41 protein-coding genes (1 of these 41 only partly in view) are annotated in these 43962 nt (G+C 68.3%); 28 read left to right on the top strand and 13 right to left on the bottom strand.

Annotation, left to right across the window (positions count from 1 at the left end):
- Both J7528_RS13950 and rplQ read left to right on the top strand, forming a co-directional pair.
- On the top strand, positions 1-244 hold a 244-nt coding region (locus tag J7528_RS13950), incomplete at its 5' end, for a DNA-directed RNA polymerase subunit alpha C-terminal domain-containing protein (protein WP_291875347.1).
- A 187-nt stretch (positions 245-431) separates the two neighbouring features.
- Positions 432-845 carry a 50S ribosomal protein L17 gene (rplQ, locus tag J7528_RS13945; protein WP_291875343.1) on the top strand — a complete coding sequence of 138 codons (414 nt, stop codon included), beginning with the start codon at positions 432-434 and terminating at the stop codon, positions 843-845.
- 63 nt (positions 846-908) lie between these two features.
- Here rplQ and J7528_RS13940 read toward each other — a convergent pair whose 3' ends face one another.
- From J7528_RS13940 to J7528_RS13925, 4 genes are all read right to left on the bottom strand, one after another.
- Positions 909-1769, bottom strand: coding sequence for a DUF6624 domain-containing protein (locus tag J7528_RS13940; RefSeq protein ID WP_291875341.1), 861 nt, complete (start codon positions 1767-1769; stop codon positions 909-911).
- Positions 1770-1837: 68 nt separating this feature from the next.
- Positions 1838-2383, bottom strand: coding sequence for a sugar O-acetyltransferase (locus J7528_RS13935; protein WP_291875337.1), 546 nt, complete (start codon positions 2381-2383; stop codon positions 1838-1840).
- Positions 2384-2390: 7 nt separating this feature from the next.
- Entirely contained in the window at positions 2391-3218 is an 828-nt protein-coding gene (locus J7528_RS13930) for an ABC transporter permease (RefSeq protein ID WP_291875334.1), read from the bottom strand.
- Positions 3218-4129 (bottom strand): ABC transporter ATP-binding protein, encoded by a 912-nt coding sequence (locus J7528_RS13925; protein WP_291875330.1) that lies wholly within the window; start codon positions 4127-4129, stop codon positions 3218-3220. The genes J7528_RS13930 and J7528_RS13925 overlap by 1 nt, the downstream gene beginning before the upstream one ends.
- A gap of 169 nt (positions 4130-4298) precedes the next feature.
- Between J7528_RS13925 and J7528_RS13920 the strand changes: the two genes are divergently transcribed.
- On the top strand, positions 4299-5537 hold the full coding sequence (locus tag J7528_RS13920) for an ectonucleotide pyrophosphatase/phosphodiesterase (protein ID WP_291875328.1): 1239 nt from the start codon (positions 4299-4301) through the stop codon (positions 5535-5537).
- Here J7528_RS13920 and J7528_RS13915 read toward each other — a convergent pair.
- Positions 5534-6190 carry a class I SAM-dependent methyltransferase gene (locus J7528_RS13915; protein ID WP_291875325.1) on the bottom strand — a complete coding sequence of 219 codons (657 nt, stop codon included), beginning with the start codon at positions 6188-6190 and terminating at the stop codon, positions 5534-5536. The genes J7528_RS13920 and J7528_RS13915 overlap by 4 nt on opposite strands.
- Positions 6191-6259: 69 nt before the next feature.
- On the opposite strand from J7528_RS13915, the gene J7528_RS13910 reads away from it, so the two are divergent.
- Genes J7528_RS13910 through J7528_RS13880 form a run of 7 tightly spaced genes read left to right on the top strand, consistent with a single transcriptional unit; the run spans position 6260 to position 11347 of the window.
- Positions 6260-6949: an AraC family transcriptional regulator gene (locus J7528_RS13910; protein WP_291875322.1), complete on the top strand. Its 690-nt coding sequence runs from the start codon at positions 6260-6262 to the stop codon at positions 6947-6949.
- A gap of 50 nt (positions 6950-6999) precedes the next feature.
- Positions 7000-7458, top strand: coding sequence for a VOC family protein (locus tag J7528_RS13905; protein WP_291875319.1), 459 nt, complete (start codon positions 7000-7002; stop codon positions 7456-7458).
- Positions 7455-7778, top strand: coding sequence for an MmcQ/YjbR family DNA-binding protein (locus J7528_RS13900; protein WP_291875316.1), 324 nt, complete (start codon positions 7455-7457; stop codon positions 7776-7778). Before J7528_RS13905 ends, J7528_RS13900 begins: the two co-directional genes overlap by 4 nt.
- On the top strand, positions 7775-8116 hold the full coding sequence (locus J7528_RS13895) for a metalloregulator ArsR/SmtB family transcription factor (protein WP_291875314.1): 342 nt from the start codon (positions 7775-7777) through the stop codon (positions 8114-8116). The genes J7528_RS13900 and J7528_RS13895 overlap by 4 nt, the downstream gene beginning before the upstream one ends.
- Positions 8113-8607 carry an SRPBCC domain-containing protein gene (locus J7528_RS13890; RefSeq protein WP_291875311.1) on the top strand — a complete coding sequence of 165 codons (495 nt, stop codon included), beginning with the start codon at positions 8113-8115 and terminating at the stop codon, positions 8605-8607. Before J7528_RS13895 ends, J7528_RS13890 begins: the two co-directional genes overlap by 4 nt.
- Positions 8604-9854: a TCR/Tet family MFS transporter gene (locus J7528_RS13885; RefSeq protein ID WP_291875308.1), complete on the top strand. Its 1251-nt coding sequence runs from the start codon at positions 8604-8606 to the stop codon at positions 9852-9854. The genes J7528_RS13890 and J7528_RS13885 overlap by 4 nt, the downstream gene beginning before the upstream one ends.
- 59 nt (positions 9855-9913) lie before the next feature.
- A complete protein-coding gene (locus J7528_RS13880) occupies positions 9914-11347 on the top strand; it encodes a Do family serine endopeptidase (RefSeq protein WP_291875306.1) in 1434 nt (477 codons plus the stop codon).
- Here the strand turns inward: J7528_RS13880 and J7528_RS13875 are convergent.
- Positions 11325-12524: a glycosyltransferase family 87 protein gene (locus J7528_RS13875; RefSeq protein WP_291875303.1), complete on the bottom strand. Its 1200-nt coding sequence runs from the start codon at positions 12522-12524 to the stop codon at positions 11325-11327. The genes J7528_RS13880 and J7528_RS13875 overlap by 23 nt on opposite strands.
- A gap of 80 nt (positions 12525-12604) precedes the next feature.
- Between J7528_RS13875 and J7528_RS13870 the strand changes: the two genes are divergently transcribed.
- Genes J7528_RS13870 through J7528_RS13860 form a run of 3 tightly spaced genes read left to right on the top strand, consistent with a single transcriptional unit; the run spans position 12605 to position 15243 of the window.
- Positions 12605-13906 carry a replication-associated recombination protein A gene (locus J7528_RS13870; RefSeq protein ID WP_291875301.1) on the top strand — a complete coding sequence of 434 codons (1302 nt, stop codon included), beginning with the start codon at positions 12605-12607 and terminating at the stop codon, positions 13904-13906.
- Positions 13903-14718, top strand: coding sequence for an RluA family pseudouridine synthase (locus tag J7528_RS13865; protein WP_291875299.1), 816 nt, complete (start codon positions 13903-13905; stop codon positions 14716-14718). Before J7528_RS13870 ends, J7528_RS13865 begins: the two co-directional genes overlap by 4 nt.
- 15 nt (positions 14719-14733) lie before the next feature.
- A complete protein-coding gene (locus J7528_RS13860; protein WP_291875297.1) occupies positions 14734-15243 on the top strand; it encodes a hypothetical protein in 510 nt (169 codons plus the stop codon).
- 146 nt (positions 15244-15389) lie between these two features.
- Here J7528_RS13860 and J7528_RS13855 read toward each other — a convergent pair whose 3' ends face one another.
- Positions 15390-16622, bottom strand: coding sequence for a hypothetical protein (locus tag J7528_RS13855; protein WP_291875294.1), 1233 nt, complete (start codon positions 16620-16622; stop codon positions 15390-15392).
- A 163-nt stretch (positions 16623-16785) separates the two neighbouring features.
- Between J7528_RS13855 and crcB the strand changes: the two genes are divergently transcribed.
- Positions 16786-17169: a fluoride efflux transporter CrcB gene (gene crcB / locus J7528_RS13850; protein ID WP_291875291.1), complete on the top strand. Its 384-nt coding sequence runs from the start codon at positions 16786-16788 to the stop codon at positions 17167-17169.
- Positions 17166-18164, top strand: a complete 999-nt coding sequence (locus J7528_RS13845) for an RluA family pseudouridine synthase (protein WP_291875288.1) — start codon at positions 17166-17168, stop codon at positions 18162-18164. The genes crcB and J7528_RS13845 overlap by 4 nt, the downstream gene beginning before the upstream one ends.
- A 136-nt stretch (positions 18165-18300) precedes the next feature.
- Here the strand turns inward: J7528_RS13845 and J7528_RS13840 are convergent, their stop codons facing one another.
- Both J7528_RS13840 and J7528_RS13835 read right to left on the bottom strand, forming a co-directional pair.
- Complete coding sequence (locus J7528_RS13840; protein WP_291875286.1) at positions 18301-19578, bottom strand: DUF1501 domain-containing protein; 1278 nt, start codon at positions 19576-19578, stop codon at positions 18301-18303.
- Complete coding sequence (locus J7528_RS13835) at positions 19575-20999, bottom strand: DUF1800 family protein (RefSeq protein WP_291875283.1); 1425 nt, start codon at positions 20997-20999, stop codon at positions 19575-19577. Before J7528_RS13835 ends, J7528_RS13840 begins: the two co-directional genes overlap by 4 nt.
- Positions 21000-21054: 55 nt before the next feature.
- Here J7528_RS13835 and J7528_RS13830 point away from each other — a divergent pair, with 55 nt between their 5' ends.
- From J7528_RS13830 to J7528_RS13810, 5 genes are all read left to right on the top strand, one after another.
- Positions 21055-21777 (top strand): ATP12 family protein, encoded by a 723-nt coding sequence (locus tag J7528_RS13830; protein ID WP_291875281.1) that lies wholly within the window; start codon positions 21055-21057, stop codon positions 21775-21777.
- Between the two features lie 2 nt (positions 21778-21779).
- Positions 21780-22106, top strand: a complete 327-nt coding sequence (locus tag J7528_RS13825) for a YnfA family protein (protein WP_291875351.1) — start codon at positions 21780-21782, stop codon at positions 22104-22106.
- Positions 22107-22225: 119 nt separating this feature from the next.
- The gene (locus J7528_RS13820; RefSeq protein ID WP_291875279.1) at positions 22226-23758 is read left to right on the top strand and encodes an acyl-CoA carboxylase subunit beta; all 1533 of its coding nucleotides are present in this window, start codon (positions 22226-22228) and stop codon (positions 23756-23758) included.
- Positions 23759-24655: 897 nt separating this feature from the next.
- The gene (metG, locus tag J7528_RS13815; RefSeq protein ID WP_291875277.1) at positions 24656-26365 is read left to right on the top strand and encodes a methionine--tRNA ligase; all 1710 of its coding nucleotides are present in this window, start codon (positions 24656-24658) and stop codon (positions 26363-26365) included.
- A 1-nt stretch (position 26366) separates the two neighbouring features.
- The gene (locus J7528_RS13810) at positions 26367-27632 is read left to right on the top strand and encodes an MFS transporter (RefSeq protein ID WP_291875276.1); all 1266 of its coding nucleotides are present in this window, start codon (positions 26367-26369) and stop codon (positions 27630-27632) included.
- A gap of 77 nt (positions 27633-27709) precedes the next feature.
- On the opposite strand, the gene cysN is transcribed toward J7528_RS13810, so the two are convergent.
- Complete coding sequence (gene cysN, locus J7528_RS13805; protein ID WP_291875274.1) at positions 27710-29617, bottom strand: sulfate adenylyltransferase subunit CysN; 1908 nt, start codon at positions 29615-29617, stop codon at positions 27710-27712.
- Positions 29617-30597 carry a sulfate adenylyltransferase subunit CysD gene (cysD, locus tag J7528_RS13800; protein WP_291875272.1) on the bottom strand — a complete coding sequence of 327 codons (981 nt, stop codon included), beginning with the start codon at positions 30595-30597 and terminating at the stop codon, positions 29617-29619. Before cysD ends, cysN begins: the two co-directional genes overlap by 1 nt.
- Before the next feature lie 230 nt (positions 30598-30827).
- Between cysD and J7528_RS13795 the strand changes: the two genes are divergently transcribed.
- The 3 genes from J7528_RS13795 to J7528_RS13785 all read left to right on the top strand — a co-directional run bounded on the left by J7528_RS13795 (position 30828) and on the right by J7528_RS13785 (position 34425).
- The gene (locus tag J7528_RS13795) at positions 30828-31034 is read left to right on the top strand and encodes a hypothetical protein (RefSeq protein WP_291875271.1); all 207 of its coding nucleotides are present in this window, start codon (positions 30828-30830) and stop codon (positions 31032-31034) included.
- Positions 31035-31191: 157 nt separating this feature from the next.
- Positions 31192-33864 (top strand): polar localization protein TipN, encoded by a 2673-nt coding sequence (locus J7528_RS13790; RefSeq protein WP_291875268.1) that lies wholly within the window; start codon positions 31192-31194, stop codon positions 33862-33864.
- Positions 33865-34425, top strand: a complete 561-nt coding sequence (locus J7528_RS13785; RefSeq protein WP_291875266.1) for a sugar transferase — start codon at positions 33865-33867, stop codon at positions 34423-34425.
- A 36-nt stretch (positions 34426-34461) separates the two neighbouring features.
- Here the strand turns inward: J7528_RS13785 and J7528_RS13780 are convergent, their stop codons facing one another.
- Both J7528_RS13780 and J7528_RS13775 read right to left on the bottom strand, forming a co-directional pair.
- Positions 34462-35910, bottom strand: coding sequence for a mannitol dehydrogenase family protein (locus tag J7528_RS13780; protein ID WP_291875263.1), 1449 nt, complete (start codon positions 35908-35910; stop codon positions 34462-34464).
- An 89-nt stretch (positions 35911-35999) separates the two neighbouring features.
- A complete protein-coding gene (locus J7528_RS13775) occupies positions 36000-37508 on the bottom strand; it encodes an altronate dehydratase family protein (RefSeq protein WP_291875261.1) in 1509 nt (502 codons plus the stop codon).
- A 160-nt stretch (positions 37509-37668) separates the two neighbouring features.
- Here J7528_RS13775 and J7528_RS13770 point away from each other — a divergent pair, with 160 nt between their 5' ends.
- The 5 genes from J7528_RS13770 to ppc all read left to right on the top strand — a co-directional run.
- Complete coding sequence (locus tag J7528_RS13770) at positions 37669-38742, top strand: LacI family DNA-binding transcriptional regulator (protein ID WP_291875259.1); 1074 nt, start codon at positions 37669-37671, stop codon at positions 38740-38742.
- Positions 38743-38853: 111 nt separating this feature from the next.
- Positions 38854-40320, top strand: coding sequence for a glucuronate isomerase (uxaC, locus tag J7528_RS13765; protein WP_291875257.1), 1467 nt, complete (start codon positions 38854-38856; stop codon positions 40318-40320).
- A 24-nt stretch (positions 40321-40344) separates the two neighbouring features.
- Positions 40345-41187: a 5-dehydro-4-deoxy-D-glucuronate isomerase gene (gene kduI / locus J7528_RS13760; protein WP_291875255.1), complete on the top strand. Its 843-nt coding sequence runs from the start codon at positions 40345-40347 to the stop codon at positions 41185-41187.
- A gap of 150 nt (positions 41188-41337) precedes the next feature.
- Entirely contained in the window at positions 41338-42093 is a 756-nt protein-coding gene (gene kduD, locus J7528_RS13755) for a 2-dehydro-3-deoxy-D-gluconate 5-dehydrogenase KduD (protein ID WP_291875254.1), read from the top strand.
- A gap of 174 nt (positions 42094-42267) precedes the next feature.
- Positions 42268-43962 carry the 5' portion of a phosphoenolpyruvate carboxylase gene (ppc, locus tag J7528_RS13750; RefSeq protein WP_291875252.1) on the top strand. It continues 1035 nt past the right edge of the window, so the window shows 1695 of its 2730 coding nt (coding positions 1-1695); its start codon is at positions 42268-42270; its stop codon lies off the right edge, out of view.

Raw genomic sequence — 43962 nt, 5'->3', positions numbered from 1 at the left:
GGACGAGCTGGAACTGTCGGTCCGTTCGGCCAACTGCCTGAAGAACGACAACATCGTCTACATCGGCGACCTGATCCAGAAGACCGAAGCCGAGATGCTCCGCACCCCGAACTTCGGCCGCAAGTCGCTGAACGAGATCAAGGAAGTTCTCGCCGGCATGGGTCTGCACCTCGGCATGGACGTGCCGAACTGGCCGCCGGAGAACATCGAAGACCTGGCCAAGAAGTTCGAAGACCAAATCTAAGACTTCTTCGCTACCGCGCTTAATCCGGGCCGCTTCTTTCGAGAGGCGGCCTGGGCCTTTTGAAGCCGCACCCGCGGTGGAGGGCCCCGGCGCTTCGCTCTGACCCGGTCGGGAAAGACCAGGATTGGTGACAATCAGGCGCTCCTTGTCGGGACGCCGCTCGGGCGAAATGCCCAGGAGATAGAAAATGCGTCACGGTAAGGCTCACCGTAAACTCGGCCGCACCTCGGCTCACCGCACCGCCATGTTCGCCAACATGTCGGCCTCGCTGATCAAGCACGAGCAGATCGTCACCACCCTGCCGAAGGCCAAGGAACTGCGTCCGATCGTCGAAAAGCTGGTCACCCTGGCCAAGCGCGGCGACCTGCACGCTCGTCGTCAGGCCATCAGCTCGGTTCGCGACGTCGAACAAGTCGGCAAGCTCTTCGCGGTCCTCGGCCCGCGCTACAAGGACCGTCAGGGCGGCTACATCCGCGTCCTGAAGGCCGGCTTCCGCTACGGCGACAACGCCCCGCTGGCCGTCATCGAGTTCGTCGATCGCGACGTCTCGGAAAAGGGCAAGGACTCGGGTCCGGTCTTCACGGCTGACTCGGAAGACTAAGATCTTTCAGCGCAAGCTGAACGTAGAGGCCCCGGAGCGATCCGGGGCCTTTTTCGTTGTGCGCTAGGCGCGCTTGCAGACCCGTGAGCTGACCATCGCCGCATAGTCGGCGGCCGGTTGCAGCCCCATGCTGGCGCGGCGCTGGTCCAGGTTGGCGGGGTCCTCGGTCTCGAAGGCCGTCCAGACGCCCTGGTCGTCGCAGCGGCCCTGGCTGCCGTAGCGCTGCGGACGCTTCTGGGCGACGGCGACCCGGTCGTAGAGCATAGCGTAGCTGGTCGGGCGGGCCTTGCCCTCCTGAGCCAACTTCTCCAGCTGCGGCAGGATCTCGGCCTGGAAGGCGGCGTCGCGGTCGGCGTGTTGGGCCAGCAGGAAGGCGGCCTGGTCGGCCTCCTTGCCGTACGCATCGATCGTGTACCAGCCGTGCGCCTTCAGCCGCTCCTTGAGCCAGGCGGTGTTGGCCTGGTCGACCCCGCAGCCGTCCAGCTGGATGATGCGATGGGCGTAGCCGCGCGCGGCATCCGACAGGCCGGCAGCCCAGTGTATGCGTTGCATGGCGATGCCGACCTGGAAACGGGTCAGCTGGTCCTTGGCGGCGCGCGTATAGAGCTCGGCCAGTTCGGGGGAGGGGGCCTTGGCGGCCAGCTTGGCCCAATAGGCCGCGCCGCTGTAGGGCTGCGGAACCTCGAGACCAGCCAGGGCGTCGGCGTTCAGCTTGGAGGCCGCCGCGATCGCCGCCTCGGCCGACTTCAGCTCGGTCGCCTGTTCGGCGTCCGAGGTGGTCTCCTCCTTGAGCGTCTTCAACGCACGCTCGCGCGCATCGGCGTCGCACGTGTACTGCAGCGCCGTCATCTGGGCGTGAGCTGAAGAGACGCTCAGCAGGGAGCTGAACGCAGCGGCGGCGAGGAGCAATGGCGAAGCTTTCATGCCGCCAAGCTCCGCCGTGTTTGCGGCGAAGTTGTGTTCCGTGGAATGTCACTCCTGAGGTGGAGTACTCAGCCCTTCGGCTTCACCGGCCGCGCCGGATTGCCGACCACGGTCGCGCCCCGCTCCACATCGCGGGTGACCACAGCGCCAGCGCCGATCACCGCGTCGTCACCGATCGTCACGCCGGGCAGGATGATCGCCCCCCCGCCGATCCAGACATTGGCCCCGATGTGGATGGGCTTGCCCGACTCCTGGCCGGTGCGACGCAGAGCGGGGTCACGCGGATGGTCGGCGGTCAGGATCTGGACGCCGGGGCCGATGGCCGTGGCCTCGCCGATCGTGACCTCGGCGACGTCCAGGATCACGCAGTTGAAGTTCATGAACACCCGGTCGCCCAGCCGGATGTTGTAGCCGTAGTCGACGAAGAACGGCGCGCGGACGGCGACGTCCTGGCCGACCGATCCCAGGCCCTGAGCCAGCAGCATCGGACGCTCATCCAGGCCGGAGGCGTTGTAGCGGTCCATCCAGGTCTGGGCCACGCGCTGGTCGGCCTGCAGCTCGGCGTCGACGACATAAAGTTCGCCGGCCAGCATCCGTTGCTTCTGGGTCTTCACGCGACAACTACTCCTTGGTCAGGTCCTGGCGGCGGAACAGGAACACCGCCGCCGCGGCCAGGGCTATGGTCCAGGCGATCAAGGCCGCCAGGGCCGCGCCGGCCGAGCCGCTGGCGGCGCCCAGCTGGGTGGGATCCAGCAGGCTGGCGCGCAGCAGGTCGGCGTCGAACACCGGCAGGGTCAAAAGCTTCCAGCTGGGCTGACCCTGTTCCATCAGGCGCAAGGTGCTGGCCAGGATGGTCTGGATGAACCGCGCGCCCAAACAGACGATGACCACGCCCATGGTCGAGCGCGAGATCACGCCCACCAGGGCGGCCAGCGCGGCCAGGGTCATGGCCTCCAGCCAGGTGATGGCCAGCACGCCCAGCACGTCGAACGCGTTGGCTCCGAACATCGAGGCGGCGAAGGTCTTGCCGTTGATGGCCGCGCCGATCACAGCGGCGATGGCGGACAGGACGGCGGTCAGGATCAGGCTCCAGAACACCGCCTCGCCGACGACGGTCAGCTTGGCCAGCAGCAGGTTCTGGCGGGTGTTGCGCGGGGTCAGCAGCCGCCAGGTCTCCCAGCGGTAGTCGCCGGCCAGCACGGCCGCCGCGCCGATCATCAGGAACAGGGCGTCGAAGGTGCCCGCGCCGCTGGACAGCGCCTTGATCACCTGGTCGACCAGGCCGATCCCCAGGCCGGGCATCGGCTTCTTGATCATGAAGCGCAGGAACAAGTCGCCCCCCACGCCCATCATGAAGCCGACGATGGGGGCGAAGCAGAAGCCCCAGAACAGGGCCGAGCGGTCGCGCAGCAGGCGGAAGCGTTCGGCGGCGATGGCGTCGGCGAGCATCAGGCGGCCCCCCCTTGCGCGTTTGCGGTCGTCTCGAGGGTCTTGAGGTAGACGCCTTCCAGGTCGGCGTCGCGCCAGCGGGCCTCGGTGATCTCGACCCCGGCCTCGACCAGGGCGCGGATCAGGGCGGGCGCCTCGTCGCGGCGGATGTCGGCCAGGGCCGCGTCGGCGCCGTCGGCGACGCCCTTGGCGCCCAGCACGGCCAGGACTTGGGCGATGGGCGAGGCGGCGGTGATGCGCAGGCGGGCCTCGCCGGCGGTGAGGTCGGCCACGGCCCCCTCGGCCACGACCTTGCCCTTGGACAGGATGGCGACCCGGTCGCAGACGCGGCGCACCTCGTCCAACTGGTGGCTGGCCAGGATGACCGTGACGCCCTCGCGCTGGGCCAGGTCCACAATCAGGGCGCGGATCTCCTGGATGCCGGCCGGATCCATACCGCTGGTCGGCTCGTCCAGGATCACCAGCTCTGGCTTGCTGAAGAAGGCGGCCGCCAGGCCCAGGCGCTGCTTCATGCCGACCGAGTAGCCCGAGGTCGAGCGGTCGGCGGCGTGGGCGATGCCGACCCGCTCCAGCCAGCCGTTGATATTGGGATCCTTGAGACCGCTCTCCAGGGCCAGCATCTTGAGGGTGTCGCGGCCGGTCAGATAGGCCGGATAGCGCGGCGTCTCGATCATCGCCCCGACCTTGCGCAGGGCGTTGATGTCGCCGGCTGGCGCGCCAGACAGGCGCACCGCGCCACTGGTCGGGCGCACCAGGCCCAGGGCGATGCGGAAGAGGGTGCTCTTGCCCGCGCCGTTGGGGCCCAGCACCCCGAACACGCCGCCGGCGGGAATGGCCAGGGAAAAGTCGTCGAGGGCGCGCACCGCCCCGTAGGTCTTGGTGAGGCGGTCGGCCTCTAGGGCGATCGACATGCGGGATTCCCGTGCGCCGAACGAGTCGGCTCGACGCGGGGACTATGGCGGCCCGCCGCGCATGCGCCAAGTTAAGAGCCGGTCATGCTCCAGCTGAACGCTGGTCGTCATACGGCTGCAACGTTGGACGTCGATCAGGGTCGAAATTCTGGTTTCCGTGAGTGCGTCGATGCTGGTCCGCCGCGTCCTGTCCTTGGTTCTGGCTGCTGGCCTAGCTCTGTCGGCTGGCGTCGCCGTGGCGCGCGAGAAGGCTCCGCACCTGACGATCCTGGTGTCAATGGACGGCTTCCGGGCCGACTATCTGGACCGTGGCGTGACGCCGAACCTGAAGGCCCTGGCCGACGACGGCGCGCGCGGGTCGATGCGGCCCTCGTTCCCCAGCCTGACCTATCCGAACCACTACACCCTGGTGACTGGCAAGCGCCCGGACCGCAACGGCGTCGTCGGCAACGAGATGGAGGACGCGGTCATCGGTGGGCCGAAGTTCAAGATGAACGGCCCGAACGCCAACGATCCGCGCTGGTGGAACCAGGCCAAGCCGTTCTGGTGGTCGGTCGAGCGCCAGGGCAAGAAGGCCGCCGCGATGTTCTGGCCGGGCTCGGAGGTGGCGATCGACGGCGTCCGCCCGACCCACTGGATGAAATATGACCACGACCTGGCCTACGACACGCGCGTCGACCAGGTCTTCGCCTGGATGGACCAGGCCGACGGCCCGCCACTGGCCTTCACCACCCTTTATTTCGATGCCGCCGACACCGAAGGTCACCACTACGGACCCAGTTCGCCCGAGCTGACGGCGGCCCTGGTCGAGCTGGATCGCAACATCGGCCGTCTGGTCGATGGGCTGAAGGCGCGCGGGCGCTTCGAGAACACCGACATCGTCCTGGTCGCCGACCACGGCATGGCGCCGCTGCCGGCCGCCAACCGCATCGTGCTGGACGACCTGATCGACCTCTCCAAGATCCACCTGGTGACCCGGGGCGCGGTGACCAGCTTCTCGCCCGAGCTGGGCCAGGCCAAGGCGGTCGAGGCGGCGTTCCTGGGCAAGACCCTGCCGCACATGACCTGCTGGAAGAAGGCCAGGATCCCGGCCCGCTTCCACTACGGCCGCAATCCGCGCGTGCCCGCGATCGTCTGCCTGTCGGAGACCGGCTGGTACACCACCACTGCCGAAGCCCGGAAGAAGCCCGGCAAGTGGGATGGTCGCGACGGCGGCGCGCACGGCTTCGACCCCTACGATCCGGCCATGCGCGCGGTGTTCGTGGCCCACGGCCCGTCGTTCAAGCCTGGCGTCGTGCTGCCGGCCTTCGACAATGTCGACGTCTATCCGCTGCTGGCCAAGGTCACCGGCGTGAAGCCCGAGAAGGTCGACGGCTCGCTGAAGGTCGTGGGCCAGGCGCTGCGCTAGCCGGCCCGCGTCTCGTAGATCGAGATCGAGCCGCTGGGCGTGGCGATGCGGTCGCGTTCGGACACCGCCGACAGACCGCTGGCGCGCATCAGGCCGGGCAGGGCGCCGACGGCGTTGAACTCGGTGCGTTCGAAGCCGTCCACGGCCTGAACGAAGCGGAACAACAGTCGCATCAGACCACGCTGGCGGCCGTAGTCGGCAATCAGCACCCGGCCGCCGGGACGCGCTAGCCGCGCCATGGCCTGCAGGATCGCGCCCTTCACCGGCACGTCGCACTGGTGCAGCACCAGGCTTGAGATCACCGCGTCGGACACCTGCCGGCCCACCAGCGCGTCGGCCTGATCGCCCAACCCCTGACGCCACTCGATCTCCACACCGGCGCGCTGGGCCTTGGCGAGGGCGATGGCCAGTACGGCCGGATCCGGATCGATCCCGACCATCCGCACCCCGGGGCGCGCCCGCTTGATGGCGATGGCCTGTGAGCCGGTGCCGCAGCCGATGTCGACGATCAGCTCGCCGTCTTGAGGGGCCAGGGCCTTCAGCAGCGCCTTGCGCCAGCGGCCCTCGCGGCTGACGAGCGCCAGGACGAGATCATAGGCGCGTGTTAGTTCGGGGCGTCCCAGGGCGGGGACGTAGTGGGCTTGTTCGGTCATCGAGATCCTCCTGGCCGCCAAGATGGCGGATCGCGCCGGAGGGTCTTGGACCGAACGCTTGGAGGGCTTGTGGCAACGAACGCCGGATGGTCCGGGAAGATCTGGATCGGCAGGGACTGGTGGTGCTTCGAAGGCGCGAGCGGCGACTCGAAGGCCCATGGCCACCTCTGCGCCCAGGTCGTGGTCGGGCTGGACGGGCCGGCGCGGGTCGAGGCCGAGCAGGGTGTTGTCGAGGCGCCAGTGGTCGTCATCCCGCCTGGCGTAAGCCACCGGCTGCTGGGTGGTCCGATCCGGGCGATCTATCCGAGGCCGTTGGGGCGGCTGGCCCGGCGATGGGGCGTCGCGGGTTGGTCGGCCGTGGCCGCCGCGCCAGATGCCTGGACGCAGCGGCTCACCGACGGCGACTTGGTCGAGACCCTGAACGCCGAGGCAGCCTTGGGCGAGGCTGTGGTGATCGATCCGCGCCTGAAACTGGCCCTGCACGCGCTGGACGGCGACCTCAGCCTGGCGAACCTCGCCGCGCGGGCTGGCCTGTCGGCGCCGCGCCTGCGGGCCTTGACCCAGGCCGAGCTGGGCGCGCCCCTGGCCCATTGGCGGCTGTGGCTGCGGCTGGAGACGGCGCTGTTGCGCTTGCGGGCCGGGGAGGGTCTGGCCATCGCCGCCGCCGAGGCGGGCTTTGCCGACCAGTCCCATCTGAACCGCGCCATGAGCCGGTTCTTCGGGATCACGCCGCTGACCGTGGCGCGCCTACTTGCGTAGATAGTTTCGATATGCATTAAATATTGTCGTTCATTGGAAGGATATCCGCCATGTCCGACTCCCGCCCCGGTCTGGTCTCCGCGCTCGTCTATCGCGATCCCAAGGCCGCCATCGCCTTCCTGGAGAAAGCATTCGGCTTCGACCTCTCCCTGCTGATTGAGGACGCCGAGGGCAACCTGGCCCATTCGCAGATGGAATATGCCGGCCATCGGATCATGATCGGCAACGAGTGGAGCGAGAACCACGCCAGCCCGGCCTCGATCGGAGCCCGGAACACCCAGTCCGTGCACATCTACATCGCCGCCGATGTCGATGGTCACTGCGAGCGGGCCAAGGCGGCCGGGGCCGAGATCCTGGCGCCGCCCGAGACCCAGTTCTACGGCGCGCGCACCTATCGCTGCCGCGATCCGGAAGGCCACATCTGGACCGTGTCGGCCGATGTCGAAGTCGTCTCGACCGACGAGATGGAAAAGCGTAGCGGCCTGAAGATCGCGGTCGGGGCCGGATGATCACACCCGACGACTTCCGCCGGCTGGCGCTGTCGATGCCGCAGGCGATCGAGAGTTCGCACATGGGCACGGTCGACTTCCGGTGCGGCAAGATCTTCGCGACCCTGGGCAATCCCGACGCCGACTGGGCGATGGTCAAGCTGACGCCGGACCAGCAGGAGATGCGTCTCGCCGCCGAGCCGAACGTCTTCGTCCCGGTGCCCGGCGGCTGGGGCAAGGGCGGGGCGACCCGCCTGCGTCTGGCCGCCTGCGACGAGGACACCGCACGCGGCGCATTGCTGGACGCCTGGCGCAACGTCGCGCCGAAGAAGCTGCTGTGAGCGAGGCCCTCGACCGCACCCTGGCGGCCCTGGCCGATCCGCACCGGCGGCGCACGGTCGACCTGCTGCGCGAGCGGCCGCGCCGGGCCGGCGAGCTCGCGGAAAGCCTGGGCCTGACCCCACCGGCCATGAGCCGCCACCTGCGCGCCCTGCGCCAGTCGGGCCTGGTCGAGGAGAGCCATCCGGAGTTCGACGCCCGGGTCCGAGTCTACCGTCTGCGGCCCGAGCCGATGGCGCAGCTGAAGGCCTGGTTGGAAGCGGCCGAGGATCACTGGGTCGACCAGCTGTCGGCCTTGAAGGCGCATGTGGAGAGCAAGACCCAAGGGGAGGGCGAGTGAGTTCCAAGATCCTGGTCGCCCTGCGCATCGCCGCGCCGCCGGAGGCAGTATTCGACGCGTTTACGGACGACATCGCCCTGTGGTGGCGGCCCAACACCCTGTTCTCGTTCACCCCGCGCTCGCCGGGCGTCATGGCCTTCGAGGACGGCCGGCTGGTCGAGCGCCTGGCCTCGGGCAAGGTGTTCGAGGTCGGCAAGGTCAGGGTCTGGGAACGCGGCGCGCGGCTGGTGTTCGGCTGGCGGCAAGCCAGCTTCGAGCCTGGCATGGACACCGAGGTCGAGGTTCGCTTCGACCCAGTCGATGACGGCACCCGCGTGACCGTCGAGCATCGCGGTTGGGACACCGTGCCGGCGCAGAACGTGGCCCGGCACACCTTCCCGAACGCCATTTTCCTTCAGCGGCATGGCGAGTGGTGGCGGGCGTTGCTGGCGGGGCTTGCGAGTAGGGCGAACACCGTCCAACTAGGGGCCGCCGGGGAGGGCGACGCATGAACCAACCGATCACAGGCGCGAAGCGACAGGCCGCCCTGGGCTTCATCTTCGTCACCGCGACCCTGGACGTGCTGTCCCTGGGCGTGATGATCCCCGTCCTGCCCAACCTTGTGAAACAGTTTGGCGGCGGCGACACCGCCGTGGCTGCCGACTGGACCGTGCTGTTCGCCACCACCTGGGGCGTGATGCAGTTCTTCTGCTCGCCGATCCTGGGCCTGATGTCCGATCGCTGGGGCCGTCGTCCGGTGATCCTGACCTCGATCTTCGGTCTTGGGATCGACTTCCTGTTCATGGCCTTCGCGCCGACCCTGTGGTGGCTGTTCGTCGGGCGGATCCTGAACGGCATGACGGCGGCCAGCTTCTCGACCGCCGGGGCCTATGTCGCCGACGTCACCACGCCCGAGAACCGCGCCAAGGGTTTTGGCCTGATGGGCGCGGCGTTCGGCGTCGGCTTCACCTTCGGCCCGGCCCTGGGCGGCTGGTTGTGGAAGTTCGACCACCATGCGCCGTTCCTGGTCTGCGCGGGCCTGGCCCTGATGAACTGGCTGTACGGCTTCTTCGTCCTGCCGGAGTCGCTGCCGCTCGAGCGTCGCCAGCCGCGCTTCGACTGGAAGAAGGCCAATCCGGTCGGCTCGCTCCGGCTGCTGCGCGGCCATCCCGGTCTGCTGGGCCTGGCCGGCGTCGGCTTCCTGTTCCAGCTGGCGCACAACGTTCTGCCCAGCGTCTTCGTGCTCTATATGGGCTACCGCTATGGCTGGAGCCCGGACGTCATCGGCCTGACCCTGATGGCCAGCGGCATCTCCGGGATCATCGTCCAGGCCCTGATCGTCGGCCGGGTGGTCAAGGCGGTGGGCGAGCGCGGAGCGTTGCTGATCGGCCTGTTCTCGGGCTTCGCCGGCTTCATGATCTACGGCCTGGCCCCGACCGGTTTCCTCTATCTGTGCGGCTTGCCGCTGTTCTCGCTGACCGGCCTGATCCAGCCTGGCCTGATGGGGCTGATGACCCGTCGGGTGGCTCCGAACGAGCAGGGGCAGCTGCAAGGCGCCAACTCGGCGATGATGGGCATCGCGTCGATCATCGGCCCGCCGCTGTTCCTGCTGCCGTTCGCCTTCGCCATTCGCCACGACGCGACCTTGCACCTGCCAGGCCTGCCCGTGCTGATCGCCGCGGCGCTGATGCTGGCCTCGACGCTTCTGGCCTACGCCAAGGCTCGTCCCGCGCCGGCAGCGGAACCCCAAGCGGCCTGACGCCTTAGAGTCGCCCGAAAGCTCGGCTGAGGTCGCGGATACTATTCTAGGAGCCTTTCTTGAAGACCACCCTTCGCGCCCTGCTGCCCGTCGCCGTCCTGCTGGCCGCCTGCTCGAACCCGACGGGCCAGACCCAGGCCCAGCAGATCCCGGATATGCCCGCGCCGACCAAGCGCGTGCCGGCTGACTCCGCGTCGATGAAGCTGTCGTTCTCGCCGGTGGTGAAGAAGGCTGCGCCGGCCGTGGTCAATGTCGCCAGCCGCCGGGTGGTGCGCCAGCGCGTCGACCCGTTCTGGGACTTCTTCATGGGCGGCGGCGCGCCGCGCGAGCAGGTGCAGGGCTCGCTGGGTTCGGGCGCGATCGTCCGCGCCGACGGGGTGATCATCACCAACCACCACAACATCGAAGGCATCGTCGAGGGCAAGGGCGACATCACCGTCCAACTGGCCGACCGCCGTGAGTTCCCGGCCACCGTGCTGCTGGACGATCCGCGCGCCGACCTGGCCGTGCTGAAGATCGACACCAAGGGCGAGAAGCTGCCCGTCATGGCCATCGACGACCAGGAACAGCTGGAAGTCGGCGACCTGGTGCTGGCCATGGGCAACCCGTTCGGCGTCGGCCAGACCGTCACCAACGGCATCGTCTCAGCCCTGGCCCGCACGGACGTCGGCGCGGCCGACTTCGGCAGCTACATCCAGACCGACGCGGCCATCAATCCCGGCAACTCGGGCGGTCCGCTGGTCGACATGGACGGCGACCTGGTGGGCATCAACACCTTCATCATCTCGCGCTCGGGCTCGTCTTCGGGCGTCGGCTTCGCCATCCCGGCCAATGTGGTGCGCCAGGTGGTCGGCGCGGCGCTGGGCGGCGCCCATGTCGTGGTGCGGCCCTGGTTGGGCGTGAAGGGCCAGCCGGTGACCGGCGACATCGCCCGCAGCCTGGGCATGACCGCCCCGCGCGGCGTGCTGATCGCCCAGGTCTATCCCGGCTCGTCGGCCGATCGCGCCGGCCTGAAGGAAGGCGACGTCATCCTGTCGATCGACGGCCGTCCGGTGAACGACGAGGGCGGCGGCGCCTTCGCGATCGGGGCGCACAAGGTCGGCGATCGCGTGCCGATGCAGATCCAGCGGGGCGACAGGGAGCAGACCATCACGGTCCGCGCCGACGCCGCGCCGGAAACCCCGGCCAAGGACGAGCGCGCCATCAAGGGCAACAATCCGTTCGCCGGCGCGACCCTGGTCAACCTGTCGCCCGCCGTGGCCCAGGAGCTGGGCGTGGATCCGTTCCTGGGACGCGGGGTGCTGGTCACCCAGATCGGCCAGGGCTACGCCATGAGCGCGGGCCTGCGTCCGGGCGATTTCGTCCGCGAGATCAATGGCCGTCCGATCAACACCGTCGCCGATGTGGCCTCGGCGACCTCGGGGCAGGGCCGCAACTGGACGGTGACGATCGAGCGTCAGGGCCAGCGGATCACGGCGCGTCTGACGCTCTGACCTCCCAGGCCGCGCGGGCCAGCAGGGAGAACATGGCGATCAGCACGATCGGCCCCAGCGGGATCGCCTTGAAGGCCTCGGAGAAGATGATCAGCGGCAGGCAGTAGGCGGCCAGGGCGAAGATGCGTTCGCCCGGCCGCCAGGCTTGGCCCGGCGCCATGCGCACGATGGCCAGGGTGACGGCGGCGGCAGACACCATCGGCATGTCGTAGATGAAGGCGTAGGGGCTGGTCAGGAACAGGCCGACCTGCAGCGCGGCAGCGTCCAGGGCGCCGGGCGCGGGCCGGTGGCGGCTGCGGTGGAACAAGACCAGCAACACGACGACCACGACCGTCGCCACGACCAGCTGGATGGCCGTGAAAATCGGTGGACTGACACCCGCTTCGCGCAGACCGGCGGTCACGGTTGGCATCATCCAGCCCAGCGTGCTCCAATCGCGCTCCACAAGGCGGGAGAAGGCGGGGAAGGCCTTCAGCCAGGTCAGCCAGGCATCGAAGCCGAAGACCAGCACGCTGGTCGCGGCCAGGGCCAGGACGGTCAGGCAGGCCGCCGCCAGCGGATGCCAGCGCCGTCCGGCCAGCAGCACCAGCGGCACGAGGACGAAGATCTGCGGCTTGCAGGACAGCAGGCCCAGCAGGACGCCCGCCAGCCAGGGGCGCTTCTCCATCAGGCGGAAGCCGCCGATCAGCAGAGCGGCGGTGATCAGGCCGTTCTGGCCGAAGATGATCGTCAGGACCGTGGTCGGCGCCAGCACCGCTAGCCAGGGCAGGCGCGTCCCGCGCTCGGTCACGCCGACGGCCAAGGCGAAACCGATCAGCCCCACGGCCGTCCACACGGCGAAGGCGGGCAGGTAGCCCAGTAGGCCCAGGGGCGCCAGGAACAGCAGCAGCGTCGGCGGATAGACGCACGGATAGAACTTGTGAAAGCCCGGCGCCAGCGCGTGCTGGACGCTCTGCAACAGCTTGAAGTCATAGATCTGCTCGGCCGGATGCGCGTGCAGGAAGCGGCCGAAGCTCCAGAAGGCGTAGAAGTCCGCGAACAGAGGATCGCCGTCCGCCGCGTGCGTGCTCAGGTATCGGAAGATGGCCAGCGCCTGGTAGAGCACCAGCGCGGCCACGGCGACTGCCAGCATCAGGCGGCTGTTTGGCGCTCCCGACTTCTCGCGCTGGTCGTCCATGCCCATCCCCCTGGTTGGGGCGCACTGTGAGGGCAAGGTGATAATGGGACTTGAACGGGCGAGCCTGCTAGAAGGGCGGCATGTCCGATCTCTTTCAGGCCGCCGGCCTGACTCCCCACGCGCCCGCGCCGCTGGCCGACCGCCTGCGGCCCCAGAGCCTCGACGAGGTGGTAGGGCAGCAGCACCTCCTGGGCCCTGAAGGTCCCATCGGCCGCATGGCCGCCGCTCATCGCCTGGCCTCGATGATCCTGTGGGGGCCGCCCGGCACCGGCAAGACCACCATCGCTCGTCTGTTGGCCAAGGCCGGCGGCTACGAGTACCAGCAGATCTCGGCCGTGTTTTCGGGCGTCGCGGACCTGAAGAAGGCCTTCGAGCAGGCCCGCGCCCGCCGCATGGCCGGCCAATCGACCTTGCTGTTCGTCGACGAGATCCATCGCTTCAACCGCGCCCAGCAGGATGGTTTCCTGCCATTCGTGGAGGAGGGGATCGTCACCCTGGTCGGGGCCACGACCGAGAACCCCTCGTTCGAGCTGAACGGCGCTCTGCTGTCGCGCTGCCAGGTCTTCGTGCTCAAGCGCCTGGGTGAAGACTCGCTGGACCAGCTGCTGCAACGCGCCGAGGCCGCCGAGAGCCGGCCGCTGCCGATCGACGCCGAGGCGCGGCAGGTCCTGGTGTCGATGGCCGACGGCGATGGCCGCTACCTGCTGACCCTGGCCGAAACCCTGTTCTCGATCGGGACCGACAGCCCGCTGAACCCGACCCAGCTGGGCCAGTTCCTGCAGAAGCGCCGCCCGGCCTACGACAAGGACCGCGAGGAGCACTACAACCTCATTTCGGCCCTGCATAAGTCGGTGCGCGGCAGCGATCCCGACGCGGCGCTGTACTGGCTGGCGCGGATGCTGGAGGGCGGCGAGGATCCGCTGTTCATCGCCCGCCGCCTGGTGCGCATGGCGTCGGAAGACATCGGCGCGGCCGATCCGCTGAGCCTGCTGCTGACCACGGCCGCCAAGGACGCCTACGACTTCCTGGGATCGCCCGAAGGCGAACTGGCCCTGGCCCAGGCCGTGGTCCACATGGCCAGCGCGCCCAAGTCGAACGCCGTCTACAACGCCTACAAGGCCGCCCGCCGCGCCGCCAAGGAGACCGGCAGCCTGATGCCGCCGGCCCATATTCTCAACGCGCCGACCAAGCTGATGAAGTCGCTGGGTTACGGTGACGGCTATGCCTACGACCACGATGTCGAGGGCGGGGTGTCGGGCCAGAACTACTTCCCGGACGGCATGGCCCGACAGCGGTTCTACGATCCCAAGCCCATCGGCGCCGAGGCCAAGGTGCGAGAGCGCTTGGAAGCCTGGGGCAAGGTGCGTAAGGACGGCAAATGAGCAGTCCGAAATTCCGCCGTCCGCCCGGCGTCGCCAAGCCCAAGGCCGTCGAGTGCCCGATCACCCTGACGCCCGAAGAGATCGAGGCGGCCAAGTCGTGGGTGCTGTACGAGGACGAGGCGATCATCGTGCTGGACAAGCCCTCGGGCCTGTCCAGCCAGGGCGGCCGGATCAAGGCCCATACGCTGGACGACCTGCTGTGGGCGTTCGCCAAGCCGGGCAAGGCGCGGCCGCGCCTGATCCACCGCCTGGACCGCGACACTTCGGGCGTGATCCTGACGGCCAAGACCAAGCCGGGCGCGGCCTTCCTGGGCGAGGCCATGATGGCCAAGCGCTTCCGCAAGAGCTACCTGGCCATCGTCGCGCCGGGCGCGCCCGAGCCCAAGGGCGGCATGATCGACAGCCCGCTTCGCCGCGAGTCGATCGGCCGCGAGGCCTATATGCGGGTCTGCGAGCCGGACCATCCGGACGCCGAGACCGCCCGTAGCCGCTATCGCACCCTGGCCAGCAACAGCGTGGCCGCGCTGGTCGAGCTGTCGCCGGACACCGGCCGCATGCACCAGCTGCGGGTTCACATGGGCTCGATCGGTCGCCCGCTGGCGGGCGACAGTCGCTACGGCGGCGCACTGATGCTAGGCGGCGTGGCCGTGCCGCGCCTGATGCTGCACGCCGCGCGCCTGACCTTTCCGCACCCGCTGGGCGGCGAGCGCAAGATCGCGGCCCCGCTTCCGTCCGATTTCACGGCCATGCTTGCGGCCCTCGAACTGTCAGTCCCGGAACAGCCAGGTTCCGAGGCCGTTGATCAGGTCTGAAGAGGCACGAACGCCATGAAGATCGCAAAACCGCTTATCGCCGCCGCTCTATCGGGCTTTTTGCTCGCCGCGTGCGCCACCGCGCCAACCGTCTATCGCGCCCAGGCCGGCGCGCCCAATGACGTTGGCTACACCGAATATCGGCTGGAGGCCGGTCGCTATCGCGTGACCTTCCAGGGCGGCCCAGGTGCGCCCGAGGCCCAGATCGCCGACTACGCCCTTTTGCGCGCGGCCGAGCTGGCCCTGCGCGATGGCTACGACTGGTTCCGGATCGCGGATCGCTCGACCACGTCCAGCGGCTATGATCGTGGTCCCCGGATGTCGGTGGGCGGTGGTTCGGCCAGCTTCGGCCGTCGCTCCAGCGTCGGCATCGGCCTGGGCACCAGCTTCAACCTGGGACCGGGCCCGGCCTTCTCGCGCTCGATCGAGGTGGTGTTTGGCAAGGGCGCCGTGCCGAAAGACCGCGACGCCTATGACGCGCGCGATGTCGTCAAGAACGTCGGCTACGGCCGTCAAAGGACCTGAAGTTCCACGGACCCGTTTCCCCGGCGAAAGCCGGGGCCCAGATGGAAAAGCGCTGGGTGGGGTCTATAAGCGCTGCGCTTATCCAATCAGCCCAAGCGCCATGAGATCTGGGTCCCGGCTTTCGCCGGGAAGATCGGAATAGGGGTTTAAGCCGCCGCCTGCTTGGCCAGCGGATAGTTGGCGCGCAGCGAGGCGTGCGTCAGGCCGGCGGTGTCGGCGGCGGCGAAATAGCCTTCCTGCGGCAGGCCCTGCAGGATGGTCATCGGCGCCAGGCCGCGCGAGTCCCGACCGAAGGCCATGATGTCCATGGCGATCTTGGCCGCTTCGCCCGACAGGTCGGAGCCATCCAGGGCCAGGCCGGCCAGGCGGGCGTCGCGCAGGACGCGCAGCGCTTCCTTGTCCGGCGGCACGCGGGCGATGACGCCGCGGGTCAGGGCGCGCAGCAGGCCGACCACTTCCAGCAGGCGACCGGCGGGCGTGCCGCGCGTGACGTCGACCAGCTCGATCTGAACGCCGCCGCGCAGCAGGGCCAGCGACAGGCCAGCGGTGCCGGTCAGCAGGTCACGGCCGCGCTGGGTGCCCAGCGTGCGGAACGAGGCTGGCAGGATCAGTTCGGGCGTGTTCGGGCCTTGGGCCGAACGCGCGAAGACGGCCGCGTATTTCAGCGTCGACTCGTCGATGAAGGCGACGTCGCGGTCCGACAGCTTGGTCAGGGCGCGGGCCGAGGCTTGGCGACCGCTGGCCAGGTGGGTGACCATCGGCTCGATGCGCACGGCGGTGGTGACGTTGCGGCGCAGGCTGACCACGTGTTCCAGCGTGAAGTCGACCCGCAGGGCCGCGCCGCCGGCGGTGGTGAAGGCCACCGGGGTGCGGCGGGACTCGTCGGCGGGATCCACGGCCACGCGGACCGGCGAACGGGCCGAGTCACGGCGAGCGCGGGCGGCCAGGACGACGGCGGCGTCGATCGGCTTGCAGACGGCTTCGCCGCCCTCGATGCCGACGACCGAGCGGATGCCCAGGTCCATCGGCGAGGCGCTGCCCAGCAGGTGGGTCAGGACGTCCTCGAGAATCTTGACGCTGGTCGCCTGGGCGGCCAGGCCCTGATCGTTGTTCATGGCGATCAGGAATTCGCTGTCGGAGATGCGGGCGCGCATGTCCTGGCGGTCCAGGTGCTCGTTCAGCTTTAGCTCGACATAGGTCCAGACATCGCCGCGCTTCTGGCTCCACCACTCGCCAGCCCACTGGCGGATGGACTTGATGCTGATGACGTTGACCGAGCCGCGCGCCACCATGTCATTGCCCGTCAGGCGCTGAAGCACCGGACCCGGCAGGGCCACGCGTTCGGTCGCGTCTGAGGGGGGAGGGGTGTCGAAGGGCATGGGTCTGGCGCTGTTTAAGACACGTGCAGAGTGCGTGGCCGCGCTTAACCGTGGGTTTTGAAAGAGGGTTTACAACCGCGTTTACCTTGAAAGAAATCGGGGAAAAACAAGGGAACTGCGGTGGGTGCTTGGCGTTCACGCCCGCTCGGCGCATAAGGCGTTTATGAACAAGCTGCTTCTGGTGGCCGCTGGCGGCGCCGTCGGCTCGGTCGCGCGCTATCTGGTCGGCGTCGGGGCCATGCGGGTCATGGGACCCGGCTGGCCGTATGGCACCTTCACCGTCAATGTCGTGGGCGGCTTCCTGATGGGATGCCTGGCCTCGTGGCTGGCGCATCGCGGCAGTTCGTCCAGCGAACAGTGGCGCGTGCTGCTGGGCGTGGGCGCGCTGGGCGGCTTTACGACCTTTTCGTCCTTCTCCCTGGAAACGGCGCTGATGATCCAGAAGCGCGCGTATGGCCAGGCTTTCTCCTATACGGCCGCGAGCGTCCTGCTTTCGATCGCCGCCCTGTTCGCGGGCCTTCTGGTCGCCCGCAAGGTTTTCGCATGAGCACCAAAGAAGTCCGCACCCTGTACGTCGACGCTGGCGAGGACGGGGTCCGCCTGGATCGCTGGTTCAAGCGCCGCTGGCCGCACCTGAACCACATTCAGTTGAACAAGCTGTTCCGCTCGGGCCAGGTCCGGGTCGACGGCTCGCGCGCCAAGGCCGACACCAAACTGGCGGCCGGCAGCCAGATCCGCGTGCCGCCGCTGCCCGACGCGCCCGATCCGACCGACAAGAACAAGCTGTCGCCGCGCGACATCGCCTACGCCAAGTCGCTGGTGCTGTACGAGGACGAGGAAGTCCTGGCCCTGAACAAGCCCGCCGGCCTGGCCGTGCAGGGCGGCACCAAGACCACCAAGCACGTCGACAAGCTGCTCAGCGCCTGGGGAGAGGGCGTTGACCGCCCGCGCCTGGTCCACCGCCTGGACCGTGACACCTCGGGCGTGCTGCTGCTGGGCAAGACCCCGGCCGCCGCCGCGCGTCTGTCGGGCGCCTTCGCCAAGCGCAAGGCGCAGAAGACCTACTGGGCCATCGTCGCCGGTAACCCGCACCCGACCGAAGGCGTGATGGAGCTGCACCTGGCCAAGCGCGGCGTCGGCGACCGCGAGCTCGTGGTGCCCGCCCAGCCCAAGGATCCGGACGCCCAGCCGGCCGAGACCGAATTCGTCACCATCAGCCGCGCCGGTCCGCGCGTGACCTGGATGGCGCTGCGTCCGCACACCGGCCGCACCCACCAGCTGCGCGCCCACATGAAGGCCATGGGGCACCCGATCCTGGGCGATCCCAAGTACGGCGACGAGAAGTCGGCTCCGCTGTCGGAAGGGCTGAAGCTGCAGCTGCACGCCCGCTCGATCCTGCTGCCGCACCCGTCGGCCGGCATGCTGCACATCGAGGCGCCGCTGAGCGCCGAGATGAAGGAAGGCTTCCGCAAGTTCGGCTTCTCGGAAGACGAGGCCGACTCCGAGCCCTTCGGCCATCGCAGTTCCAAGATCCGTCGATAACAAGGCGTTCCTTCTTCCCCCTCCGGGGGAGGAGCGCAAAGCGCGGAGGGGGCAAGTGACGATTGAAATCACCTTACTTGCCCCCACCTGACCGCGCGATGCGCGGTCGTCCGCCCCCGAAGGGGGCGGAAGGTCACTACACCAGACCCGTCACCGGCCTGGCGGCCGCGCTGTCGGGGAACACCTTGCTCTCCAGGACCACGCGGTCGACGGCCATGTGGTCGGCCAGCACGCCCTTGAACAGGCCGCGCATGTCGAGCGTCGGAGCGGTGTCGCGGTTTTCGAACAGGGCGTTTTGCGCCAAGCCCGGCCAGTCGCCGACGATGCCGCCCTTCTTCAGCGCGCCGCCCAGGATCAGGCCCGTCGAGGCGGTGCCGTGGTCGGTGCCGCCGGTGCCGTTGACGCGGGCGGTGCGGCCGAACTCGGTCACTGCGATGACCACGGTGTTCTTCCACTCCGCGCCCAGCCCCGTGAGCAGGCCGTCCAGCACCGCGTCCATGTAGGTCAGGCGGGTGGCGATCTGGCCCAGCTGACCGGCGTGGGTGTCGAAGCCGTCCAGCGAGATGGCGGCGATCTGCGGGCCGCCGGCCTGGGTCATGAAGCCGCCCAGGGTCGAGCCCAGCTTGCGCGCGGCCTCGCTGCCGGCGCGGTTCTGGCGGTCATTGGCCTGGGTGGCGGACATCGGCGCCGGCTGCATCATGCCGGGCGTCGAGGCGGCGGCGACGTTCATGGCGGGCGTGGCGGCCATGGCCGTCATCGCCTGCTGGGCCATGGTCTCGGTCTCCAGGCCGCGCGCGAAGGCCGGGCCCAGCATCGGGTCGTTGCGATAGAGGTCCTGCAGCAGCGTCGGCAGGCGGGCGGTCTCGTCGACGCCCTTGCCCGGCGACCAGCTGGCCGCCTGGACCTTGCCGCGCAGGATCAGCGGGGCGGTGGTGCCGACCGACAGCCCCTCGACCTTGCGAGCCGGCGCCAGGGCCTCAAGCGTGCGGTTCAGCCAGCCAGTTTCGGTCCCGTAGACATGGGCCGCGCCAGTCTCGAGCACGTCCTGGGCCTCGAAGTGCGAGCGGGCGCGGTCGGGGCTGGCGATGGCCGGGGCGATGCGGGCTTGGCCTTGCTGGGCCAGGGCGTGGACGGTCTTCAGGGCTGGGTGCAGGCCGAAGGTGTCGTCCAGCTTCAGCACCTGCTCGGGCTTGAGAGCGATCGAGCCGCGCAGATTGGCGTAGTTGGCGTCACCCACTGGCGGCGAGACCGACAGGCCGTCCATGCCGCCCCGGCAGATGACGACGACCAGCTTTTTCTTGGCCAGGTCGCCCTCGGAGGCGGCGAAGGCCTGCGAGCCGAAGAAGTTGACGCTGATCCCTAAGCTGGCGCCCAGGCCCAGCAGCGAGCGGCGGTTCATCAGTTGAGCGGTCATCGGCGTTGGAACTCCGGGCTCATCACGAGAAGGGCGAAGGCTTCGCGGCGGGTCTCGGCCCGCGACACGGCCTTGGCGACGGGCGGGGTCAGGCGATCGCCCAGGGCGGAGATGGCCAGGGCGTTGGGATCGGTGCGGTCGGCGACGACGGCGGCGAAGCCCTGCGCCCACTGCATCCGCTTGATCAGGCCGTCGGGCGAGGCCCAGGTCTGGGCGTCTTCGGCCCAGCCCTTGGGGGAGGGGGCCGAGAAGGGCTTCTGGCCCAGGCCCGTCAGGATCGGCGCCAGGCGCTCGATCGCCGACGGCTGGGCCCCGATCAGCCGCCAGGTCGACAGGGTGTATTCGTAGGGCGTCTTGAACTTGGTCGGCGTCGGGTCCCACGCCTCGGGGCTCTCGACCAGGGCCTTGGCGACGGCCGCCAGGTCGCCGCCGGTGTCCATCCAGCGCCGCTCCAGCCGGTCGGTCAGCGACTTGGGCGGTGTGTCGGAGACGAAGTGGCGAGCGATCTTGCCGCAGACATGGCGAGCGGTGCGCGGATCGGCGGACAGGTCCTTCAGCACCGCCAGGCCCTGCTTGATGTCGGCCTGGCCGTAGTGGCGGGCCAGGATCGTGCGGGCGCCGGGCTCGTGGGCGTTTTCGCGGAACACGAACTGGCCGGCGCGGTCCTCGTTGTCGCGGCCGACCGAGAAGCCCGTCAGGGCGCGGGCGAACTCGGTGACGTCGGCCTGCTTGTAGCCGGCGTCGACACCGACCGTGTGCAGCTCCAGGATCTCGCGGGCCAGGTTCTCGTTCAGGCCCGCCTTGCCGCCCCGGCGTCCGGCGGCGCGGCTGTTCGGACCGATCGACTGGGCCTGGTCCAGATAGGTCAGCATGGCCGGATGGGTCGAGGACGCCGTGAGCAGGTTCTCGAAGCTGTTGAAGGCGTAGGGCCGGATCGCCTCGCGCTCGAACGGGCCGATCAGCACCGAGGTGATCTGCTTGGTCGACGAGACCGTGAAGTGGTTGGCCCAGAACAGCGCCCAGCGCTCGCGGAAGCTGGCCGGGGTGCTGGCGCCCAGCTGGGCGCGGGCCAGGAAGTCGTCATTGACCTTGTCGCGTAGATCGCGTCGGGCGTCCTTGGCGACCGGCATGTTGGCCGACGCCTCGCCGTCCTTGCGCTGGCGCTCCATCTTCTTCTGTTGCTGATAGTCGCGCATCTGCTCGAAGCGGGCCGAGGCGCTCTCGCCGTCGCCCTGAGGGATGTCGGCGCCGTCGCGGCGGATCTGAGCGGTCAGGAAGCCTTGCGGGTCGGCCTTGGCCGCCTCGATCTCGCCGGGGCGGGCGCCTAGGCCAAAGCGGGTGACGGCGATGGCGGCCATCATGTCCTTGGACGGTAAGCTCAAGCGGCGCTCTCCCTTGCGCTGACACGCGATCTTGCTCATTCAACGCGGGACTTTTGCCGTTCCGTCGCGAGCGGCCCGAAAAATGAGATTTCCCGTGTCCGACAAGTCCGAGCTGCTGCTGAAACCCAAGCGCTTCTACAAGGCCGCCGCCGCGGCCCCGGTGGAGGGCGGCTTCGCGATCCAGCTGGACGGCCGCACGCCCAAGTCGCCGGCCAAAAAGCCGCTGGTCGCGCCGACCAAGCTCCTCGCCGACGCGATCGCCGCGGAGTGGGAAGCCCAGGTCGAATATATCGACAACAGCCTGATGCCGGCCACGCGCCTGGCCTTCACGGCCATCGACCGCATCAGCGAGACCCGCGCCGAGGTGGCCCGCGAGATCACCGCCTACGCCGCCTCCGACCACCTGTGCTACCGCGCCGAGCACCCCACGCCCCTGGTCGAGCGTCAGGACCGCGAGTGGGGCGCGATCCTGGACTGGGCCAAGGCCGAGTTTGGCTTCGTCTTCACGCCGGTGGCCGGGATCATCCACCAGCCGCAGCCGCCGGCCACCCTGGCCGCCGTCGAGGCCCTGGCCCTGACCCTGGACGACTTCGCGCTGGCGGGCGTGGCCTTTGCCTCGGGCCTGTTCGGCTCGACCGTACTGGCCCTGGCCGTGCGCGCCGGCCGCCTGACCGGCCGCCGGGCGCTGGACCTGTCGCGTCTCGAGGAGGTCTTCCAGGCCGAGCAGTGGGGCCAGGACGAGGAGGCCGCCGCCCGCGCAGAGGCCCTGGCCGTCGAGGCCGAGATGATCGACCGCTGGTTCGCGGCGCTGCGCTGATGCTGAAGACCGCCGCCGTCTACGCCCTGGCGGCGCTGGCCGAGATCGGCGGATGCTTCGCCTTCTGGGCCTGGCTGCGTCTGGGCAAAAGCCCGATGTGGGCCGGGACGGGGACGCTGTCGCTGATCGCCTTCGCCCTTCTGCTGACCCGGATCGACGCCAGCGTCGCCGGCCGGGCCTACGCGGCCTATGGTGGCATCTACATCATCGCCTCGATCGCCTGGATGCGCCTCGTGGAGAACGCCCGGCCGGACCGCTGGGACTTGATCGGCGGCGCCCTTTGCTTGATCGGGGCAGGGATCATCCTGTTCGGACCGCGCGCGAACTAATCTGCCCCGTGCTGCGCTGCCGCAAGGTCCGCCTTGCCTGCGCCTTCTGGCGTCGCTAGGGCTGGCTGCCTAAGGTGGGCGAACCGCCAGCATAACTATCCGGGCAGGGGAGTACGCGCGTGCAGCACATTCTCGAGGAACTCGACCGTCGTCGCGAGCAGGCCAAGGCCGGCGGCGGCGCCAAGCGCGTCGAAGCCCAGCACGCCAAGGGCAAGCTGACCGCCCGCGAGCGTATCGACCTGCTGCTGGACGAAGGTTCGTTCGAGGAGTTCGACATGTTCGTCGAGCACCGCTGCGCCGACTTCGGCATGGAAAACCAGAAGATCCCCGGCGACGGCGTCGTCACCGGCTGGGGCACGATCAACGGCAAGGTCGTCTATCTGTTCTCGAAGGACTTCACGGTGTTCGGCGGCAGCCTGTCGAACGCCCATGCCCAGAAGATCATCAAGGTCCAGCGCCAAGCCATGAAGGTCGGCGCGCCGATCATCGGCCTGTTCGACGCCGGCGGCGCCCGCATCCAGGAGGGTGTCGACAGCTTGGCTGGCTATGCCGACATCTTCCTCGAGAACACCCTGGCCAGCGGCGTCATCCCGCAGATCAGCGTGATCATGGGCCCCTGCGCCGGCGGTGACGTCTATTCGCCGGCGATCACCGACTTCATCTTCATGGTCAAGGACACGAGCTACATGTTCGTGACCGGCCCGGACGTCGTGAAGACCGTCACCAACGAGGTCGTCACCGCCGAAGAGCTGGGCGGAGCCCGCGTCCACGCCGCCAAGTCAGGTGTCGCTGAAGGCGCGTTCGAGAACGACCTGGAGGCCCTGACCCAGGTGCGTCGCCTGGTCGACTTCCTGCCCTCGTCCAATCGCGAGCCGGCGCCGGAGCGCGAGAGCTTCGACGAGCCCTATCGCGAGGAGATGAGCCTGGACACCCTGGTCCCGGCCGATCCGACCAAGCCCTACGACATCAAGGAACTGATCCTGAAGATGGTCGACGAGGCCGACTTCTTCGAGATCAGCAGCGAGTGGGCCAAGAACATCGTCTGCGGTTTCGCCCGCATGGACGGCGAGACCGTCGGCATCGTCGCCAACCAGCCGCAGGTGCTGGCCGGGGTGCTGGACATCGACAGCTCGCGCAAGGCGGCCCGCTTCGTGCGCTTCTGCGACGCCTTCAACATCCCGATCATCACGCTCGTTGACGTCCCGGGCTTCATGCCGGGGACCAAGCAGGAGTACGGCGGCCTGATCAAGCACGGCGCTAAGCTCCTGTTCGCCTATGCCGAGGCCACGGTGCCGAAGATCACGGTCATCACCCGCAAGGCCTATGGCGGCGCCTATGACGTGATGAGCTCCAAGCACCTGCGAGGCGATTTGAACTACGCCTGGCCGACCGCCGAGATCGCGGTGATGGGCGCCAAGGGCGCGGTCGAGATCATCTTCCGCCAGGAAGCCAAGGACCCCGAGGCCCTGGCGGTGCGCGAGGCCGAATACAAGGACCGCTTCGCCAATCCGTTCGTGGCGGCCCAGCGGGGCTATGTGGACGACGTGATCATGCCGCACGGCACGCGGCGGCGGATCGTGCGGGGGCTGAAGAGCCTGAAGGGGAAGGAACTGTCCAACCCCTGGAAGAAGCACGACAATATTCCGCTGTAGGAAAGATGCTCCCCGCGATGCGGGGGAGATCTACCTGAACCCCTCTCTCTTTGAGAGAGGGAGGGGCCCGCCGCGTAGCGGTGGGAGGGTGGTGGTTAGGCGAAGCCCGTGGACGATCTTGGCGCTGTTGCGGGCGCTGTGCCGGCACGCCGGCTAACCTTGTAACCCCTCACCCCAACCCTCTCCCTATGGGAGAGGGAGCCGGTCACGGGGATTGAGCGGGCTCTATCCTCGGAATTCGCGAGATCGAATGCAGCGAAATCAAACGCTTGTCGATTTTACACGCCCCTGAATGATCCGCGCCAAAATCCCCCCCACAATCATAGCCATCCCCGTCGCGGGGGAGGGCGTTTGGATCCGGCCCAAGACGGCGGCGGGGATAGGCTGAGCGGGGCCGCTTCATCCACGGATGTGAGCGGAGCGACAGGGCGGTGATCGTGAAAACCGCCTATCGTGGATCGTCGGGCTGGAGCCGGTAGAGCCGATCCAGTGGGTCCACGCCCGTCCGCGGGGAACGGAGGCCCGAGCAGACAATGCTCACGCCCGCCGTCCTGATGGAAACAACAGCCTGGCGGAGCGGACGACGAGCCGAAACGCAAAACAAACCCTACGGTCTCCGGGTTCGCCCGGCCGCTCCGTCGCCTCCCCACATGTCTTCAGCGGTCACGCCGCGTGAAGCTGATCTCACTTGCCCCCACCTGACCTCGCTCCGCGAGGTCGTCCGCCCCCGGAGGGGGCGGAAGGTGCGCGCCGATCCTTCTTCCCCCTCCGGGGGAGGAGCGCGTCAGCGCGGAGGGGGCAAGTCAGCAAGCCACCCAAACCTTTCCCTTCCGGCCCGACCCTTCTATATGCGGACGCTTCTACACCTCCCGTGACTCCCCGAAAGGCCGCGCCCGCATGGCTCGCATCCTGATCACCTCGGCCCTGCCGTACATCAACGGCATCAAGCACCTGGGCAACCTGGCGGGGTCGATGCTGCCGGCGGACGTCTATGCGCGCTTCAAGCGGGCCCAGGGGCACGAGACGCTGTACATCTGCGCCACAGACGAGCACGGCACGCCGGCTGAGCTCGCCGCCAGCGCCGCCGGCCAGGACGTCGCCACCTACTGCGCCGAACAGCATGTGCTGCAGCACGACGTGGGCCGCGCGTTCGGCCTGTCGTGGGACCACTTCGGCCGCTCGTCCTCGCCGCAGAACCACCGGCTGACCCAGCATTTCTGCCAGGCCCTGGAAGACCACGGCCTGATCGAGGAACGCGTCGACCAGATGGTCTATTCGGTCGACGACAAGCGCTTCCTGCCCGACCGCTATGTCGAAGGGACCTGCCCGCACTGCGGCTTCGAGAAGGCGCGCGGCGACCAGTGCGACAACTGCGGCAACCTGCTGGACCCGACCGACCTGAAGGATCCGTACTCGGTGATCTCGGGCTCGCGGAACATCGAGGTGCGCGACACCCGCCACCTGTACCTGCTGCAGACCAAGATGCAGGACAAGATCCGCGCCTGGGTCGACAGCCACGGCGACTGGCCGCAGCTGGCCCGCTCGATCGCCTACAAGCACCTGGACGAGGGCCTGATCGATCGCGGCATCACCCGTGACCTCAACTGGGGCATCCCGGTGGCCAAGGACGGCGTGCCGCGTGCGGGCTTCGAGGACAAGGTCTTCTACGTCTGGTTCGACGCGCCCATCGAATATATCGCCGCCACGCAGGAGTGGGCCGAGGGCTCGCCCGACCGCGACTGGAAGCGCTGGTGGCGCACCGACGCGGGCGCGGAGGACGTTCGCTACGTCCAGTTCATGGGCAAGGACAATGTGGCGTTCCACACGGTCAGCTTCCCGGCCACCATCCTCGGCTCGGAAGAGCCGTGGAAGAGCGTCGACATGCTCAAGGCCTTCAACTGGCTGAACTGGTACGGCGGCAAGTTCTCGACCTCGAACAAGCGCGGCGTGTTCATGGACGCGGCCCTGGAGATCCTGCCACCCGACCTGTGGCGCTGGTACCTGACGGCCAACTCGCCGGAAGGCTCGGACACCGCCTTCACCTGGGAGCAGTTCGCCAGCGCCGTGAACCGCGACCTGGCCGACGTGCTGGGCAACTTCGTCAACCGCATCCTGAAGTTCAACGAGAGCAAGTTCGAGGGCGTGGTGCCCGAGGGCGGCGAGCCTGGCCCGCTGGAAGAGAAGCTGTTCGCCGATGTCTCGGCGCGCCTGGCCGATCTGGCCGAACAGATGGACGCCATCGAGATCCGCAAGAGCGCCCAGGCGCTGCGGGCCCTGTGGGTGGTCGGCAACGAGTACCTGCAGGAGGCCGCGCCGTGGACCGCGATCAAGACCGATCGCGACCGCGCCGCCGTCATCGTCCGCACGGCGCTGAACCTGGTGGCGCTGTACGCCAAGATCTCGGCCCCGTTCATCCCGTTCGCGGCCGAGACGATCGGCGGGGCGTTCGGCCTGGACTACCCGGCCCAGTGGCCGTCGAACGACGCCAAGGCCGAGCTGGACAAGCTGGCGGTCGGCACGAAGGTGACCGTGCCGGACGTCCTGTTCAAGAAGATCGAGGAAGACCAGATCGCCGAATGGTCCGCCCGCTTCGGCGGCGCGGAGTAAAATGACCGCGGGGGCGGACAGCACGAAGGAGCCCACTCTTCCGAAAGAGAGCCTCCCGACGCTTGTCCGTCTCTGCCTGTTCTACGCCGCGATCTATCTGAGTTCGGGCGTCAGCCTGCCGTATATTGGCACCTATCTGCGCTCGCGCGGCATGAGCGGTGGTGAGATCGGCCTGATCCTGGCCGTGCCGCTGCTGCTGAAGCCCTTCACCGGCGCCTCGCTGGCCGTGTGGGCCGACGGCTTCACCCTGCGGCGCACGCCGATGATCCTGCTGCTGGTCGGGGCGGGGCTGGGTTATGCGGGCCTGCTGGCCGCGCCGAACCTTTGGTGGTTCATCCTGGCCTGGTTCATCGGCCAGACGTTGCTGTCGACCGTCTCGCCGCTGATCGACGTGATCACCCTGCGTCGGGCGCGGCTGGAGAACTTCAACTACGGCATTCCGCGTGGCACGGGCTCCAGCGCCTTCATCGCCGCCAACCTGGCCATGGGCGCGATCCTGACCTTCGCCGCGCCGACGATCATCGCCATCTGGATCGCGGCGGCCTGCTTCATCGGCGCGGTCGCCGCCGCCCTGGCCGTGCCGCCCGAGCGGGTCCATGCCGAGGGCGCCAAGCCCGACCGGTCGGAACGCTGGAAGGGACTGAGCGACCTGCTGTCCAACCGCACCTTCGTGCTGGCGGTGGTCACGGCCGGCCTTATCCAGGGCGCGCACGCCTTCTACTACGGCTTCTCAGCCATCCTCTGGCGCAAGCAGGGGATCAGCGAGCCGATGATCGGCATCCTGTGGGGCGTGGGCGTCGCGGCCGAGGTCGGCTTCATGTGGTTCCTGGAGCCGCTGCGCCGCCGTTGGGGCCCTGAGCGGTTCCTGATCCTGGGCGCGAGCGCCGCCGTTCTGCGCTGGACCTGCTACGCCTTCGAGCCGCCGCTGTGGGCGTTGTTCCCGTTGCAGATGCTGCACGCGATGACATTCGCCGCCAGCTTCCTGGCCTCGCTGCGGCTGATCGAGAAGCTGGCTCCGCCGGCCGCCGCGTCACCGGCCCAGGCGATCAACTCGGCGCTGTCGTCGGGCTTCACGCTCGGGATCGCGACCTTGGCGTCCGGGCCGCTGTTCGACGCCCTGGGCGCGAAGGGCTACCTGGCTGTCGCTTTCATGGCCCTGTTGGGTCTTGGCGGCGCGATTTTATTGGCGCGGAACGCTCGGCCTCAGGTCACTCAGGCCCGCCACCCAAACACCGCTCATCCCCGCGAAAGCGGGGACCCAAGCTGATGTTCAAGCTCAAGCGCCGCATGAATGACGAGCGCCGCTTGGGTCCCCGCTTTCGCGGGGATGAACGGAGATGGGGGCTAGATCGTGTAGTCGATCTCCTGGCCTTCCAGCCAGGCGACGATCTTCTCGGCCGCTTCCACGGGATCGATCGAGGTCGTGTCGATCCGCAGCTCGGGAGCCTCCGGCGCTTCATACGGGCTGTCGACCCCGGTGAAGTTCTTCAGCTGACCCGAGCGGGCCTTTTTGTAGAGGCCTTTCACGTCGCGGGCCTCGGCCACGGCCAAGGGGGTGTCGACGAAGACCTCGATGAACTCGCCTTCGCCCAGCAGGTCGCGGGCCAGCTGGCGCTCGGCCCGGAACGGCGAGATGAAGGCGGTCAGCACGATCAGGCCGGCGTCGACCATCAGCTTGGCGACCTCGGCCACCCGGCGGATATTCTCGACGCGGTCTTCCTCGGTGAAGCCGAGGTCCTTGTTGAGGCCGTGGCGGACATTGTCGCCGTCCAGCAGGTAGGTGTGGCGACCCAAGGCGTGCAGGCGCTTTTCGACCAGGTTGGCGATGGTCGACTTGCCCGCGCCCGACAGGCCCGTCAGCCAGACGACCTGGCCGCGCTGGCTCTTCAGCGCCGAACGCGACGTCTTCGTCACGTCGGTGTGCTGCCAGTGGATGTTGTCGGCCCGGCGCAGGGCGAAGTTGATCATACCCGCGCCGACCGTGCGGTTGGACAGGCGGTCGACCAGGATGAAACCGCCCATCTGGCGGTTGTCGGCATAGGGCTCGAACGGGATGGCCTGGTCGAGCGAGAGGTTGCAGACCCCGATCTCGTTCAGCTCCAGGCGCTTGGCGGCCGTATGCTCCAGCGTGTTGACGTTCACCCGGTGCTTGATGTCGGTGACGCTGGCGCTGACGGTGCGGGCGCCCAGCTTCAAGAGATAGGTGCGGCCCGGGGGCAGGGGCTCGTCGTCCATCCAGACGAGCGTGGCCTCGAACTGGTTGGCCACCGGGGCGGGCGCGTCGGCCGAGGCGATGACGTCGCCGCGCGAGATGTCGATCTCGTCTTCCAGGGTCAGGGTCACCGACTGGCCGGCGACGGCCTGGTCCAGATCGCCCGGCAGGGTGACGATGCGGGCCACGCGGCTCTCTCGGCCCGAGGGCAGGGCGCGGATGCGGTCGCCCGGCTTGATGGTCCCCGAGGCGACCAGGCCCGAGAAGCCCCGGAAGTCCAGGTTGGGGCGGTTGACCCATTGCACCGGCATGCGGAACGGCTTGGCCTGCAGGTCGTCCTCGACCTCGACGCCTTCCAGCCAGTCCATCAGGATCGGGCCGTCGAACCACGGCGTATGCTCGCTGCGCGCGGCCATGTTGTCGCCGCCCAGGCCCGAGATCGGGATCGGGGTGAAGACCTTGAGACCGATCTGCTCGGCGAAGGCGCGGTAGTCGGCGACTATGGCGTCGAAGACCGCTTGGTCCCAGCCGACCAGATCCATCTTGTTCACCGCCAGCACCACGTTGCGGATACCCAGCAGCGAGACGAGATAGCTATGGCGGCGGGTCTGGGTCAGCACGCCCTTGCGCGCGTCGATCAGGATCACGGCCGCGTCGGCGGTCGAGGCGCCGGTGACCATGTTGCGCGTATACTGCTCGTGGCCGGGGGTGTCGGCGACGATGAACTTGCGCTTTTCGGTCGAGAAGAAGCGGTAGGCGACGTCGATGGTGATGCCTTGCTCGCGCTCGGCGGCCAGGCCGTCGACCAGCAAAGCAAAGTCGATCGCGCCGCCCTGGGTGCCGACCTTCTTGCTGTCGGCTTCGAGGGCCGCCAGCTGGTCCTCGAAGATCATCTTGCTGTCGTACAGCAGGCGACCGATCAGGGTGGACTTGCCATCGTCGACGCTGCCGCAGGTGATGAAGCGCAGCAGCGACTTGTGCTGGTGCTGGTGCAGGTAGGCTTCGATGTCTTCGGCGATCAGGGCGGACTGGTGCGCCATCAGAAGTAACCTTCCTGCTTCTTCTTCTCCATCGAGGCCGACTGGTCGTGGTCGATGACCCGGCCTTGCCGCTCCGACGTGGTGGTCAGCAGCATCTCCTGGATGACCTGGGGCAGGGTGGTGGCTTCACTCTCGACCGCGCCCGTCAGCGGGTAGCAGCCCAGGGTGCGGAAGCGCACGCTCTTGGTCTGCGGGACTTCGCCGTCGCGCAGGCGGAAACGCTCGTCGTCGACCATGATCAGCGCGCCGTCGCGCTCGACCACCGGCCGCTCGGCCGCGAAGTACAGCGGCACGATCGGGATGTTCTCCAAGTGGATGTATTGCCAGATGTCCAGCTCGGTCCAATTGGAGATCGGGAAGACGCGCAAGGATTCACCAGGGTGCTTGCGGGTGTTGTAGAGGTTCCACAGCTCGGGGCGCTGGTTCTTCGGGTCCCAGCGGTGCTCGGACGAGCGGAACGAGAAGACCCGCTCCTTGGCCCGGCTCTTCTCCTCGTCACGGCGGGCGCCGCCGAAGGCCGCGTCGAAGCCGTACTTCGACAGGGCCTGCTTCAGGCCCTCGGTCTTCCAGAGGTCGGTGTGCAGGGCGCTGCCGTGGTCGAACGGATTGATGCCGCGCGCCTCGGCGTCCGGATTCTTGTAGACGATCAGGTCGAAGCCCAGCTCGGACGCCACCTTGTCGCGCAGGGCGTACATGTCCCGGAACTTCCAGGTCGTGTCGACGTGCAGCAGCGGGAAGGGCGGTTTGCTGGGATGGAAGGCCTTGGCGGCCAGGTGCAGCATCACTGCGCTGTCCTTGCCGATCGAATACAGCATGACCGGGCGTTCGCACTCGGCCGCCACTTCCCGCAGGATGTGGATGCTCTCGGCCTCCAGGCGCTGGAGGTGCGTCAGACGAGCCGGCGAGATCTCAGCTTTTAGAAGATCTGGGGTCATCGGGTCCGGCTGGTACGCGGCGGGTGCGAATTGGGTAAGGGCCAAGGCGAAGATCCGCAAAGGGAAAATGTCCGGGCCCGTCTCGTCGAGAAGGGCGCCGAATGTAGGTTGGGACCTAGGCCTGACCGTGTCCGGCGACAACCGCCGGAAATCTGGGGGCGCTGTCAGTTGGCTTGGCGCCACAGTCCGTAAGCTTGTGCTTTCATGACCAAAAGTTCACTCGCGCTTGCCGATCGAGTCTCGCATAACGACGCTATCGGTTTCCGAGGTGGGCAATGGGCTTCCTGACCGAAATGTTGGCCGTGGCGATCGTTTGGCTATCGTCGTTCGCGCTGTGCCAGTTCGGCGTGGCGGTCGAGCAGGCATGCCCTCACATCAAGAGCCAGGCACAGCACAAGACCGTCGCTCGCTCGCCGCGCGACCTGGTCAAGCCGATGCCGATCGCCGTCAGCGCCCCCGCCACCGCCGCGCGCGACGCCTGAAGGCGCTTCCAGACGCCGCAACCCCTGCAAACATAAGCAAAGTTGCTTTCCGTCAGGGCGTTTCACCGTTAGGTTCATGTGACACGCGAAGGAGGGGTCCGGCGCGCGAAGGTTGTCTCTGCGCCCCCTCGCCGACGCTTTAGGACCCTGGCTGTGTATGAAGCCTAAGAAGCGCCAACCGCTCGATTTCTCCGCGACGCCGACGGAAACTCCTCCCGAGGACACCAAGATCGCGCCCGAACTCCCTCCGGAGTTGCCCGAGACCACGTCCTTTGCTGAACCCGAGGCGGAGATTCCCACCGCCGAGCCGCTGAGCCTGCAAGAGACCCTGCACGACGACCTGGCCGTGCCGCCGCCGTCGGCCGTGCGCTCGCGCCGTCGCCGCGAGCCGGCGCCCGAGCCCGTGACCAGCTTCGCCGAGCCCGAGCTGAAGCCGGCCACCTCGCTGGCCTTTGGCGTCCAGCCGCCCGCGCCGATCGTCGAGAGCGCGACCGCCGCGCCGGCCAAGACCGAGAAGCGCGAGGCCGCCCTGGACCTGCGCGGTCCCGTGTCCGAAGCGCCCGTGCCCCTGACCGCCGAGCCCGCGCCGCGCCGGATGTCGGGCGTGCTGTTCTGGACGATCGCCACCGCCATCGCCGCCCTGTGGGCCCTGGCCCCGATCGCCTTCGCCCTGGGCTTCGCCCGCGGCGTGCCGGCCTTCAAGGTCGAGGGCTTCGCGCTGATGGTATTCGCGGGCCTGGCCATCGGGCCGGCCCTGCTGACCCTGCTGGGCGCCTATCTGTTGCGCCAGGCCACGGGCATCGCGGACGAGTTGCGTCGCACCCGCACCCTGACCGACCGCATCGTCACCCCGGCCGCCCTGGCCTCCGTTGGCGCCTCCAGCGCCGCCGAGGCCATGCGCCAGGGCGTCGAGGACGCCGCCGCCGCCGCCGAACGGGCGCGCGAGCATATCATCTCGCTGCGCCAGGCGCTGGCCGAAGAGACCGCCCGCCTGGCCGAAGCCGCTGGCGAGTCGGCCAAGATGGCCAACCAGTTGGCCCAGGGCTTGAGCCACGAGCGCACCGCGATGGAGACCCTGTCGCAGTCGCTGGACGCCCGCTCCACGGCGGTGGTCGACGCGATCGGCAGCCAGGCCCGCATGGTGGCCGAGGCCTCCGACCTGGCCGAGACCCAGCTGCGCGAGGCCGAGGCCGCCCTGGCCGCCCGCGCCGCCGACCTGGCTGCCGCCGCTGCTGAAGCCTCGGACGCCGCTCGCGTCGGGGCCGAGGACCTGTCGCGCCAGATCGCTCGTCTGGAAACCGCCGGGACCGGCGTCGGCGACCAGGTCAACGCCGTCGAGAAGAGCCTGGCCGCTCAGCGCGCCGCCTTGGTCGAGATCAGCCAGGCCCTACGCTCGGAACAGGAAGACTTCGCCGCCGAGGCCGAGACCCGCACCGCCCAGCTCACCGAGTTCGTGGCCTACACCCGCGTCGGCGCCACCGAGCTGTCGGACACCGCCTCGATGGGCGCGGAGATCCTGCGCGGCCTGATCAGCGCGGCCGCCGACCAGTTCCGCGAGATGGGCGAGAACGCCACCGCCCAGCGCGAGGCCTTCGCCGACAACGCCAAGAAGACGCTCGAAACCATCGGCGACGCCGCCGAACAGCAGCGCACCCTGCTGGAGGACGAGCTGAAGGCCGCCATGGAAGCCATGGCCGAGGCTGCGATCAAGGCCGGCGAGAGCGTCGAGGCGCGTGTCGAGGCCGCCCGCAGCCGCGTCGACCAGCTGAACGAGATCGCCTTCGCCGCCGGTCAGAAGGCCGACGCGGTGTTCGAATCCCGCATGGAAGAGGCGCGCGACATCATCGAGCACTCGGCCCAGATGGTGGAGCAGGCCGGCGCCCGCACCTCGCAGAAGCTGGCCGACTCCGTCGCCGCCGCGCGTGGCACGCTGGACGAGCTGGAAGCCATGCTGGCCGAGATCGGCAAGCGCACCGCCGATTTGCCGGCCGAAGCGCTGCACAAGGCCGGCGAGGTCCGTGTCTCGATCGAGCAGGGCGTCGAGCACTTGATGAACGCCATCCGTCGCACCGCCGAGGAGACGGCCGCGATCGACCAGGCCTTCCAGGAGCGCGTGCGCCGCAACTACGAGATGCTGAGCGAGGCGGCCGGCGCCGTCACCGCGTCCAGCGCCTCGACCGTGGCCGCCCGCACGACCTCGGCCACCGCGCCGCCGATGCGGACCCGCACGGCCGCGCCGCCGCCTCCGGCCGATCCTCTGCCGATGATCGAGTTCGAGGATGAGGACGAGCCGCCGGCCGATCGTCGTCGCCTGCGCCTGACCCCGACGGCCACCGACGAGGAGTTCCGCTCGGTGTTCGAGCAGGCCTCTACTCGCAAGCAGGCCGGCCAGCCCGCGCCCGAGCCGGACGGCGAGGGCGGCTGGAGCTGGCGCAACCTGCTGGCCGGCATCGAGAACAGCACGCCGGGCGATACCGGTCTAGGCGAGAAGCTGGCCGCCGAGATCACCGCCATGGGCATCGATCCGCACGCCCTGCTGCCGCGCGGCCGCATCGACGAGATCGCCGCCGCCCTGCAGACCCGCGACGCCGTCGGCGCCCGCGAGGTGGTCAAGCGCCTGGCGCCCGCCGCCATCCGCCGCTTGGTCCGCCGCCTGTTCTCGGACGCCACGCTGAAGGGCAATACCGAGCGGTTCCTGGCGCGCTATTCCGGCATGATCGAGGAAGCCGCGGGCCAGGATCGTGAGGGTTTCCTGCTGGCGGCGCTGCTGTCGTCGGACGCGGGCCGAGCCTATCTGCTGCTCGACGCGGCCAGCGGCGACCTGCGCTAGGTGAAACGCCTTTTCGATTTCACGGCGGCGGCGATCGGCCTGATCGCGCTGGCCCTGCCGCTCGTCGTTCTGTGGGGCCTGGTGCGTCTGACCTCGCCGGGGCCGGGCCTCTACTGGTCGCAGCGGGTAGGGAAGGGCTCAGCCCTGTTCCCGATGCCCAAGTTCCGCACCATGCGCATCGATACGCCCGAGGTCGCCACGCACCTGCTGGAGGATCCGGACCGATGGCTGACGCCGGTGGGGCCGCTGATGCGCAAGCTCAGCCTCGACGAGCTGCCGCAGCTATGGAGCGTGCTGGTCGGCTATATGAGCCTGGTCGGGCCTCGCCCGGCGCTGTTTAACCAGGACGACCTGATCGCGGCGCGCCAGGCGGCCGGCGTCGACGTGCTGCGTCCCGGGGTCACCGGCTGGGCGCAGATCAATGGCCGCGACGAACTGGCCATTCCGGACAAGGTGGCGCTGGACGCCGAGTACCTGGCCAGGCGTTCCTTCGTGTTTGATCTGGAGATCCTGGTCAGCACCGTCGTGCCGGTGCTGACCGCAAAGGGTGTGACCCGCTAGGCCCTAAGTCATCCCGCAGCGCGGGATGACGGTAAACTAAGCTAAGTCGGCGTAGGCCTTCTCGACCGCTTCCACGAACGTCGCGTTGCCGGTCAGCTTGGCCGGGAAGACGCTGTCCAGCGCCAGGAAGGCGGCGACGTCGGTCTTGGCGTCGCCGGTCACGCCCACGCCGATCTCGGTCAGCTTGTCGTGCAGCGGGTCGGTGATAGCCTCACCGGTCTTGGCGCGCAGGGCGATGAACCGCATCCAGGCCGCCAGCGGGATCGCCAGGCGCTCGATCGAGCGGCCGGCGTCCAGGGTCTCGGTCAGGGTACCCAGGATGCGGAAGGGCAGCTTCTGGGTGCCGTCCCAGGCGATCTGGGCCAGCAGGTGGCGGATCTCGGGATTGCGGAAGCGGGCCAGGATGGCCTCGGCGTATTCGGCCAGGTCCAGACCGCGCGGAGCCGTGAGCGTCGGGATGATATCCTTGGCCATCATCTCGCGGGCCAGGGTCTCCAGCACCGGGTCGCTGACGGCTTCGAACACCGTCTCGTGGCCGCGCAGAATGCCGACGTAGGCCAGGGTCGAGTGCACGCCGTTCAGCAGGCGCAGCTTGGCGCGCTCGAAGCCGCGCACGTCGTCGGTCAGGATGACGCCGACGCTGGCCAGGTCCGGCGCATCCGACGGCAGCACGTCCTCGACCACCCATTGGGTGAAGGCTTCACGCTGGATCGGCCAGGCGTCTTCCAGCCCGGTGGCGGTCTGGACGCGAGCGCGCAGGGCGTCGTCGGTGGCCGGCGTGATGCTGTCGACCATGGTGCGCGGGAAGCTGCCATTGGCGTCGATCCAGGCGGCGAGATCCGCATCGACCTTGCCGGCGAAGGCCACCACGGCCGCCTTCAGGCGCCAGCCGTTGTCGGCGAGGTTATCACAGGCCACGACAGCGTAGGGGGCGAGGCCGGCGGCGAAGCGGCGGCGCAGGCCCTCGACGATATAGCCGACGGCGCTCTTGGGTTCGCGCGGATTGGCCAGGTCGTGGACGATGTCGGGGTGGTTCTCGTCCAGCCCGCCATCGGCCGACAGGGTGTAGCCCTTCTCGGTGACGGTCAGGGTGACGATGCGGGTGGTCGGGGCGGCCAGGCGGGCGAAGACCGACGGCGGATCCTCGGGCGCGACCAGCACCTCGCGGATCGCGCCGATGACGCGGAAGGTGGTCTCGGCGTCCAGTTGGGCCAGGGTGTAGAGGCCGTCCTGCGGGACTAGGGCGTCGCGGACGCCCGGGCTCTTCAGCGAGACGGCGCAGATCCCCCAGCGCGGGTCCTTGGCCAGCAGCTGGTCGAAATAAAAGGCCTGGTGAGCGCGGTGGAAGGCGCCGGGGCCGAAGTGGACGACACCGATCTCGACCTTATCGCGATCATAGGTCGGCAGGACCGTGCCCGGGACGGCGCCCGGAAAGCTGGTGGCGCTCAGACGCAGGGCGGGGGAGGTCGCGGAAGAAGCCGTCAAGGGAGCACGCCTGAAGTTTCGTAGGGGAAGGAGAGGCAGCCTACATGCTGTAGTCTGACCTTGCTGGCAATTGGCTTGACCATTTTGGTCTAGAGGGTCACGCCCGATTTCCAGATGGCGATCTCGCGCTCGCCGTTCAGCTCGGCCTTGGTGGCCTTGCCCGAGGCGGTGTCGACCACGAGGTCCATCAGGCGATCGGCGGCGTCGTCCATCGAGACGCCCTCCAGCACCTGGCCGGCGTCGAAGTCGATCCAGCCCGGCTTGCGCTGGGCCAGGCCCGAGTTGGAGGCGATCTTCAGGGTCGGGGCGGGGAAGCCCAGCGGCGTGCCACGGCCGGTGGTGAACAGGATCACCGTGGCGCCGGCGGCGGTCAGGGCCGTCGAGGACACCGCGTCATTGCCGGGCGCTTCCAGGAAGGTCAGGCCGTGCGGGCCGACCTTCTCGCCGTAGCGCAGCACCTCGACCAACTGAGCCCGGCCGCCCTTCTGCACCGCGCCGAGGGATTTTTCCTCCAGCGTGGTGATGCCGCCGGCGATGTTGCCGGGCGAGGGGTTCTCGTAGATCGGCTGGTTGTTGTCGATGAAGTAGCGCTTGAAGTCGTCGATCACCGCCACGGCCTGGTCAAAGATCTCGCGGCTGGCGGCGCGCTGCAGCAGCACGTTCTCGGCCCCGAAGACCTCGGGGATCTCGGTCAGCACCGGCGTGCCGCCGGCGTCGGCGACCTTGTCGGCGATGCGGCCGACCAGCGGGTTGGCCGTGACGCCCGAGAAGCCGTCCGAGCCGCCGCACTTGAGGCCCACCACCAGTTCCGAAACCGGGATCGGCTCGCGCTTGTCCTGCTCGGCCAGTTCGACCAGGGCCTCGACGGCGGCCAGGCCGTCTTCCAGCTCGTCCTCCACCATCTGGGTGGTGAAGCTCTTCAGGCGATCACGGTCGATCTCCGGGGCGTTGTCCAGCAGGGCCTTGAGCTGGTTGTTCTCGCAACCCAGGCCCAGCAGCAGCACGCCGCCGGCATTGGGGTGGCTGGCCAGGGCGGCGATCAGCTTGCGGGTGTGGGACAGGTCGTCGCCCAGCTGCGAGCAGCCGAACGGGTGCGGGAAGGCGAAGACGCCGTCGACGCGGCCGGCGAAGCGCTGGTTGGCTTTCTCGGCGATGCGACGGGCGGTGTTAGCCACGCAGCCGACGGTACACAGCACCCAGATCTCGTTTCGGGTGCCGGCCCGGCCGTTCTTGCGGCGATAGCCTTCGAAGGTGCGGGCAGGGACGTCGGCGTGCGGTTCCGGCGCGGTCGGAGCGAAGCTGTAGCCCTCGACGCCTTCCAGGCGGGTGTGGACGTTGTGGACGTGGACGTGGTCGCCCACGGCGATGTCCACAACCGCCCGGCCGATCGGCCAGCCGTACTTCAAGACGTCGCTGCCAGCGCTGGCAACCCGGATAGCGATCTTGTGGCCCTTGGGGATGTCGGAGCTCACCACGATGGCTTGGCCGTGCAGGTCCAGGGTCTCGCCGGCGACGAGGTCGCGCAGGGCGGTCGCCACGTGATCACGGGGGTCCACCGGGTGGATCGATTCGCGCTGGGCCAGGGTCGTTTCAGTCATCTTGGATCGTCGTCGCCAGAAGGAGTGTCGTCGATTTGCACATTCATTGACATGGTAACCGGTGTCAGCCGGGTCGCAAGCAGACGTTTCGACCTAGGTTGGCGATGCTTACGCCGCTAGAGTATGACAAAAGAAAACGACTTAGGCTGCTGGAAACGCCGTGAACTCTTCGAAGACGCCTTCCTCGACCCCGGCCGAAGACAGTGAGAGCGTGGAGGGCGGTCGCCGCCGCGCCACGATCAACGACATCGCGAGATTGGCGGGGGTTTCGAAGAAGACCGTCTCCCGCGTGATCAACCAGTCGCCGTTCGTCCGCGACGAGACGCGGGAGCGGATCGAGGCTGTAATCGCCGAGTGGGGCTATGCACCCGATCCTCAGGCCCGGGGCCTGGCGTTCCGCCGCTCGTTCCTGATCGGCATGATCTACGACAACCCAAACCCGCAGTATGTCGTCAACATGCAGCTGGGCCTGCTGGACGGCATGCGCGGTTCGGGCTTCGAGCTGGTCGTGCACCCCTGTAACCGCGCCAGCCCGACTTTCCTGTCCGACATCCGCTCGTTCGTGGAGCGCCAGAAGCTGTATGGCGTGGTGCTGCCGCCGTCGGTGTCGGAAGACGAGCGCGTCGCCAAGCTGCTGAACGAGATCGGCTGCTCGTACATCCGGATCGCCTCGGTCGAGCTGGACAAGCCCGAGCACATGATCGTCGGTCACGACCGGATGGGCGGCGCCCAGGCGGCGCGCCACATCCTGGAACTGGGCCACAAGACCATCGCCTTCATTTCCGGTCCCGACACCTTCCGCTCGTCGCACGAGCGGCGAGGGGGCTTCGAGGACGGCCTGGCCGAGGCCGGCCTGAAGCTGGATCCGAAGGACATCGTCCAGGGCGCCTATACCTTCGAGTCCGGCGTGGCCTGCGGCGACGAACTGCTGGCGCGCACGCCGCGTCCGACCGCGATCTTCTGCGGCAATGACGAAATGGCCGCCGGCGTCCTGCAGTCGGCCCGCAAGGCCGGCCTGACGGTGCCCGCCGACCTGACCGTTGTCGGCTTCGACGACTTCCAGATCGCCCAGGCCGTCTGGCCGCCGCTGACCACGGTGCATACGCCGACCCGCGAGATCGGTAAGATGGCCGCCGAAAAGCTGATCGGCGTCGAGCGGCGCGAACCGCGCGACGCGACCAAGACCGAACCGAGCCTGGTGGTCCGTGAGTCCTCGGGACCGGTTCCCAGCTAGAGCATTCGCGGCCCCTTCGGGTTGCATCGGATCATGACACCGGTTACCAAGCGGGCCGCAGCAGCGGCCGTCCGTGAAGCCGCCGGTCATAAAGGGAGCAGACGCATCGCCATGCCCAGGCCTCTGAATTTCCACGAAGATCGGCTTTTCCCGTCGGATGCGACCACGCGTTCGTACGCGCGGGGCCTGTACGGCCTGGTCAAGGACCTGCCGATCATCAGCCCGCACGGTCACACCGATCCGAGCTGGTTCGCGACCAACGAGCCGTTCCAGGACGCCACCGACCTGCTGCTGGCGCCGGACCACTATCTGTACCGCATGCTCTACAGCCAGGGCATCAGCCTGGACGCCCTGAAGGTGCGGTCGAAGGCCGGCGTGCCGGACACCGATCCGCGCGCGGCCTGGAAGCTGTTCGCCAGCAACTTCCACCTCTTCCGCGGCACGCCGTCGTGGATCTGGCTGAACCACGTGTTCAGCAAGGTGTTCGGCTTCACCGAATTCCTGGAAGCCTCGAACGCCGACGACTATTTCGACCGCATCAACGAGGCGCTGGCTTCGGACGCCTTCCGTCCGCGCGCCCTTTTCGACCGCTTCAACATCGAGACCCTGGCCACGACCGAAGGCCCGCATGAGGTGCTCAAGCACCACCAGGCCATCCGTGAGAGCGGCTGGGGCGGCCATGTCATCACCGCTTACCGTCCCGACGCGGTCATCGACTTCGAGGACGAGCGCTCGCCGCGTTCGTTCGAGCGCTTCGCCGAGGTGTCCGGCAAGGACGTCTACAGCTGGAAGCAATACCTCGAAGCCCACCGCCTGCGCCGCCAGGCCTTCATCGAGGCCGGCGCGACGTCGTCGGACCACGGCCACCCGACCGCCGCCACCGCCGACCTGTCGGACGTCGAGGCCGAGGCCCTGTTCCAGAGCCTGGTGAAGGGCGACATCACGCCCGAGAAAGCCGAGCTGTTCCGCGCCCAGATGCTGACCGAAATGGCCAAGATGAGCCTGGACGACGGCCTGGTCATGCAGATCCACCCCGGCTCGCACCGCAACCACAATGTCGGCCTGCTCGAGACCCACGGTCGCGACAAGGGCGCCGACATCCCGATGCGCACCGAGTACGTCTCGGCGCTGAAGCCGCTGCTGACCCGCCTGGGCAATGATCCGCGCCTGTCGGTGATCCTGTTCACCCTGGACGAGACCGTCTACAGCCGCGAACTGGCCCCGCTGGCCGGCCACTATCCGGTGCTGAAGCTGGGTCCGTCCTGGTGGTTCCACGACAGCCCGGAAGGCATGATGCGCTTCCGCGAGCAGGTCACGGAAACCGCCGGCTTCTACAACACCGTCGGCTTCAACGACGACACCCGCGCCTTCCTGTCGATCCCGGCTCGCCACGACGTGGCCCGCCGCGTCGACTCGGCCTTCCTGGGCCGCATGGTCGCCGAGCACCGCATGGACCTCGTCGAAGCCGAGGAGCTGATCGTCGATCTGACGTACAACCTGCCTAAGAAGGCCTACAAGCTCGACCAGCGTCCCGACTGGGCTCGTCCCACGACCGCGCTGCGCGCCGCCGCTGAATAAGAACACCCTTCCGGAGACTTCCCGATGTTCGCCAAGACCTACCACGCCACCCATCCGGACATGATGTTCGCGGTCAGCAACGACGACCTGCGCGACCGCTACCTGATGCAGGGCCTGTTCCAAGACGGCCAGATCGTCCTGACCTACAACCACGCCGAACGCTTCGTCGTCGGCGGCGTGGTCGCCACCTCGGCCATCAAGCTGCCCGACCAGACCGAGCCCGCCTCGGCCGCCGGCCACCCGTTCCTGGAGCGCCGCGAGCTGGGCGTGATCAATGTCGGCGAGACCACCGGCAAGATCACCGTCGATGGCGTCGCCTACGAGATCGTTCCGCGTGACGGCCTGTACGTCACCATGGGCGCCAAGGACGTGACCTTCGAAGGCCTGAACGGCGAAGCCGCGCGCTTCTACCTGGTCAGCCTGCCGGCCCACGCGTCGTTCGAAACCAAGAAGCTGGCCTTCGCCGACGCCGTCGCCCTGGAGCGCGGCGCGCTGGAAACCAGCAACGAGCGCACGATCTACCAGTACATCGTCCCGACCACCTGCAAGTCGGCTCAGCTGCTGCTGGGCATGACCGTGCTGAAGCCGGGCAGCGTCTGGAACACCATGCCGCCCCACCTGCACGACCGTCGTTCGGAGGCCTATTTCTACTTCGGCCTGGGCGAGAACGACCGCGTGTTCCACTACATGGGCGAGCCGGACGAGATGCGTCACATCGTGATCGCCAACGAAGAGGCCGTCATGAGCCCGCCGTGGTCGATCCACATGGGTTCGGGCACCGCCAACTACACCTTTATCTGGGCGATGGGCGGCGAGAACCTCGACTACACCGACATGAACGTGCTGGACATCTGCCAGCTGAAGTAGGACGCAAGCCCTGTCCGCTTTGCTTCGGTTGTCATCCCGGCCGAAGCGGAGCGCAGAGCCGGGACCGCAACAGGCGAATGCGCTTGCGGCGGTTCCGGATCGGCCTTTCAGGCCGTCCGGGATGACAAGATCTGAAAACAGGAACTCGTCATGGCCAATCCGTTCAGCCTCGAAGGCAAGGTCGCGCTCGTCACCGGCGCCAACACCGGGATCGGGCAGGGGATCGCCATCGCCCTGGCCGCCGCCGGCGCGGATATCGCCGCCGCGGGCCGCAGCGAGCCGACCGAAACCCAGAAGGCCGTCGAGGCCCTGGGCCGCAAGTTCCTGTCGATCAAGGTCGACTTCGGCTCGGTCGAACCCGTCCAGCGCGTGGTCGACGAGACCGTCGCCGCGTTCGGCAAGGTCGACATCCTGGTCAACAACGCCGGCATCATCCGTCGCGCCGACTCGATCGAGTTCTCGGAAGCCGACTGGGACGCGGTGATGGACACCAACCTGAAGGTCGTCTTCTTCCTGACCCAGGCCTTCGCCAAGCAGGCGCTGAAGCAGGGCGGCGGCAAGGTGATCAACATCGCCAGCCTGCTGTCGTTCCAGGGCGGCATCCGCGTCCCGTCCTATACGGCCGCCAAGTCGGGCCTAGCCGGCCTGACCAAGATTCTGGCCAACGAATGGGCGACCAAGGGCATCAACGTCAACGCCATCGCCCCCGGCTATTTCGACACCAATAACACCGAGGCCCTGCGCGCTGACCAGGACCGCAATGCCGCGATCCTGGCCCGCATCCCGGCTGGCCGTTGGGGGCGTCCGGAGGACATCGGCGGCGCCGCCGTGTTCCTGGCCTCGTCGGCCGCCGACTACGTCCAAGGCATTACTTTGCCCGTGGATGGCGGCTGGCTGGCGCGCTAGCGAAACAAATTCGTTCAAAAGCGCGATGGTAGCGCAACCATCGTGCCGGGTGGGTTTTCCCGTCCCATGAACCGCGCTAGAGGGCGCCGCAGCGTTAGCAGCTGCGGCGCCCGACGCGTTTCTAGATCCATTCCAGTAGGGGTTCGCCGCCTTGGCGGTCCCTGGAGTCCGCCCATGCGCAACCCGGCCCTGTCGATCGACGTCGACCGTCCGACCAGCCGCCACGTCCGCCAGAACGCCAATCTGCTGAGCGACCTGCTCATCGAGGCGATCACCTATCTGGAAGGCGAGGAGGCCGCCGCCCTGGTGGCCAAGGCGCGCAAGGCGGCGTCGCGTGAGGACGAGGCCACGGGCGACGCGCCGGTGCTGGACCATCTGTTCGCCGACCTGTCGACCGAGCAGGCCGTGTTCCTGGCTCGCGCCTTCGCCAGCCACTCGCTGCTGGCCAATATCGGCGAGGATGTCGCCGGTCGCCGCCGCCACGCCGAGGCCGACGCCCAGCCGGGCGATGAGCGTCCTCGCACCCTGGTCGACGCCGTCCGGGTACTGAAGGATCGCGGCAAGACCGACGAGGACCTGGCCAAGATCTTCGCGGCGATGAACGTCGTGCCGGTGCTGACGGCTCACCCGACCGAAGTGCGCCGCCGCAGCATGGTCGATCGCGAGACCGAGATCTCGCGCCTGATGGCCCTGCGCCGCCACCACCTGCCGCCGGATCTGGAAGCCGAGATCCGCGAGGGCCTGTTCCGCGAGATCGCCCTGATGTGGCGGACCCGCCTGTACCGTCCCGAGCGGATCACGGTGAAGGACGAGATCCGCAACGCTCTGTCAATCGTCCGCACCTCGATCCTGCCGGCGATCATCGACCTGTATGGCGACTGGACCGCCAAGGTCGGCTCGCACGGCCATCTGGCGCCGCTGCTGAAGATGGGCTCGTGGCTGGGCGGCGACCGCGACGGTCACCCCGGCGTCAATGGTGAGACCCTGAAGCTGGCCTTCGCCAGTCAGTCCCGCGTGATCCTCGACTGGTACGCCGGCGAGGTTCGCAAGCTGTGGTCCAACCTGGCCGTCTCGACCGCCTATACGCCGGTGTCCGAGGAGCTGCTGGCCCTGGCCGCTCAGACCCGCGACCCGTCGGTGCACCGCTTGGACGAGCCGTACCGCCTGGCCCTGGAGCTGATCTTCGACCGTCTGACGGCCGTGTCGCAGCGCCTGACCGGCCAACCGGTGGCCTTCGCCAACGGCACCACCGACGTCGAGGCCTATGGCCATCCGGACGCCTTTGTCGCCGACCTGTCGGTGATCATCGAGAGCCTGGAGCGCAACGGCGGCGAGCGCCTGGTCGGCTCGGCCCTGCGCACCCTGGTCGAGATGGCCAAGGCCTGCGGCTTCCACCTGATGAGCTTGGACCTGCGCCAGAACGCCGACGTCCACGAGCGCACCGTCGACGAGCTGTTCCAGCGCGCCGGCTCCGGCGTCCAGTACCTGAAGCTGGACGAGGGCGCCCGCTGCAAGCTGCTGATCGAGGAGCTGTCGCACCAGCGCCCCCTGGTCTCGCCCTTCACCGCCTATGGCGAGGAGACGACCAAGGAGCTGGCCACGATGGAGGCCGCCGCCCAGGCGGTACGCGACTACGGCCACGGCTGCATCGGCGCGTACATCATCTCGAAGGCCGCGACCCTGTCGGACATCCTCGAGCCGCTGGTGCTGCTCAAGCAGGTCGGCATGGTCTGGGGCGGCGCGGCGCCGCGCGCCTCGGTCAAGGTGGCCCCGCTGTTCGAGACCATCGGCGACCTGGAGAACGGCCCGGCCGTCCTGCGCCAGTGGCTGGAGCTGCCGCTGGCTCGCACCATCCTGGGCGACCGGCCG

This window comes from Caulobacter sp. (assembly GCF_017744445.1).
Classification (GTDB): domain Bacteria; phylum Pseudomonadota; class Alphaproteobacteria; order Caulobacterales; family Caulobacteraceae; genus Caulobacter.
Note: the sequence above shows the minus strand (reverse complement) of the source record. Positions and strands in the feature narration are given on the sequence as shown.

Coding starts and splice junctions, on each gene's coding strand:
- J7528_RS13940 (WP_291875341.1), bottom strand. CDS start 1,769: ATGAAAGCTTCGCCATTGCTCCTCGCCGCCGCTGCGTTCAGCTCCCTG.
- J7528_RS13905 (WP_291875319.1), top strand. CDS start 7,000: ATGTCCGACTCCCGCCCCGGTCTGGTCTCCGCGCTCGTCTATCGCGAT.
- rplQ (WP_291875343.1), top strand. CDS start 432: ATGCGTCACGGTAAGGCTCACCGTAAACTCGGCCGCACCTCGGCTCAC.
- kduI (WP_291875255.1), top strand. CDS start 40,345: ATGTTCGCCAAGACCTACCACGCCACCCATCCGGACATGATGTTCGCG.
- kduD (WP_291875254.1), top strand. CDS start 41,338: ATGGCCAATCCGTTCAGCCTCGAAGGCAAGGTCGCGCTCGTCACCGGC.
- metG (WP_291875277.1), top strand. CDS start 24,656: ATGGCTCGCATCCTGATCACCTCGGCCCTGCCGTACATCAACGGCATC.
- J7528_RS13870 (WP_291875301.1), top strand. CDS start 12,605: ATGTCCGATCTCTTTCAGGCCGCCGGCCTGACTCCCCACGCGCCCGCG.
- J7528_RS13775 (WP_291875261.1), bottom strand. CDS start 37,508: ATGACTGAAACGACCCTGGCCCAGCGCGAATCGATCCACCCGGTGGAC.
- crcB (WP_291875291.1), top strand. CDS start 16,786: ATGAACAAGCTGCTTCTGGTGGCCGCTGGCGGCGCCGTCGGCTCGGTC.
- J7528_RS13915 (WP_291875325.1), bottom strand. CDS start 6,190: ATGACCGAACAAGCCCACTACGTCCCCGCCCTGGGACGCCCCGAACTA.
- J7528_RS13865 (WP_291875299.1), top strand. CDS start 13,903: ATGAGCAGTCCGAAATTCCGCCGTCCGCCCGGCGTCGCCAAGCCCAAG.
- J7528_RS13845 (WP_291875288.1), top strand. CDS start 17,166: ATGAGCACCAAAGAAGTCCGCACCCTGTACGTCGACGCTGGCGAGGAC.
- cysN (WP_291875274.1), bottom strand. CDS start 29,617: ATGGCGCACCAGTCCGCCCTGATCGCCGAAGACATCGAAGCCTACCTG.
- J7528_RS13860 (WP_291875297.1), top strand. CDS start 14,734: ATGAAGATCGCAAAACCGCTTATCGCCGCCGCTCTATCGGGCTTTTTG.
- J7528_RS13840 (WP_291875286.1), bottom strand. CDS start 19,578: ATGACCGCTCAACTGATGAACCGCCGCTCGCTGCTGGGCCTGGGCGCC.
- J7528_RS13835 (WP_291875283.1), bottom strand. CDS start 20,999: ATGAGCAAGATCGCGTGTCAGCGCAAGGGAGAGCGCCGCTTGAGCTTA.
- J7528_RS13855 (WP_291875294.1), bottom strand. CDS start 16,622: ATGCCCTTCGACACCCCTCCCCCCTCAGACGCGACCGAACGCGTGGCC.
- J7528_RS13885 (WP_291875308.1), top strand. CDS start 8,604: ATGAACCAACCGATCACAGGCGCGAAGCGACAGGCCGCCCTGGGCTTC.
- J7528_RS13790 (WP_291875268.1), top strand. CDS start 31,192: ATGAAGCCTAAGAAGCGCCAACCGCTCGATTTCTCCGCGACGCCGACG.
- uxaC (WP_291875257.1), top strand. CDS start 38,854: ATGCCCAGGCCTCTGAATTTCCACGAAGATCGGCTTTTCCCGTCGGAT.
- J7528_RS13875 (WP_291875303.1), bottom strand. CDS start 12,524: ATGGACGACCAGCGCGAGAAGTCGGGAGCGCCAAACAGCCGCCTGATG.
- J7528_RS13900 (WP_291875316.1), top strand. CDS start 7,455: ATGATCACACCCGACGACTTCCGCCGGCTGGCGCTGTCGATGCCGCAG.
- J7528_RS13930 (WP_291875334.1), bottom strand. CDS start 3,218: ATGCTCGCCGACGCCATCGCCGCCGAACGCTTCCGCCTGCTGCGCGAC.
- J7528_RS13810 (WP_291875276.1), top strand. CDS start 26,367: ATGACCGCGGGGGCGGACAGCACGAAGGAGCCCACTCTTCCGAAAGAG.
- J7528_RS13795 (WP_291875271.1), top strand. CDS start 30,828: ATGGGCTTCCTGACCGAAATGTTGGCCGTGGCGATCGTTTGGCTATCG.
- J7528_RS13925 (WP_291875330.1), bottom strand. CDS start 4,129: ATGTCGATCGCCCTAGAGGCCGACCGCCTCACCAAGACCTACGGGGCG.
- J7528_RS13920 (WP_291875328.1), top strand. CDS start 4,299: ATGCTGGTCCGCCGCGTCCTGTCCTTGGTTCTGGCTGCTGGCCTAGCT.